Raw genomic sequence first — 56,106 nt, forward strand, 5'->3', positions numbered from 1 at the left:
ATCTTTTACGAGCACAAGATGTTTTTACAAAACTTGGTGTGAAACAAGTCAAACTATTACGTCCACCTAGTGGAGACTTTAACAAAGCAACACTTAAAATAGCAGAATCACTCGGATACACCATCGTCCATTGGAGTAATAACTCAAACGACTGGAAAAACCCAGGTGTAAACAATATCGTTTCCAATGTCTCTACTAATTTAAAAGGTGGAGATATCGTCTTATTACATGCATCCGATTCTGCCCTTCAAACAAATAAAGCTTTACCACTGCTTCTGCAAAAATTAAAGAGTGACGGATATGAGCAAATATCGGTATCACAACTTATTTCTAACACAAGTACAAAAAGTAAAGATGTAAGGTAATTCTTTTCCCTCGTGCCTTCACACATAAAAAGCTCTACTACCTATCATGAAGGTAGTAGAGCTTTTTTCATCCCGATATTTATATTCGTACAACCACCCTGCATAAAAACTCAAAAATCTCTCTTACTTAAGCCGACTTACTCACCTTTCCAATTAAACGATGTAATATAAGTAACTGATATGCATTACATAATAAAAGTGGTATCACCATTAAATACAACCAATCTGTGTCATTAATACGAAGCGCTGGTACCCACTCAAGAATTGTTACAACAACCATAAAGAACAAAGCGGGCACAAATGCCTTTCTATTCGTTTCTTTACTTTTTATGTAAGCAACAATCGCCCCAAACATAAATAATACACCTGCAACAAGTATGTTATTCCCTAACGAAACTTCCCCATTTGCAATCAATATGGATCTTAAATACACGAAATCAAATAAAACGAATGCAATAAAGAAGAGCTGGACTGCATTCCATAAAGAAGGTGACCTAAACATCCCCAGTCCAAAACGATGGATTGTTAAATAGGCAAAGAACCCCATTTGACTTATAACACTAAAAATAAATCCTACACCCATCAACCAGAAGGAAACTGCTAAAATCTCCTTTCCGTCGAAATTTTGAAAAAATTTAACGTACTTGTCCCACTCCAAAACAAATCCAATAATGACCGTGCTAATCCCACCAAGAAACAACGTCGTAAAAAACAGTCGTACCCACTTGCGGCTATTCACAACACATCCCCCATTATCCTTATATTTCTAATTAAATTGTATCAATGACAATTTCAAAAAGCTAGCCATGTTCATGTATAAATTCCTTAAAGATATTTATATTAAAAAGAGAGAACTGTGTTGAAAGGAGTTCCAACTTATGAAACGGATGCTGCTCGTTTTGACTTCTTCTTTTCTATTTCTTGTACTTGTAGCATGTGCACAAGGAAAAGAAGCAAAGTCCGAACTTGATTACGATCAAACGAAGAAAATGATTGTTGATATTTTAAAAACCGATCAAGGTAAGAAAGCCATTCAAGATGTGTTAACTGATGAAAAAATGAAACAAGCACTCATACTAGATGAAACAGTAGTAAAGAAAACGATTGAAGATGCAATGGTATCCGACAAAGGGCAACAATTCTGGGAAAAGCTCTTTAAAGACCCTGAGTTCTCATCGAAATTCGCTAAAAGTATGGGAAAAGAACAAACAACCTTAATGAAAACATTACTAAAAGACCCTGAATACCAAGCAGGCGTTATAGAAATTATGAAAAATCCTGAAGTAGAAAAAATGATGTTACAAACAATGAAGAGCAAAGAATACCGCCAATATTTACAACAAGTACTAACAGAAACTGCTGAAAGCCCACTCTTCCAAGCTAAGATGATTGATATTATTAGTAAAGGTGTACAAAAGGCCGAAAAAAGTGGATCTGATAAAAAAGAAGCAGGCGGTGAAGGTGGTTCCCAAGACGGTAAAAAGGAGCAACAGTAAAAATAATAATTATAATAATGAGTGGACAATATATGTATCGTCCACTCATTATTATTTTATTTTTGTGTGACAGCTATTTTATCAATTACTGTCTCAGCTATCGTACGATAAATAAGACCCGTCGTATGTGTATCTTCATATACTGAAGGCGCAAAGTCATCTTTATTCCAATCAGGTTGTTGAAGCGGGATTCGGCCAAGTACTTCTGTTTGAAGTTCTGTAGCTAATTTATCTCCTCCACCTCTTCCAAACACATATTCTTTTTCACCAGTTGTTTTACTTTCAAAATACGCCATATTTTCAACAACACCAAGAATACTATGTTCTGTACGTAAAGCCATGGCTCCAGCACGCGCTGCCACAAATGCCGCTGTTGGATGTGGCGTTGTTACAATAATCTCTTTACAAGCTGGCAACATTGAATGTAAGTCTAGCGCAACATCACCTGTACCCGGTGGTAAATCTAAAACTAAATAGTCTAAATCGCCCCACTCTACTTCTGTAAAGAAGTGATTTAACATTTTCCCAAGCATAGGGCCTCTCCAAATAACCGGTGCATTATCTTCTACAAAGAATCCCATTGAAATTACCTTTACACCTAGACGCTCCACTGGAATGATTCTATCTCCTCTTACAACAGGACGTTTTTCTATCCCCATCATATCCGGTACGCTAAAACCATAAATATCAGCATCAATGATACCAACCTTTTTACCTAAACGAGCTAAAGCAATGGCAAGGTTAACAGAAACTGTTGATTTTCCGACTCCACCTTTTCCACTCGCCACTGCTAAAAATGTTGTTTTTGAATTTGGTGACAATAAAGATTCAGTTTGCTCTTCTTCCTGTTCCGGTGCAAACTGAGCTAATTCCTCTTCTGTAAATTCTGCAAAGCGAAGCCCTACTGTTGCTGCCCCTAGTTCTTTTACTAACTTTACAATTCCAGATTGCAATTGCATTTGTTCCGCTGTACCGGTTTTTACAATTGCAATTTTAACACTTACATGTTCCTTCTCAGGCTTAACTGTTACCTCTTTAATTGCACCTGTTTCTTTTAACGTTTTATGTAAAAACGGATCTACAATCCCTTCTAACGCTTCCACTACTTGCTCTTTCGTTACCATTGTTAGCCCAGCCCCCTGTATGAAAAATAACGTAATGTTAATTAAATTTATCTCTCTTTATTTTTGAAATAAATGCGTTTACATTTCCAGTATAACATATTTTCGGAAAACTTCGTTAACGAGAGAAACTCAAAAAATCCTCCTTATTCTGGAGGATTCCCTTTTTCCGTGAAATAACGTAATATACCACGATATACTGCAGCCGCTACCTTTTGCTGATATTTCTCCGAATTTAACATATACCTTTCGTTTACATTCGATAAAAAGCCAGCTTCAATTAAAGCACCTGGTGTTTTCGCATACTTTAATAAATACACATGAGAAATTGTTTTAGCAGAACGATTCGTATTCTCTAAACTCGTTCTCAATTCAGCTTGTATAAATTTCGCAGCACGTTCATTTTCAACCGAAGAACGGTAGTAGAACGTTTGTGCGCCTTTCGATCCACTGCTAGTTAAAGCATTTAAATGAATACTCGCAAAAAAGTCTACATCAGGCTTATTAATAATCTCTACACGCTTTTTTAAATCCTCTGCTTTACGTCTACTATATGATTTTGTATCTTTCTGAGCTAAATCATAATCTCCCTCACGTGTTAAAATAACTAGTGCACCTTGTTCTTGTAAATAATCTTGTACCTTCTTTGTAATCTCAAGCGTAATATCTTTTTCTATAATATCTTTTCCACCAACAGCCCCTCCGTCTGGCCCACCATGCCCAGCATCCAATACAATCACTTTCCCCGACAAGGGTAAATTCCAAGCTCGCCACGATTTTGTAATTTGAAATTCTTGTTTAACTAAAAAAAACAAAACAACCGCAGCGAGTGCAAAAGAGATAATTCGAATTCTCTTCATACCTTTCCTCCTCCAGCTAGTCCCTCTAATTACTTATATGGGACAAGAGGAAAGTTTATGCTTGTCTTAATGAAGCTTTAATCGATATCTTCTTTCACCTTTTTCATATCCTTCCTGCCACCATAAGCCGATAAACTGCTGGCAAGATTCAAAAAGTAATTCCTCATCTTGTAACTTAATTTCCCGCATAGTCATGCTCGTTAAAAATTGAAATAGTGTTTCCGTTAATTGTTGCTCTTCTTCTAAGGCTCTATATTTTACATCAAAGAATGATTCACCATAATAACCAAACTTACTGTATCTCGCTCCTAATAAATACGATTCTATCCCTAATTCAATACAGTAATCTTCATACTGACGATGAAGTTCCTGCATCTGAAAGGCATCCCTAATATTTGAACGTAATGTTTTTAATGATAATTCTCGCAGCATCTTCCGTTCATATTTCAACTGCTTTTCTTTTTGTTTTTCTTGTAAGCTGACAATGACATTCATAGCACTTATAAACCTCCCTAATACGTATTAGTCTAAACTTCTAAAGAAGAAGCATACGCGAGAGAATAGCACTAAAATATTCCAAACTACAAAAATTACAAAAGAGGAATGAAACATAAAAAAACCCCAACCAAAATGGTTGGGGTTTGTAGTTCGCAAAAATTAACGTTTTGAGAACTGAGGTGCACGACGTGCGCCTTTAAGACCGTATTTTTTACGCTCTTTCATACGTGCGTCACGAGTTAATAGACCTGCACGTTTTAGTGTTAGACGGTATTCTGGATCAGCTTTTAATAAAGCGCGAGAAATACCGTGACGAATAGCACCAGCTTGACCAGTGTATCCACCACCATTTACGTTTACAAGTACATCGTAGTTACCTAAAGTTTCTGTTGCAACTAGAGGTTGTTTCACTACTTCACGTAATGCAGCAAATGGGATATAGTTTTCAAAATCACGACCGTTAATGATAACGCGTCCTTCGCCTGGAACTAGGCGTACGCGCGCTACTGAACTCTTACGACGTCCAGTGCCATAGTATTGAACCTGTGCCAAAGTAAGCCCTCCTTTAATTGATTATCCGCGAAGTTCGTAAACTTCTGGTTTTTGTGCTTGGTGTGGATGCTCTGCTCCAGCATACACGTTTAATTTCTTAGATACTTGACGTCCTAAACGTCCTTTTGGAAGCATCCCTTTAATTGCAAGCTCTAACATTTGTACAGGGTAGTTTGTACGCATTTCTAGAGCTGTTCTTTGTTTAAGTCCACCTGGGTGGTTAGTGTGACGGTAGTAAATTTTATCGTTTAATTTATTACCTGTTAAATGAATTTTTTCAGCGTTAATAATAATTACATGATCACCCGTGTCAACGTGTGGTGTAAATGTAGGTTTGTTTTTACCGCGTAAAATAGATGCTACTTCAGTAGATAGGCGACCTAAAGTTTGACCTTCAGCATCAACCACATACCATTTACGCTCAACTTCGTTAGCTTTTGCCATAAAAGTCGTACGCATGTGTTTCCCTCCTCGTTATCTTTTCCATAGAAAAAATCTATTGTTTATCTTAAACACGATTTCCTTCCGGGGCTAATCGTGGTTTTAGAAACAATACCATATGTTATGATATACTTTTGAGTTTCTAATGTCAAGCAAATGTTACACCAGGATTAGTTGTTATAGTTTACCTGCCATAAGTAAAGTCCATGACCTGGAGCCATCTTTCCAGCAAACTGACGATTTTGTTTCGCTAAAATCTCTGAAATGCTATCAGGATCAAGCTTTCCTTGCCCTACGCTAAGTAACGTACCAACAATAATTCTGACCATATTATATAAAAATCCATTACCTACAAAACGAAAAATTAATTCATCGCCTTGCTCAATTAACTCAATTTCATAAATCGTTCGCACTTTATCTTTTTTGTCAGTTTTTGCCGAACAAAAAGAAGTGAAATCATGCGTTCCAATAAAATAAGGAATCGCTTTTCTTATAGAGCTTATTTCGAGCGGATATGGATATTGATATACGTAATTTCTACGGAATACATCCGCAGTCTTTGATAATAATACACGATAACGATATTCTTTTCTCTCGACACCGTAACGCGCATGAAATTCTTCTGTTTTTTTCTCTACCTGTCTGATAACAATATCATCTGGCAACATTGTGTTTAATGCATTACTCCATTGCCACTCTTCAAGAGACAACGGTGTATCAAAGTGTATGACTTGTCCTTTAGCGTGAACAGTAGAATCCGTTCTGCCCGATGCCTGAACACGAACAAGTTCTCCTTTATGCAATTTCTGCAAAGCTTTCTCAATCTCTTGTTGAACAGTACGATGCTGCGGCTGAATTTGATAACCACAAAAATGCATGCCATCATATGCAACCGTACATTTTATTCTATCCATTTCTCTATTCTCCATTACGATCGCACCCATGCCAAAATACAAGCTAAACAAAGTAAGCTTATAATCGTTACTGTATCGCTTGTTTTCCAGCGTAGTTGCCTAAATTTAGTACGTCCTTCGCCATTTTGATACCCACGTGCTTCCATAGCAATTGCTAAGTCCTCAGCACGCTTAAAAGCACTGATAAATAGAGGAACGAGTAGTGAGATAATAGCTTTTATCCTATCTTTTATCGGTCCTCCTGCGAAATCAATACCACGTGAAGCTTGTGCCTTCATTATTTTACTTGTTTCATCCATTAATGTCGGAATAAAACGAAGTGAAATTGACATCATTAATGCGATTTCATGAACAGGAACTTTTATACGTTTCAACGGCTTTAATAACGTCTCCAAACCATCTGTAATCTCAATAGGTGTCGTCGTTAACGTTAATAATGTCGTCATTAAAATAATAACGAAGAATCGTATAGAAATGTATATCCCTTGCTCTAATCCTTTTTCATGTATCGAAAACCAACCAAGCTGGAATAGTACTTCCCCTTCTTTATTTGTAAAAATATGCAGGAAAAATGTAAAAAGAAAAATCCATAGAATTGGTTTTAAGCCCGAAAGTACATAACGAATCGGCACTTTTGCAAAAAATAAAGCAATGAGTGCATATAAAAATAAAAATCCATATGAAATCGCATTATTTGCTAAGAAAACAACAAATACATATAAAAAGACAATCAGCAGCTTCGTACGTGGATCAAGTTGATGAATAAGAGACTTCCCTGGAATATATCTTCCAATAATCAACTGCTGCATGATTCATGACCACCTTTTCGTAACACCTGCACAACTTCATGAGTAAGATCCTCTAAAGATAAGGTAGCCTTTGGGATTGAAATGCCAAACTTCTCTTCAATTGCACGTTTATACTTTAAAGACATAGGAAGATCCACGCCAATTTTCTCTAGTTCATCAGCATGTGAAAATACTTCCTCTGCACTTCCTTGCAAAAAGACCGTTCCTTTATGCATGACTACAATCTGCTCCGCATACTTAGCAGCATCCTCCATATTATGTGTTACTAGGATAACTGTAAGACCTTTTTCCTTATGCAGCTTATAAAACATCTCCATAAGTTCATTCTGCCCTTTTGGATCTAGTCCTGCTGTAGGTTCATCTAATACAAGCACTTCGGGTTCCATCGCCAATACACCCGCTATCGCAACACGCCTCATTTGCCCACCACTTAACTCAAACGGTGAACGTGTTAACAGTTCTGGCTCTAACCCTACAAGTTCAATTGCCTCTCTTGCCTTTTGCTTCGCTTCTTCTACAGATACCCCAAAATTAGTAGGGCCGAAACAAATATCCTTCTCCACAGTCTCTTCAAACAACTGATGTTCTGGGAATTGAAAGACAACCCCTACCTTTTTACGTAGTGGCTTTAGCTTTTTTTCTTTTTTTCCTGCCGAAATGAAATGTTCACCAATTTGAACTGTGCCATTCGTCGGCTGCAATAAACCATTTAAATGTTGAATCATCGTCGACTTACCTGAACCAGTATGACCGATAATGGCATAATAGCCCCCACTTGGAAACGACACGTCTACATCATAAAGTGCGCGTCTTTCAAATGGAGTTTTATATTGATAACGATGTTCTACTTTTTGGAATGTAATCTCCAAAGTTCGTTCACCAAGCTTTCCATTGTAAGATGCGTATTTTGCAAGAGAATTTCATTTCTTTTTAATAATTCTGCTATTTTCACTGAAAATGGTACATCTAATCCAATTTCTTGGAGCATATGAGAGGACTTGAATATTTGCTTTGGAGTCCCTTCCTCTAATATTTCTCCCTTATTTAAAATAATGACACGGTCTGATTGCGCCGCTTCTTCTAAATCGTGCGTAATTGATAACACGGTAATACCTTTTTGATTAACAAGTTGTCTAACCGTTTCTACTACTTCACGTCTCCCTTGAGGATCTAGCATTGACGTTGCTTCATCTAATATCAAAATAGATGGCTGAAGTGCTAAAACGCCTGCTATTGCCACTCGCTGCTTTTGCCCACCAGATAACGAATGAGGTTCATCATTAAGAAATTCTTCCATACGGACAAGTTTGAGGGCCTGATCTAATCTTTCTACCATTTTCTCTCTTGGCATTCCGATATTCTCTAAGCCAAAAACAACGTCGTCTTGCACTGTCGTTCCAACAAATTGATTATCTGGATTTTGAAATACCATCCCAATTTGTTTTCGAACATCCCATACCGTTTCCTCTGATAAAACCATTGTATCATTTACTGTAATAGTCCCTGCTTCCGGCAAAAACAAACCATTCAATAATTTTGCAAGTGTAGACTTCCCTGAACCATTTTGTCCAATAACAGATACCCATTCTCCCTCATACAAGGAAAATGAAACATCTTTTAATGCATAAGTGGCTGCCCCAGGATATTGAAATGATATATTCTCTGTCCGAAGTTTCTCTTTTTTCAATACAAGGCACCCTTTCCTTCGCCAAGTTAGCCTATTTTTATATTTAAAAAAAAGGGCCATGACCAGTTTCTTGAAAAGAACTGTCCTGCCCTTTTAATTATCATTATACTAACTCGATAATTACCATTGGTGCTGCGTCTCCGCGACGTGGACCAATTTTTGCAATACGAGTGTATCCGCCTTGGCGCTCAGCATAGCGTGGAGCTACATCAGCGAATAATTTTTGAAGTGCATCTTGACCAGTCTCAGCGTTAGCTACTTCATTGCGAATGAAAGCTGCTGCTTGACGACGAGCGTGAAGATCTCCGCGTTTACCTAAAGTGATCATTTTTTCCACTACAGAACGAAGTTCTTTTGCACGAGTTTCTGTCGTTTGGATGCGCTCGTTGATAATTAAATCAGTAGCTAAATCACGTAACATAGCTTTACGTTGCGCACTTGTACGGCCTAATTTTCTGTATGCCATTCGTAGTTCCCTCCTTTGTTGATGGGTTTAAATCCTCAGTCGTCTTTACGTAAACCTAAACCTAATTCCTCAAGTTTATGTTTAACTTCTTCTAAGGATTTACGTCCTAAGTTACGAACTTTCATCATATCTTCTTCTGTTTTGTTCGCAAGCTCTTGTACAGTATTAATTCCTGCACGTTTTAGGCAATTATAAGAACGAACAGAAAGATCTAGTTCTTCGATAGTCATCTCAAGAACTTTCTCTTTTTGATCTTCTTCCTTCTCGACCATAATCTCAGCATTTTGTGCTTCATCAGTTAAACCAACAAAGATATTTAAATGCTCAGTTAAGATTTTGGCACCTAAAGAGATAGCTTCTTTTGGCCCGATGCTTCCATCCGTCCATACATCAAGCGTAAGCTTATCATAATTAGCCACTTGTCCGACACGTGTCTTTTCCACTTGGTAAGTCACACGTGATACTGGAGTATAAATAGAATCAATAGGAATTACTCCTATTGGTTGATCTTCGCTTTTATTTGCATCAGCTGGCGTATACCCACGGCCACGCTTTGCAGTTAAACGCATGCGGAAATGCGCATTTTTTGCTAACGTTGCAATGTGTAAATCTGGATTTAAGATTTCTACATCACTATCGTGAGTAATATCAGCAGCTGTGACAATACCTTCGCCCTGCACATCAATTTCCAACGTCTTCTCTTCTTCAGAGTAGATTTTAAGAGCTAACTTTTTCAAGTTTAAGATGATCGTCGTAACGTCTTCTACTACGCCCTCAACTGTTGAAAATTCATGTAATACGCCATCGATTTGGATAGCAGTAACAGCGGCACCAGGGAGTGAGGATAAAAGAATACGACGTAAGGAGTTACCCAAAGTAGTACCATATCCACGCTCAAGCGGTTCAATTACGAATTTACCATATTTAGCATCTTCGTTAAGTTCAACCGTTTCGATTTTCGGCTTTTCGATTTCAATCATTAACTAAACCCTCCTTCAAAACGTCGAAACCCCGGTTAAACAAAGGGATACCCCCTGTCTAACCGAAAGTCCCCCTTAGGCAGTTCCCGATTGTGCACAACAAGCGATGTTTCTGTACGAAATTTCTCGATAATGCATCATATCCATTATAGACAAAAGGGAAAATTCTATACAGAAAAATTACACACGACGACGTTTTGGTGGACGACATCCATTATGAGGAACTGGAGTAACATCTCTAATTGCTGTTACTTCTAGACCTGCAGCTTGAAGAGCACGAATTGCAGCTTCACGACCAGCACCAGGACCTTTAACAGTAACCTCTAAAGTTTTTAAACCGTGCTCCATTGCAACTTTAGCAGCAGCTTCAGCAGCCATTTGCGCAGCGAATGGAGTAGACTTACGAGATCCACGGAAACCAAGTGCACCAGCACTAGACCAAGAAAGTGCGTTACCATGAGTATCTGTAAGTGTTACGATTGTGTTGTTGAAAGTAGAACGAATATGAGCTATACCAGCTTCAATATTCTTTTTCACACGTTTTTTACGAGTGTTTGTTTTACGTGCCATTGTTAGTTCAACCTCCTTTACTTATTATTTCTTTTTATTTGCTACTGTACGACGTGGACCTTTACGTGTACGAGCATTGTTTTTAGAGTTTTGACCACGAACTGGTAAACCACGACGGTGACGAAGACCACGGTAAGAACCGATCTCCATTAGACGTTTAATGTTAAGAGATACTTCACGACGAAGGTCTCCCTCAACTTTAATACGATCGATGATATCACGGATACGTCCTAGTTCGTCTTCCGTTAAATCACGAACTCGTGTTTCTGAAGAAATACCAGCTTCAGTTAGAATTTTTTCAGCAGTTGTGCGACCAATGCCGAATACGTAAGTTAAAGAAATAACAACGCGTTTGTCTCGAGGAATATCTACACCTGCGATACGTGCCATTCTGAATGCACCTCCTTCTGATTAACCTTGTTTTTGTTTATGTTTAGGGTTTTCACAAATAACCATTACTTTTCCACGTCTACGAATAACTTTACATTTTTCGCAGATTGGTTTAACTGACGGTCTTACTTTCATGTCTCGAACCTCCTTAAAGATTACGGAGTGCTATATTATTTAAAACGGTACGTAATACGACCACGATTTAAATCGTACGGAGATAATTCTACCGTAACTTTGTCTCCTGGTAAAATACGAATGAAGTTCATACGGATTTTACCAGAAACGTGAGCCAATACGACATGCCCATTCTCTAATTCTACTTTGAACATAGCATTTGGCAACGTTTCAAGAACGGTACCTTCGACTTCAATTACATCATCTTTAGCCATTCAATAGTTCTCCCTTCTTCAAATCAGTAACATTTTACACTGCTCTGAAATCCCGGAGAGCCAGCTACTTATAAAGTGGTAAGGATTTCGTATCCTGCTTCTGTAAGAGCAATCGTGTGCTCAAAGTGTGCACACCATTTACCATCTACCGTTACCACTGTCCAGTCATCAGATAGTGTTTTTACATATCGTCTTCCTTGATTCACCATCGGCTCAACACAGATGACCATTCCCGGCTTTAATCTAGGGCCTCTATTTGGTGGACCATAGTGCGGGATTTGAGGGTCCTCATGTAAGTCTTGCCCGATTCCGTGACCAACATACTCCCTAACGATCGAGAACCCATTCTCTTCAGCATGGGTTTGAACCGCATGTGAGATATTTGATAATCTTTCGCCTGGTTTTACTTGTTCTAGACCAAGATACAACGATTTTTCTGTGACATCAAGTAGCTTTTGAACAGATTCAGAAATGTTTCCAACTGGATACGTCCATGCAGAATCTCCATGGTACCCATTGTATTTCGCACCAATATCGATACTGATGATATCGCCCTCTTCGAGCTTGCGCTTCCCTGGAATTCCGTGTACAAGCTCTTCATTTACAGAAGCACATATGCTCCCCGGAAATCCGTTGTATCCTTTAAAAGATGGCGTAGCACCATATTTTTGAATCGTCTTTTCCGCTATTTGATCGAGCTCTTTCGTTGTAATTCCTGGAGTAATATGCTGTTTCAACTCTTGATGAGTTAAAGCAACGATCCTGCCAGCTTCTCGCATGATTTCTATCTCGCGAGGAGTTTTGCAGATGATCATTACGCTAAGCCTCCGATGAGAACATCGATATCAGCAAATACTTTATTGATATCTTGCTCACCATTAATGCTTTGTAAGTAACCAAGCTCCTCGTAGAAATCAAGCAAAGGTTTTGTTTGCTTAATATTTACATCTAAACGATTTGCCACAGTTTCTTCATTGTCATCAGAGCGTTGATATAATTCGCCACCACATTTATCGCACACATCAGCTTTTGCTGGTGGATTGAATTCTAAGTGGTAAGTCGCACCGCACTCTTTACAAATGCGACGGCCTGTAAGGCGTGTTAATAACAACCCTGAATCCACATTAATGTTTAAAACATAGTCGATTTTTTTACCAAGATCTTTCATAATCTCTTCAAGAGCTGATGCTTGTGCAACAGTTCGTGGGAAACCGTCTAGTAAGAAACCTCTTACGCAGTCTTCTTGACTTAAACGTTCACGAACGATTCCGATTGTAACTTCATCTGGAACAAGTGCACCTTTATCAATAAAAGATTTTGCTTGTAGACCCATTTCAGTTTCAGCCTTCATAGCTGCACGGAACATATCTCCTGTTGAAATGTGAGGGATGTTATACTTGGCAACAATCTGTTCGGCTTGTGTACCTTTACCAGCACCAGGAAGCCCCATTAAAATTAAGTTCATCCTTGTTCCCCCTCAGAGTACATGAGCATGTAGGGAAGACAATTCTTCCCACTTACTCATTGCTTGATAAACCCTTTGTAATGGCGTTTTACCAGTTGACTTTCTAGCTGCTTCATTGTTTCTAAAGCAACGCCGACAACGATTAACATACTCGTTCCACCAATCTGTGCAGATGGAGGAAGATTTCCCAATTTCGTAAAGATAACTGGTAAGATTGCAATCGCTGCTAGGAAAATTGATCCTACAAAGGTCAAACGATACAAGATTTTTGTTAGATATTGTTCCGTATTCTTACCCGGACGAATACCTGGAACATATCCACCTTGTTTGTTTAGATTCTCTGACATTTGCTCTGGATTAACCTGAACAAACGCATAGAAATATGTGAAGGCTACAATGAGCGCAACATATATGATCATTCCCACTGGGTGAGAATAGTTAAAGTTTGCAATGATCCACTGCGATACATCATGATTCGGGAAGAACTGTGCAATAGTTGGAGGCGTAATTAAGAATGAAACAGCAAAAATGACTGGAATAACACCCGCACTATTTACCTTAAGCGGTAAATGTGTGTTTTGTGCTCCAGCATGATTCCCATTCCCTCCTGTTACACGCTTCGCATATTGAATTGGGATCTTTCTAACAGCCTGTTGAATGAAAATAACACCAACAATAACCGCTAGCACAGCTAGTAAGATCAATGCAACTTTAACGATACTCATGAACAATTGATCTCCGATATTTTGAAACTGTTGTTGATACACTTGAGATATAACACTTGGGATCGCTGCGGCAATACCGCCAAAGATAAGGATGGAAATACCATTACCTACACCTTTAGCTGTAATCTGTTCACCTAACCACATTAAAAATGCAGTACCAGCAGTCAGTACCGTAGCAATGTATAAATAAGTGCTCCAACCAGGATTCAAAATTAATTGCCCACCTACCATACCGTTAAAACCGATTGACATACCAAACCCCTGAATAAACGCAAGAACAATTGTAAAGTAACGCGTGAATTGCGTTAGTTTACGACGGCCCATTTCACCTTGCTTCGACCATTCCGAAAATTTAGGAACAACATCCATCTGCAATAATTGCACGATGATGGATGCTGTAATATACGGCATGATTCCCATCGCGAAGATGGAGAAGTTTTTCAAGGCGCCACCGCCAAATGTATTTAGGATACCTAAGGCATTTAATTGATCTTGTGCTTTCAGTACGTCTCCATTTGTAAATGGCACTGGGATAAACGTGCCAATCCTGAATACGATTAACATCGCTAAAGTGAATAATATTTTACGTCTTATCTCAGCAACGCGCATAAAGTTGGAGATTGTACGAAACATTAGATCACCTCAACTGATCCGCCAGCTGCTTCAATTGCTTCTTTAGCACTTGAAGAGAACTTGTGCGCTTTAACAGTTAATTTTTTCTCTACTGCGCCGCTTGCAAGAATTTTAACACCGTCGTTTAACTTGCTGATAACGCCAGTTTCCAGCAATAATTCAGGTGTTACTTCTGTACCATCTTCAAAACGATTTAACGTTGATAAGTTTACAATAGTAAACTCTTTACGGTTAATGTTTGTGAAGCCGCGTTTTGGTAAACGACGGAATAATGGAGTTTGACCACCTTCGAAGCCAAGACGAACACCGCCACCAGAACGTGCGTTTTGTCCTTTATGACCTTTACCAGCAGTTTTACCGTTACCAGAACCGATACCACGACCGACACGGTTACGTACTTTACGAGAACCTTCTGCAGGTTTTAATTCATGAAGTTTCATTCCCAGGCACCTCCTTATATTAATGAGTTATCCTTAAGCTTCTGTTACAGTTATAAGGTGAGAAACTTTGTTGATCATACCAAGAATAGCAGGAGTTTCTTCCTTAACTACAGTTGAATTCAACTTTTTAAGACCTAAAGCTTCTACCGTCGCACGTTGATCTTGTGGACGACCAATTACACTACGAGTGAGGGTAATTTCTAACTTTTTCGCCATTTGTTTTCCCTCCTTAACCTAGTAGCTCTTCTACAGATTTACCGCGTAATTTTGCAACATCTTCAGCGCGCTTAAGTTCGCTTAATCCGTTCACAGTAGCGCGAATCATGTTGATTGGTGTGTTAGAACCAAGAGATTTCGAAAGAATATCTTGTACACCAGCTAATTCAAGTACCGCACGAACAGGTCCACCAGCAATAACACCAGTACCTTCAGCAGCAGGTTTTAAGAATACTTCACCAGCTCCAAAATGACCGTTGATTGTGTGTGGAATTGTTGTACCAACTAATGGTACAGCGATTAAGTTTTTCTTAGCGTCTTCGATAGCTTTGCGGATTGCGTCTGGTACCTCTTGTGCTTTACCAGTACCGAATCCAACATGACCGTTTTTATCGCCAACTACAACTAGTGCAGCAAAGCGGAAACGACGACCACCCTTAACAACTTTCGCGACACGATTTATCGTAACTACACGTTCTTCAAGTTCTAATTTACTTGGGTCAATGCGATGCATCAATTTTCCCTCCTTTGACCATTAAAATTGTAATCCAGCCTCACGAGCAGCCTCAGCTAGAGCTTTAACACGGCCATGGTATAAGTAACCACCGCGATCGAATACTACTTCTTTAACGCCTTTCTCTACAGCACGCTTAGCAACTGATTCTCCTACTTTCGTAGCAGCTTCAGTATTGCTAGTACCGTTAAGAGCAAGGTCTTTATCAAGAGTAGATGCACTTACTAACGTTACACCATTTACATCATCAATAACTTGAGCGTAAATATGTTGGTTAGAACGGAACACGTTTAAACGTGGACGTTCTGCAGTACCAGTAAGTTTAGCACGTACACGTGCATGTCTTTTCTTACGAGTCGCATTTTTATCAGCTTTAGTGATCATTCTTGTCACTCCTTTCTCTCACCTAACGGGTTTACTTAGCAGTTTTACCTTCTTTACGACGAACAACTTCGCCTTCGTAACGAATACCTTTACCTTTATAAGGCTCAGGAGCACGTACAGCACGGATGTTAGCAGCAAATTCGCCAACACGTTGCTTGTCGATACCTTTGATTACGATTTTAGTTGGTACAGGTACTTCAACTTCAAGACCTGCTTCCGGAGTCATTTCTACTGGATGAGAATAACCTACGCTTAATACAAGTTTATCTCCTTGTTTTTGAGCACGGTAACCAACACCGACTAATTCAAGTCCGCGTGCGAAACCTGTAGTTACACCTTCAACCATGTTTCCGATTAAAGCACGAGTTGTACCGTGTAATGCACGGTGTTCCTTCTGTTCAGATGGACGCTCAACTGTTAGTGTATTTTCTTCAATTTTGATAGACATATCAGCATTGAATTTACGAGTTAATTCACCTTTAGGGCCTTTTACTGCTACAGTATTGTCTTCTGCAATTGTAATAGTAACACCTGCAGGGATTTCAAGAATCTTTTTACCAATACGAGACATGTGGTCACACCTCCGTTCGTTTTAAATATATATTACCAAACGTATGCTACTACTTCTCCACCAGTTTGTAATTGACGAGCGTCTTTGTCTGTCATTACTCCCTTAGATGTAGAAACAAGAGCGATACCTAATCCGTTAAGTACACGTGGTACTTCATCAGCTTTAGCGTAAACGCGTAAGCCAGGTTTACTGATACGTTTTAATCCAGTGATTACACGTTCATTGTTTGCACCATATTTCAGGAAAATACGAAGGATACCTTGTTTGTTATCCTCGATGTATTCTACATCACGAATGAAACCTTCACGTTTTAAAAGTTCAGCGATCTCTTTTTTGATTTTAGAAGCAGGAACCTCTAATTTCTCATGACGTACCATGTTCGCATTACGGATGCGAGTAAGCATGTCTGCAATTGGATCTGTCATCACCATGTGTTTTACCTCCTTCCCATTTGTGGGTTTTACCAACTAGCTTTTTTAACACCAGGAATTTGACCTTTATATGCAAGTTCACGGAAACAAATACGGCAAAGCTTAAATTTGCGGTATACAGAATGCGGACGACCGCAGCGTTCGCAACGTGTATACTCTTGTACTTTAAACTTAGGAGTACGCTTTTGTTTCGCTATCATAGATTTTTTAGCCACGTTTTCGCCTCCTCTACTTAGCGTTGGTTTCCATTATTTTTGGAATGGCATACCGAATTGTGTTAAAAGTTCACGAGCTTCTTCATCAGTTTTCGCTGTAGTAACGATTACGATGTCCATACCGCGGACTTTGCTTACTTTATCATAATCAATCTCAGGGAAGATAAGTTGCTCTTTAACACCTAATGTGTAGTTCCCACGACCATCGAATGATTTCTTAGAAACACCACGGAAATCACGTACACGTGGTAAAGAAACTGATACTAATTTGTCGAAGAACTCATACATTTGCTCGCCGCGTAAAGTTACTTTCGCACCGATTGGCATACCTTCACGAAGACGGAAACCAGCGATTGATTTTTTAGCACGAGTTACAACAGGTTTTTGACCTGCGATTTGTGTTAATTCTTCTACTGCATTGTCTAAAGCTTTTGAGTTAGATACCGCGTCACCAACACCAGTGTTGATTACGATCTTTTCGATTTTCGGTACTTCCATCACAGATTTATAGTTAAACTTGCTCACTAGAGCAGGAGTAATTTCCTTTTGGAACTTCTCTTTAAGGCGATTCAATGAAGTGACCTCCTTTCTTAAGAAAATTATTTATCTAATAATTCACCAGATTTTTTTGCAATACGAACTTTTTTACCATCTTCTACTTTGAAGCCTACGCGAGTAGGTTCACCTGTTTTCGGATCTAAAACCATAACGTTAGAAACGTGAATAGGTGCTTCTTTAGTAATAATTCCACCTTGTGGATTTAATTGAGATGGCTTAGAGTGTTTTTTAACGATGTTAACACCCTCAACGATAACACGGTTTTGCTTTGGGAAAGCCACAAGGATAACGCCTTGTTTTCCTTTGTCTTTTCCAGTGATTACCTGTACTTTATCACCTTTTTTTACATGCATCTTAATTCTGCACCTCCTTAGCAAGGCAATACCTTAAATTATAGAACTTCTGGAGCTAAAGAAACGATCTTCATGAAGTTGCTATCACGTAATTCACGAGCTACTGGTCCGAAGATACGAGTACCACGTGGGCTCTTATCGTCTTTGATGATAACCGCTGCGTTTTCATCAAATTTGATATAAGAACCGTCCGGACGACGAGCTCCGCTCTTCGTACGTACCACTACTGCTTTAACAACGTCACCTTTTTTAACAACGCCACCTGGTGTTGCTTGTTTTACCGTAGCAACGATAATGTCACCAATGTTAGCATATTTACGACCAGAGCCGCCTAATACTTTAATTGTTAAAAGTTCACGTGCACCAGAGTTGTCAGCAACTTTCAAACGAGATTCTTGTTGGATCATGTTATGAAACCTCCCTTCGGACTAAAAATTCCGATTCGTCTATTTAGATAATAACCGCTTCTTCAACGATTTCAACTAAACGGAAACGCTTAGTAGCAGAAAGCGGGCGAGTTTCCATGATTTTAACGATATCGCCAAGTTTCGCTTGGTTTTGCTCATCATGGGCTTTGTACTTCTTAGAATACTTAACACGTTTTCCGTACAAGGAATGAGTTTTGTAAGTTTCAACTAAAACTGTAATCGTTTTGTCCATTTTGTCAGACACAACACGACCAGTATAAACTTTGCGTTGGTTACGTTCGCTCACTATGCAAACCTCCCCTCAATTTATCGATTAATTCCGATCTCTCTTTCACGAACTACAGTTTTCATACGAGCAATTGCTTTACGCACTTCACGAATGCGAGTTGGATTCTCTAATTGTCCTGTAGCAAGTTGGAAGCGAAGATTGAACAATTCTTCCTTTAAAGCTTTAACTTTTGTTTCGATTTCGGCAGTGGTTAATTCACGAATATCATTAGTTTTCATTAGATTCACCACCATTTTCTTCACGTTTTACGAATTTACATTTCACAGGTAACTTGTGAGCTGCAAGACGTAATGCTTCGCGTGCTACCTCTTCAGATACACCCGCGATTTCGAACATAATTTTCCCAGGTTTTACTACTGCTACCCAGCCTTCTGGTGCCCCTTTACCGGAACCCATACGTACTTCTAGAGGTTTTGCAGTGTAAGGTTTAGAAGGGAAAATTTTAATCCATACTTTACCGCCACGTTTCATGTAACGAGTCATTGCACGACGAGCAGCTTCGATTTGACGGTTTGTAATCCATGAAGCAGCTTGTGCTTGTAAACCGAATTCACCGAAAGCAATTTCAGTTCCACCTTTTGCACGACCACGCATTTTACCACGATGCTCTCTACGATATTTTACGCGTTTTGGCATTAACATATTATTTTCCTCCTTCCTCAGAAGCTTTCTTTTTTGTAGGAAGGACTTCTCCACGGTAGATCCATACTTTTACGCCTAATTTACCGTATGTTGTATCAGCTTCAACTGCTGCATAGTCAATATCAGCGCGAAGTGTATGAAGTGGAACAGTTCCTTCACTGTAAGATTCTGCACGAGCGATATCAGCTCCGCCAAGACGACCAGAAACCTGTGTTTTAATACCTTTAGCACCTGCACGCATAGCACGTTGAATAACTTGCTTTTGTGCACGACGGAATGATACACGGTTTTCTAATTGACGAGCGATGTTTTCGCCTACTAATTTAGCGTTAAGATCAGCTCTCTTAACTTCTAAAATGTTGATGTGTACACGCTTGCCTGTTAATTGGTTAAGAGCTTTACGAAGTGCTTCAACTTCAGTACCACCTTTACCAATTACCATACCAGGTTTTGCAGTGTGAATTGTAACATTTACACGATTTGCTGCACGTTCGATTTCTACTTTAGCAACAGCAGAATCTTTTAAGCGTACAGTAATGTACTCACGGATTTTGATGTCTTCATGTAGTAATGTAGCATAATCTTTCTCTGCGAACCAACGAGATTCCCAGTCACGGATAACGCCGACACGAAGACCAATTGGATTAACCTTTTGACCCATCGATTATCCCTCCTTCTTTTCTGATACCACAACTGTAATGTGGCTTGTGCGTTTGTTAATTTGGCTTGCACGACCCATTGCACGTGGACGGAAACGTTTCAACGTTGGACCTTCGTCAACGAAAACTTTTTCAACAACTAGGTTGTTAATATCCATCTCATAATTGTGCTCTGCATTTGCGATTGCAGATTTTAAAACTTTCTCTACAACTGGAGAAGCAGTTTTTGGTGTGTGGTTAAGGATAGCAATCGCTTCACCCACTTGCTTACCTCGGATTAAGTCTACTACTAAACGAACTTTACGAGGAGCAATACGAACTGTTCTCGCTACTGCTTTAGCTTGCATTGAAGTGCCTCCTCTCATTATCTTCTAGTTTTCTTATCGTCAGCAAGGTGACCTTTATACGTACGAGTTGGTGCGAATTCACCTAACTTATGGCCAACCATATCCTCAGTGATGTACACAGGTACGTGTTTACGACCATCATATACAGCGATTGTGTGTCCGATGAACTGAGGGAAGATTGTTGAACGGCGAGACCAAGTTTTAACAACTTGTTTTTGCTCAGATGCAACTAATTTTTCCATTTTGCTCATTAAGTGATCATCGACAAATGGTCCTTTTTTTAAGCTACGAGCCATTTTGGTGCCTCCCTTCGTGATTGGCGTACGGTTCTAGAAATGAACCGTACTACAATCCCATTATTTTTTACGACGACGAACGATGAATTTGTCAGACGCTTTGTTTTTCTTACGAGTCTTGAATCCAAGAGTTGGTTTACCCCATGGAGACATTGGAGACTTACGTCCGATTGGAGAACGTCCTTCACCACCACCGTGTGGGTGATCAACCGGGTTCATTACAGAACCACGAACTGTTGGGCGTTTACCTAACCAGCGAGAGCGACCTGCTTTACCGATTTTGATAAGTTCGTGCTGTTCGTTACCTACTTGACCGATTGAAGCGCGACAAGCAGATAATACAAGACGTACTTCACCAGAAGTTAAACGTACAAGTACGTATTTACCTTCTTTACCAAGTACTTGAGCAGAAGTACCAGCAGAACGAACTAATTGTCCGCCACGGCCAGGCTTAAGCTCGATATTATGAACAACAGTACCTACTGGAATGTTGATTAATGGTAATGCGTTACCGATTTTGATGTCAGCTTCTGGGCCAGACATAACTTCCATACCTACTTCTAAAGATTTAGGAGCAAGAATGTAACGTTTTTCACCGTCAACGTAGTTAATTAATGCGATATTCGCAGAGCGGTTTGGATCGTATTCGATCGTAGCAACGCGTCCTGGAATTCCATCTTTGTTACGCTTAAAGTCGATGATACGGTATTGACGCTTATGTCCGCCACCTTGATGACGTACAGTAATTTTACCTTGGTTATTACGACCAGCCTTCTTGCTTAAAGGAGCAAGTAATGACTTTTCTGGTCTGTCAGTCGTGATTTCAGCGAAATCATTCGTAGTCATATTACGACGACCGTTAGTAGTTGGATTATACTTTTTAATTCCCATCTCAATTTCCCTCCTTCTTTAGTAAGAATTAAACACCTTGGAAGATTTCGATTTCTTTGCTGTCAGCAGTTAGCTTAACGATTGCTTTACGACGACGGCTAGTAAAACCAGCGTGACGACCAACGCGTTTTGCTTTCGGCTTGTAGTTCATGATGTTCACTTTTTCTACTTTAACACCAAAGATCGCTTCAAGAGCATCTTTAACTTCTGTTTTATTAGATTTAACGTCCACATCGAACGTGTATTTTTTTTCAGCCATCATTTCCATAGAACGTTCAGTGATAACTGGGCGCTTAATGATATCACGAGGATCTCTCATTATGCAAGCACCTCCTCTACTTTTTCCACTGCCGCTTTTGTCATGATTAGCTTATCATGATGAAGCACGTCTAAAACGTTTACGCCATCAGCAGTGATTACTGTTACTCCAGGGATATTGCGAGCAGATAACTCTACAGATTCGTTTGCATCCGCAGTTACGATAAGAGCTTTCTTCTCAACAGTTAATCCTTTAAGTACTGCTAGCATGTCTTTTGTTTTTGGTGCATTTAACACTAGGTCTTCAAGAACTACAATGTTGTTCTCAACTACTTTAGTAGCTAATGCAGATTTGATTGCTAAACGACGAACCTTCTTAGGAAGTTTGTACGCATAGCTTCTTGGTGTAGGTCCGAATACCGTACCACCACCACGCCATTGAGGAGAGCGGATAGACCCTTGACGAGCACGTCCAGTTCCTTTTTGACGCCATGGTTTACGACCACCACCACGAACTTCAGAACGAGTTTTTACTTTGTGTGTACCTTGACGTAAAGATGCACGTTGCATCATTACAGCTTCGAAAAGTACAGCTTCATTTGGTTCGATACCGAAAATAGCTTCAGCTAATTCGATTTCACCAACCTGTGAACCAGTTTGGTTATATACAGTAACTTTTGGCATTGGAATTCCTCCTTCCTATTGTGAATTATTTGCTAACCTTCACAGCGCCTTGAACAACTACAAGAGATTTCTTAGCACCTGGAACGTTACCTTTTACTAGTAATAAGTTGCGCTCAGTGTCAACTTGAACGATTTCTAAGTTTTGGATAGTAACTTGGTCTCCACCCATACGTCCAGCAAGTTTTTTGCCTTTGAATACACGGTTCGGAGCAACTGGGCCCATTGAACCTGGACGACGGTGATAGCGAGAACCATGAGACATAGGTCCGCGAGATTGTCCGTGGCGTTTGATAACACCTTGGAAACCTTTACCTTTAGAAATTCCTGTTACGTCAACGATTTCACCTGCAGCGAAAACTTCAACTTTTACCTCTTGACCAACCTCTAATCCGTCCACGTCTGCATCGCGGATTTCGCGAATGAAGCGCTTAGGAGTTGTAGATGCTTTAGCAGTGTGGCCTTGTTCAGGTTTGTTAGTTAACTTTTCACGTTTATCTTCAAATCCTAACTGGATTGCATTGTAGCCATCAGTTTCAGTTGTTTTCTTTTGAAGAACAACGTTTGGATTAGCAGCGATAACTGTTACTGGGATTAACTCACCGTTCTCAGCAAATACTTGAGTCATACCGATCTTTCTTCCTAAGATTCCTTTGGTCATGAGTTACACCTCCTACATTTTTAAGTTATATGAATTATAGTTTGATTTCGATATCTACACCAGACGGTAAGTCTAAACGCATTAATGAATCTACTGTTTGTGGAGTAGGACTCACGATATCGATTAAACGTTTGTGTGTGCGCATTTCGAATTGCTCACGAGAATCTTTGTACTTATGAACAGCACGAAGAATTGTGTAAATAGTCTTCTCAGTTGGTAATGGGATCGGACCAGAAACTGTTGCCCCAGAACGCTTAGCTGTTTCTACAATTTTCTCAGCTGATTGATCAAGAATACGGTGATCATAAGCTTTTAAACGGATACGAATTTTTTCTTTTGCCATTATTTTCCCTCCTTCGTTCGCCTATTTCTAAAATAGACCTTCTCCATGGAAATTTCCCCACACCATGCCATGGCAAAGCGGCCGGGTGTGTCAGCAACCTTCCACTTCATCGCAGTCAAAGACCAACATTGTCTATTATACAATGTTATTCGTCTAGATGCAAGCATCTTTTTGTTTGCATCTGCTTTTCTCTACTTTTGCTATTATACATGGCACTTTAAAGAATTTCAAGTTTTCATCCCACAGAATTCTTTTTACAGTTTCTGGATTTTAGTTTTATTGATTTTGTATTATTATAGAAGAAACTCGTCAAAATATAAAAAAATCATTTCATTCATCATATAAATACAAACAAAAAACCCAAGGGAAAATCCCTTGGGTTTTTTTATATCAGTTAAGATTACTCAACGATAGTAGCAACTACACCGTAACCTACTGTACGTCCACCTTCACGAATAGAGAATTTAGTTCCCTCTTCGATAGCGATTGGAGCGATAAGTTCGATAGTCATTTCGATGTTGTCACCAGGCATTACCATTTCAGTACCTTCTGGTAATTGGATGATACCAGTTACGTCAGTTGTACGGAAGTAGAACTGAGGACGGTAGTTAGCGAAGAATGGAGTGTGACGTCCACCTTCTTCTTTAGATAATACGAAAACTTCAGCTTTGAATTTAGCGTGAGCTTTTACAGAGCCAGTTTTAGCAAGAACTTGTCCACGTTGGATGTCTTCACGAGCAACCCCACGAAGTAAAGCACCGATGTTGTCTCCAGCTTGAGCTTGGTCAAGAAGTTTACGGAACATCTCTACACCAGTTACAGTTGTAGAAGCATTTTCTTCAGCAAGACCGATGATTTCTACTACGTCACCAACTTTAACGATTCCGCGCTCTACACGACCAGTTGCAACTGTACCACGACCTGTGATAGAGAATACATCCTCGATAGGCATTAAGAATGGTTTGTCAGTTTCACGTTCTGGAGTTGGGATGTAAGCATCAACTTCAGTCATTAATTCAATGATTTTTGCTTCCCAATCAGCTTCTCCTTGAAGAGCTTTAAGAGCAGAACCTTTGATTACAGGAATGTCGTCGCCTGGGAATCCGTATTCAGATAATAGGTCGCGAACTTCCATTTCTACTAATTCTAATAATTCTTCGTCGTCTACCATGTCGCATTTGTTTAAGAATACAACGATGTAAGGAACACCTACTTGACGAGAAAGAAGGATGTGCTCACGTGTTTGAGGCATTGGGCCATCAGCAGCAGATACTACTAAGATACCGCCGTCCATTTGAGCAGCACCAGTGATCATGTTTTTAACATAGTCAGCGTGACCTGGGCAGTCAACGTGTGCATAGTGACGAGTTTCAGTTTCGTACTCAACGTGTGCAGTTGAGATTGTGATTCCGCGCTCTCTTTCTTCTGGAGCAGCGTCGATTTGATCGTATCCGCGTGCTTCAGCACCACCAGCTTTTGCAAGAACTGTAGTGATCGCAGCAGTTAATGTAGTTTTACCATGGTCAACGTGGCCGATTGTACCGATGTTAACATGGGGTTTAGAACGTTCGAATTTAGCTTTAGCCATTCTAAATTCCTCCTTAGTTTATATAGGTTATTTTATATTTAGACTAGAAAGTGAAACTTACGTCCCACTTTCTAAGCTTACATAAGTAGTTATACTTGAACAATCGATAAAAATCAATTATTCACCTTTATTTTTTTTAATAATTTCTTCAGAAACAGACTTCGGTACTTCTTCATAATGATCAAATGTCATTGAGAATGTTCCGCGTCCTTGAGTGTTAGAACGTAATGCCGTTGCATAACCGAACATTTCAGAAAGTGGAACCATAGCGCGAACAACTTGTGCGTTACCGCGAGCTTCCATACCTTCTACACGTCCACGACGAGATGTTACGTCGCCCATAATGTCACCCATGTACTCTTCAGGAATTACAACTTCAACTTTCATCATTGGCTCAAGAATTACTGGGCTACATTTAGAAACCGCAGCTTTAAGTGCCATAGATGCAGCGATTTTGAACGCCATCTCAGATGAATCGACATCATGGTAAGATCCGTCAACTAACGCAGCTTTGATGTCAACTAGTGGATAACCAGCTAGTACACCATTTTTAAGTGAGTCTTCAAGACCCGCTCCAACAGCTGGGATGTATTCACGTGGAACTACACCACCGACGATTTTGTTTTGGAATTCAAAACCTTTACCTTCTTCATTAGGTTCAAACTCAATCCAAACGTGACCGAATTGTCCACGACCACCAGATTGACGAGCGAACTTACCTTCAACTTTCGCAGCAGCGCGGAAAGTCTCACGGTATGCTACCTGAGGAGCACCAACGTTTGCTTCCACTTTGAATTCACGACGCATACGGTCAACGATGATATCAAGGTGAAGTTCACCCATACCAGCGATGATTGTTTGGCCAGTTTCTTGGTCAGTGTGAGCACGGAATGTTGGATCTTCTTCAGAAAGCTTAGATAATGCTGTACCCATTTTATCTTGGTCAGCTTTAGATTTTGGTTCGATAGCTACAGAGATAACTGGCTCTGGGAATTCCATAGACTCAAGGATAACAAGACTCTTCTCATCACAAAGAGTATCACCAGTAGTAGTATCTTTTAAACCTACAGCAGCAGCGATATCACCAGCGTAAACTGTTGAAATCTCTTCACGGCTGTTAGCGTGCATTTGTAGGATACGACCTACACGCTCACGCTTACCTTTAGTTGAGTTTTTCACGTATGATCCAGAGTTTAACACACCAGAATACACACGGAAGAACGTTAACTTACCAACATAAGGGTCAGTCATGATTTTGAATGCTAAAGCTGCGAATGGTTCTTCATCGCTAGACTTACGTTCGATTTCTTCATCTGTATCCGGAAGAGTACCTTTAATAGCTGGTACGTCTAATGGAGATGGTAGGTAGTCGATAACTGCGTCTAACAGAATTTGAACACCTTTATTTTTGAATGCAGAACCACAGATTACTGGGAAGAATTCTACAGAAGTTGTAGCCTTACGGATACCAGCTTTAAGCTCTTCTACAGTGATTTCTTCACCTTCTAGGTACTTCATCATCATTTCTTCATCAAGCTCAGCTACCGCTTCAATAAGTTTTCCACGGTATTCTGCAGCTAATTCTTTGTGCTCTTCAGGAATTTCAACACGCTCGATGTCTGTTCCTAAATCGTTACCGTACATGTAAGCACATTCTTCAACAAGGTCAATGATACCATTGAACTCATCTTCAGCACCGATTGGTAACTGAATTGGGTGTGCGTTTGCTTGTAAACGATCGTGGATTGTTCCTACAGAGTATAAGAAATCTGCACCAATCTTATCCATTTTGTTAACGAATACGATACGAGGTACACCGTAAGTAGTAGCCTGACGCCAAACAGTTTCTGTTTGTGGTTCTACACCAGATTGTGCATCAAGTACTGCTACCGCACCATCAAGTACGCGTAAAGAACGTTCTACTTCTACTGTGAAGTCTACGTGTCCTGGAGTGTCAATGATGTTTACACGGTGACCTTTCCATTGAGCTGTAGTTGCAGCAGAAGTAATTGTGATACCACGCTCTTGCTCTTGCTCCATCCAGTCCATCTGAGATGCACCTTCATGAGTTTCACCGATTTTATGAATACGTCCTGTATAATACAGAATACGCTCAGTTGCTGTTGTTTTACCAGCATCGATGTGAGCCATGATACCAATATTACGAGTGTTTTCTAAAGAGAACTCTCTTGTCATTTGGTGTCTTGCTCCTTCCATATATGGATTGGATTTTTTTATTTTAAGTAGCAAAAAAGCCACTTTATATTGTTACACATGTCAGTATGTCCAGTACCCTCATTATGTAAAACGAGCGCCCAACGAAAGGGAGAGGCATTCTCCCTCTCCACACTTCCATAAGCGACAAATAAAGCGGTTTATGCTTACATTTATTTTACGTTGAATCCTACCAACGGTAATGAGCAAATGCTTTGTTAGCTTCTGCCATTTTATGAGTGTCTTCACGTTTCTTAACAGATGCACCAGCGTTGTTAGCTGCATCTAAGATTTCGTAAGCTAGACGCTCTTCCATAGTTTTTTCACCACGAAGACGAGCATAGTTTACTAACCAGCGAAGACCTAAAGTTGTACGGCGTTCTGGACGAACCTCAACTGGAACTTGGTAGTTAGCACCACCAACACGACGAGCACGTACTTCAAGAACAGGCATGATGTTCTTAAGAGCTTGCTCGAATACTTCCATAGGGTCTTTATCTGAACGTTCACGAACGATATCGAAAGCGTTATAAAGAATTGTTTGAGATTTACCTTTTTTACCGTCAACCATCATTTTGTTGATAAGGCGTGTTACTAGCTTAGACTTGTACATTGGATCTGGTAACACGTCACGTTTCGCAACAGGTCCTTTACGAGGCATATTGAGTTCCTCCTTTCATTATAAGTTTATTATTTTTTAGCAGGTTTTGGTCGCTTAGTACCATATTTAGAACGTCCTTGCATACGTTTGTCAACACCAGCTGTATCAAGCGCACCACGAACGATGTGGTAACGTACCCCTGGTAAATCCTTTACTCGACCACCGCGAATTAATACTACGCTATGCTCTTGTAGGTTATGACCGATACCTGGGATGTAAGCTGTAACCTCGATACCGTTTGTTAAACGTACACGAGCGTATTTACGTAACGCTGAGTTAGGTTTCTTTGGAGTCATTGTACCAACACGAGTACATACACCACGTTTTTGAGGTGCAGAGATATCAGTTGATTTTTTCTTTAAAGAGTTGAACCCTTTGTTTAACGCAGGTGATTTAGATTTCCATACTTTATCAGTACGACCATTTCTCACTAATTGGTTAATAGTAGGCATTTGATTATCCTCCCTTCGCATGTTTGTATGACCACATATCCAGGTGGTTCATTATTAGTTGAAAACAAAGTTTTTGCAAGGAAGAGCAAATGCTCTCTCCTCACAAAAACAGTTTTAACTTATTATTCCTATTGCTGAAGCTCCCACTTGAATCCCCGAAACTTTTCCAAGCTTACGAACTGATTCAACTTTGGTTATGGGTATGTTATGTTGCAAGGCAGTACGAATGATCATATGGGTTAACCGCATATCAGCATCTTCCGCAATAACAACTTCTTTAACTATACCATTTTTGATTGCCTCCAATGTACGTTTATGACCAACGACTACATTTTCAGCATTTGACACTTTTTGATAAGACATATAAATATCCTCCAAAGCATCGTTCAGGAGCAACCTTGATTATAGTAACATTTTGACTCATACAATGTCAACTAGGATTAACTGTTTTTATACAAAATTTACGACGGAAAATTTTACTGTTCCACATAAACTTCATCGTTTTCTACATTCATGTCACCTTGTGTTGTTTTTACAAGATCCACTTTGCGATAACGATTCATACCCGTTCCAGCAGGAACAAGTTTACCGATAATAACATTTTCTTTCAATCCTAGAAGCTCATCGCGTTTACCCTTAATCGCTGCATCAGTTAAGACACGTGTCGTTTCTTGGAACGATGCTGCAGATAAGAATGAATCAGTTTCAAGTGAAGCTTTTGTAATACCAAGTAGAACAGGTCTAGCCGTTGCTGGTTGTTTACCTTTCAGTAACACCTTCGCATTCGCATCAGTAAACTGATGGATATCTAGTAGTGTTCCTGGTAATACATCTGTTTCACCCGCGTCACTTACACGAACTTTACGTAACATTTGACGTACCATTACTTCTACGTGTTTGTCACCAATTTCTACCCCTTGCATACGGTATACTTTTTGAACTTCACGTAGTAAGTATTCTTGAACCGCCGTAATGTCCGTTACTTTTAGTAATTCTTTCGGATCAATAGAACCTTCTGTTAACTCTTTACCGTGGCTAATTGGCTGTCCTAAAGTTACTTTCAGACGCGCACCGTAAGGAATAGCATACGTACGAGCTTCAACTTCACCCTGTACAACTACTTCTTGGCGATCTTTAACATCGTTGATCGCTGCGATAACACCATCGATTTCACTGATAACTGCCTGACCTTTCGGGTTACGAGCTTCGAAGATCTCTTGGATACGAGGTAAACCTTGAGTGATATCATCTCCGGCAACCCCACCTGTATGGAACGTACGCATCGTTAACTGTGTACCTGGCTCACCGATAGATTGAGCTGCGATAATACCTACCGCTTCTCCTACTTCTACGTCTGTACCAGTTGCTAAGTTACGACCGTAACACTTCTTACATACACCGTGGCGAGTGTTACACGTGAACGCTGAACGAATGTTTACAGTTTCAACACCCGAATTTTCAACGATATGAGCGATATCTTCAGTAATTAGTTGGTTTTCACTAACTAATACTTCACCTGTTTCAGGATGTTTTACAGTTTTTCTTGCAAAACGTCCAACAAGACGATCATATAATGACTCAATTACTTCATTACCCTCTTTAATCGCACCAATTAATAGACCACGATCTGTTCCACAATCATCTTCACGGACAATTACATCTTGTGCAACGTCTACAAGACGACGTGTTAAGTAACCAGAATCGGCAGTTTTAAGTGCTGTATCGGCAAGACCTTTACGCGCACCATGCGTAGAGATGAAGTACTCAAGTACTGTTAAACCTTCACGGAAACTTGATTTAATTGGAAGTTCGATAATACGACCAGATGGATTGGCCATCAGACCACGCATACCAGCAAGCTGAGTAAAGTTTGATGCATTACCACGGGCACCGGAATCACTCATCATGAAGATTGGGTTGCGTTTATTCAAGGATTTCATCAGTTTTCCTTGGATAACATCTTTTGCATTACTCCAAATAGAGATAACGCGATCGTAACGTTCTTCTTCCGTGATTAAACCGCGACGGAATTGTTTAATTACATTATCTACTTTTGCTTGTGCTTCATGGAGAATTTCATCTTTTTCGCCTAATACAAGAATGTCAGATACCCCAACTGTAATACCAGCTTTTGTAGAGTACTTAAATCCTAAGTTTTTCATGCGGTCAAGCATGCGAGATGTTTCCGTAATTTGGAAACGTTTGAATACTTCCGCAATGATGTTACCAAGGATCTTCTTGCTAAATGGCGCCACTTCTTCGCGACTAGCAATAATTTCTTTAATGTTCGCACCTTTTTCAACGAAATACTCCGCTGGTGTTTCTTTTTCAAGGTTTGAGTTTGTCGGTTCATTAATATAAGGGAACGACTCTGGTAAAATTTCGTTAAATATTAATTTACCAACTGTTGTTAATAGAAGCTTACCTTTTTGCTCTTCAGTAAATGTTACATTATTTACTGAACTTGCAGCAACTGCAACACGTGTGTGCAGATGTACATATCCATTTTGGTATGCAAGTATTGCTTCGTTTGCATCTTTGAAGACCATACCTTCACCGATTGCGCCTTCACGCTCAAGTGTTAAGTAGTAGTTACCTAATACCATATCCTGAGATGGAGTAACAACTGGTTTTCCGTCTTTTGGATTCAAGATGTTTTGTGCCGCTAACATAAGAATACGAGCTTCTGCTTGTGCCTCTGATGATAACGGTACGTGAACTGCCATTTGGTCACCGTCAAAGTCCGCGTTGTATGCAGTACATACAAGTGGGTGAAGACGAATTGCGCGACCTTCTACTAATGTAGGTTCAAACGCCTGGATACCAAGACGGTGAAGTGTTGGTGCGCGGTTTAGAAGTACTGGATGCTCTTTGATCACAGATTCTAAAACGTCCCAAACTTCAGGTTGTACACGCTCGATTTTACGTTTAGCACTCTTAATGTTGTGTGCTAAACCTTTTCCAACTAACTCTTTCATAACGAAAGGCTTAAACAATTCAAGCGCCATTTCTTTCGGTAATCCACATTGGTACATCTTTAAGTTCGGTCCTACAACGATTACAGAACGGCCAGAGTAGTCAACACGTTTACCTAATAAGTTTTGACGGAAACGTCCTTGTTTACCTTTAAGCATGTGAGATAGTGATTTTAATGGACGGTTACCTGGTCCAGTAACTGGACGGCCACGGCGACCATTATCGATTAATGCGTCTACAGCTTCTTGTAACATACGTTTTTCGTTTTGAACGATGATGCTTGGTGCACCTAAGTCCAATAGACGTTTTAAACGATTATTACGGTTAATTACACGACGGTATAAGTCGTTTAAGTCAGAAGTAGCAAAACGTCCACCATCCAACTGTACCATTGGGCGTAGTTCTGGCGGGATAACTGGAAGAACATCTAGGATCATCCAAGATGGGTGATTTCCAGAGTTACGGAATGCTTCTAATACTTCTAGACGTTTAATAGCACGAGTACGGCGTTGTCCTTGCGCTGTTTTTAATTCTTCTTTTAAGAAGTCTACTTCTTTATCTAAATCGATGTCTTGTAGTAGCTTTTTAATCGCTTCCGCACCCATAGCAGCTTGGAATGTGCTACCATATCGATCACGATATGCACGGTATTCTTTTTCAGAAAGTAATTGCTTCTTATCAAGTGGTGTATCTCCACTTTCTGTTACAACATAAGAAGCGAAATAAATTACTTCTTCAAGCGCGCGAGGGGACATGTCTAAGACAAGTCCCATGCGGCTCGGGATACCTTTGAAATACCAAATATGAGATACAGGAGCAGCTAATTCGATATGACCCATACGTTCACGACGAACTTTTGCACGCGTTACTTCAACGCCACATCGATCACAAACTACACCTTTATAACGTACACGTTTGTATTTTCCGCAATGACATTCCCAGTCCTTTTGTGGTCCGAAAATACGCTCACAGAACAAGCCATCTTTTTCAGGCTTTAACGTACGATAGTTAATTGTTTCTGGTTTCTTAACTTCACCGTATGACCAAGAACGAATCTTGTCAGGTGAAGCAAGTCCAATCTTCATATATTCAAAGTTATTTACATCTATCAAGGGGCCTACCTCCCTTTTAGTCTACAGGTTATCCCAATTATTCTTTAGTTGTCTCAACTTCGACATTCAATTTATCTGCTGATTGATGATCATCGTCATCTTCTGTATCACGCATTTCGATTTCTTTATCGTCGCTAGACATCATTTTAACGTCCATACCTAAACTTTGCAGCTCTTTAATCAATACTTTGAATGATTCAGGAACGCCTGGTTCTGGAACATTTTCGCCTTTAACAATTGCTTCATACGTCTTAACACGTCCAACAACATCATCAGACTTCACTGTTAAGATTTCTTGAAGAGTATAAGCAGCACCGTAAGCTTCAAGTGCCCAAACCTCCATCTCACCGAAACGCTGTCCACCGAACTGAGCTTTACCTCCAAGAGGCTGCTGCGTTACAAGTGAGTATGGTCCAGTAGAACGAGCATGAAGTTTATCGTCAACCATGTGCGCAAGTTTGATCATATACATGACACCAACAGATACGCGGTTATCGAATGGTTCACCAGTACGTCCGTCATACAGGATTGTTTTCGCGTCATTTGCCATACCAGCTTCTTCAATCGTGCCCCAAACATCTTCCTCACGAGCACCATCGAATACTGGTGTTGCAATGTGAATACCAAGGTATCTTGCTGCCATACCAAGATGAAGCTCTAATACCTGACCGATATTCATACGAGATGGTACCCCTAATGGGTTTAACATGATATCGATTGGCGTACCGTCTGGTAAGTAAGGCATATCTTCTTCTGGTAAAATACGAGAGATAACACCTTTGTTACCGTGACGTCCGGCCATCTTATCACCTTCAGAGATTTTACGTTTTTGAACGATATATGCACGTACAAGTTGATTCACGCCTGGTGGCAATTCATCGCCATCTTCACGGTTGAATACTTTTACGTCTAAGATAATACCGCCACCACCGTGTGGTACACGTAGTGATGTATCACGTACTTCACGTGCTTTTTCTCCAAAGATAGCATGTAATAGACGTTCTTCAGCTGTTAATTCTGTTACACCTTTAGGTGTTACTTTACCAACAAGTAAATCTCCATCTTTTACTTCCGCACCAACGCGAATGATACCGCGCTCGTCAAGGTTGCGTAATGCATCTTCCCCAACGTTTGGAATGTCACGTGTAATCTCTTCTGGTCCAAGCTTCGTATCACGAGCTTCTGACTCATATTCTTCAATATGAATAGAAGTGTACACATCATCTTTTACAAGGCGCTCACTCATAATGATCGCATCCTCGTAGTTATAACCGTCCCAAGTCATGAAGCCAACAAGCACGTTACGTCCAAGTGCTAGTTCACCTAATTCCATAGAAGGACCATCCGCAAGAATCTCACCTTTTACAACTTCATTTCCAACACTTACGATTGGACGTTGGTTGTAGCAAGTTCCTTGGTTAGAACGAATGAATTTTTGCATTTTGTAGCGATCTAAGTCGCCTTTTACTGTTTGACCGTCAACTTCTACATAGCGACGTACCCAAACTTCACGTGCTTCTACGCGTTCAACAACACCAGGGTGTTTACAGATTACTGCAGCACCTGAGTCTTTTGCTGATACGTACTCCATACCTGTACCTACAATCGGAGATTCCGGATTCATTAACGGAACCGCCTGACGTTGCATGTTCGCTCCCATAAGTGCGCGGTTAGAGTCATCGTTTTCTAAGAACGGAATACAAGCTGTCGCTGCTGACACTACTTGTTTTGGAGATACATCCATGTAGTCGATGCGTTCTTTATTTGTGACAATGTTTTCACCACGGAAACGAGCTACGATATCTTCGCTAAGGAATTCTCCTTCTTCAGATAATTTCATATTCGCTTGGGCTACAACATAATTATCTTCTTCATCTGCTGTTAAGTAATCAACCTGCCCTGTTACAAGACCAGATTCTGGATCAACACGACGGTATGGTGTTTCAATGAAACCAAACTCATTTACTTTCGCGAACGATGATAATGAGTTAATCAAACCGATGTTTGGTCCCTCTGGTGTTTCAATCGGACACATACGACCATAGTGAGAGTAGTGAACGTCACGTACTTCAAAGCCTGCGCGCTCACGCGTTAAACCACCGGGTCCTAATGCAGATAGTCTTCGTTTGTGAGTTAACTCTGCTAATGGGTTTGTTTGATCCATGAACTGAGATAACTGAGAACTTCCGAAGAACTCTTTAATAGATGCAATAACCGGGCGAATGTTAATTAACGCTTGTGGTGTAATTGCATTTGTATCTTGAATCGACATTCTCTCACGAACAACACGTTCCATACGAGAAAGACCGATACGGAATTGATTTTGTAATAGTTCTCCAACAGAACGCAGACGACGGTTTCCTAAATGGTCGATATCATCTGTATCCCCCACTTTGTATAGTAGGTTGAAGAAGTAACTGATAGAAGCAAGGATATCACCCGGTGTGATGTGTTTTACATCACGAGTAATATTTGCATTACCAATTACATTAATTACGCGTTCGCCTTCTGACTCAGGAGCATAAATCTTAATAGATTGCAGCTCAACATCGCCTTCTACCACTCCACCCATTGGTTTCGCTGTTTTGAATCCAATGTTTTTCTCTAAGTAAGGTAAAATGCGATCAAGTGTACGACGATCTAAGATTGTTCCTTCCGCCGCTAAAATTTCACCAGTTTCTGGATCCACTAATGTTTCAGCTAAACGTTGATTAAACAATCTGTTTTTAATGTGTAACTTCTTGTTGATCTTATAGCGACCTACATTTGCTAAATCGTAGCGCTTTGGATCGAAGAAACGAGACACAAGTAAGCTCTTAGCATTTTCTACTGTTGGTGGTTCACCAGGACGTAGACGCTCATAAATTTCAAGCAATGCTTTTTCTGTGCTATCTGTGTTGTCTTTTTCTAATGTGTTGCTTAAGTATTCGTTATCACCTAAAAGCTCGGTGATTTCTTGATCAGAGCCAAACCCTAATGCGCGTAACAAAACAGTTACAGGAAGTTTACGCGTACGGTCAATACGCACATATACAACATCCTTAGCATCTGTCTCATACTCTAACCAAGCTCCGCGGTTTGGAATTACAGTAGCAGTAAAACCACGTTTTCCGTTTTTATCCACTTTGCCACTATAGTATACGCTTGGAGAGCGAACTAACTGGGAAACGATAACACGTTCTGCACCGTTAATTACGAATGTTCCAGTCTCTGTCATGAGTGGGAAATCTCCCATGAACACATCTTGTTCTTTTACTTCACCAGTTTCCTTGTTGATTAGACGCACTTTTACACGAAGTGGTGCTGCATACGTCACATCACGCTCTTTGCATTCGTCTACAGAGTATTTAGGTTCACCTAAGCTGTAGTCGATAAATTCAAGCGATAGATTTCCCGTAAAGTCTTCGATCGGAGAAATGTCTTGGAACATTTCTCGCAAACCCTCATCAAGAAACCACTGATAAGAAGAGGTTTGAATTTCGATAAGATTTGGTAACTCTAATACTTCACTAATACGGGCATAACTTCTTCGTTGGCGGTGGCGTCCGTATTGAACTAGTTGACCTGTCAACTGCTTCACCCCTCAAATCATGAGTATTATAAATGCACAAAAAAATTTGTGCAAAATCACAAATAAATACAACTACTGCTATTAGCGTAGTTTTTTTCTCTTAAAGATAAATACGTTGAGTCTTTCTACCTGCTCAAAAAAGAAAAATGGCTTCTATAAGAAAACCATCATTCTGTTTCATAATCTGCTGATTTTACTATCTTTTCCAAGAGAAACAAAAATATACATCTTTCTCAACGCAGAAAATCATATATTGGCATTGTATAATGTTAACATAGCCAAAAATAACCGTCAACGTTTTTTTGATTTTATGATATAATATCCTTTTTTCTTTTCTACAACTTCGACTTCAGAAAATACTTCCTCTAGTTTCTTCAGCGCAGATGGTGCACCTTGCTTCTTTTGAATAACAATCCACAACTCTCCACCTGGAACTAAATACTCTACAGCCTTTTCTAAAATCTCATGCACGATATCTTTACCTGCACGAATTGGAGGATTAGATAGAATAGCAGCATACATACCATCTACATTTTCATAGACGCTACTTTGAAAAATGTGTACATTTCCAATTCTATTGCTAGCGGCATTTTCTTTCGCAAGCTCAAGCGCCCTTTCATTCACATCCACCATGTGAACTTTACGGTCTTGAAACTCTTTCGCCAACGATAAACCAATTGGTCCATATCCACAACCTACGTCTAATATATCACCTTTAATATCTGGCACTTGAAACGCTTCAATTAAAAGACGAGAACCAAAGTCCACTTCGTTTTTCGAGAACACCCCACGGTCAGATAAGAAAGTTAATCGAGATCCACGAAGTGTAAATTCCCATCGCTTACGATCACTTTTACTAGAAGGGTCGTTAGAAAAATAATGGTCTGCCATATGGCCACCTCTTTTCTTTACAGTTAAAAAAAAAGCTCGCATGAGAGCGAGCTTTTTTTAAAGCATCAAAAGTTAATTACTTAACTTCTACAGCAGCGCCAACTTCTTCAAGTTTAGCTTTCATTTCTTCAGCTTCCTCTTTAGAAACGCCTTCTTTGATTGCTTTTGGAGTGTTGTCAACTAATTCTTTAGCTTCTTTTAAGCCAAGACCAGTGATTTCACGTACAGCTTTGATAACTTTGATTTTTTGAGCGCCAGCACTTGCAAGTACTACGTCAAATTCAGTTTTCTCAGCAGCAGCTTCACCAGCGCCACCAGCTACAGCTACAGGAGCAGCAGCAGTTACGCCGAATTCTTCCTCGATAGCTTTTACTAAGTCGTTAAGTTCTAATACAGTCATAGATTTAACTGCTTCAATGATTTGTTCTTTAGTCATTGTAAATATCCTCCCTTAAATAGGTTTGTATTGTTTTATAGATAACAAGTAATTATCTTTTAAAAAATTAAGCGCCTTGCTCTTCCTTTTGTTCTGCAACTGCTTTAGTAGCAAGTGCAAGGTTACGGATTGGAGCTTGAAGAACGCTAAGAAGCATAGAAAGTAAGCCTTCACGTGATGGAAGAGTAGCGATAGCTTTAACCTCATCAAGTGTTACAAGTTTACCTTCGATTACACCAGCTTTAATTTCTAAAGCTTCATGTTTTGTAGCGAAGTCATTTAATACTTTCGCAGGAGCAACTACATCCTCGTTACTGAACGCGATTGCGTTTGGTCCTGTTAAGAATTCGTTTAACTCAGCCATTTCAGCAGACTCTGCAGCACGACGAGTTAAAGAGTTTTTGTAAACTTTGAACTCAACGCCAGCTTCACGTAAGTTTTTACGTAATTCTGTTACTTCAGAAACTGTTAAACCACGGTAGTCAACAACGATTGTAGATTTACTTTCGCGAAGTTTGTCCGCGATTTCAGTTACAACTTGTTGTTTAGTTTCGATTACTTTGCTCATGTTATTACACCTCCTGTAGATTATATAGAAGATGTACCGAAAGTGCACTAAAAACCTCCATGCCCAACTTGTAGACATGGAGGCATATAGTCACAGAAAAAATTTCCGTTTCGTATATTAACACCTAGGTAGGAAATTAAGTCTATTGACACCTACTGTCTACGGTACACTAATTAAATTCACAACATAAATGATTATATAAAAACTTCTTTATGAAGTCAACTTCCAAATTTTACGCTAATGTAGAAACGTCTACACGTACGCCAGGTCCCATTGTAGAAGCAACTGTTACGTTCTTCATGTAAGTACCTTTTGCAGCAGCTGGCTTAACTTTTTGTAAAGTGTCAGCAATTGTTCCGAAGTTTTCTACTAATTTAGCATCTTCGAAAGATACTTTACCGATTGGAACGTGGATGTTACCAGCTTTATCAACGCGGTATTCAACTTTACCAGCTTTGATTTCGTTAACAGCTTTAGTTACATCGAAAGTAACTGTTCCAGTTTTAGGGTTTGGCATTAAACCTTTAGGTCCTAATACGCGACCAAGTTTACCAACTTCACCCATCATGTCAGGAGTTGCTACTACTACATCGAAATCGAACCAACCTTGTTGGATTTTACCGATGTAATCAGCATCGCCTACGAAGTCAGCTCCAGCAGCTTCAGCTTCTTTAGCCTTTTCACCTTTAGCGAATACTAATACACGTTGTACTTTACCAGTACCGTGTGGAAGAACAACTGCACCACGGATTTGTTGGTCAGCTTTCTTAGGGTCAACACCTAAACGGAATGCAACTTCTACAGTCGCATCAAATTTAGCTGTGTTTGTTTTCTTTACTAATTCTACTGCTTCTGTTGCAGAGTAAGCAGTTGCACGATCAACAAGCTTTGCAGCTTCTACGTACTTTTTACCTCTTTTAGCCATTTTTATTTCCTCCTCGAATGTGGTTTTAGCGGAATAACCTCCCACGTTTACGCTTATTTTCAGGTATAACCTGAGGATGCGCGCCATCCATTTATTTAAAAACGATAATCATTTACGATAATAAAGGTTGCGAATTGGAATTCCAGACCCGCAACCTTTTTTAAAAACAAATCGAATTAGTCTTCGATAACGATGCCCATACTGCGTGCAGTACCTTCAACCATACGCATTGCAGCTTCTACACTAGCAGCGTTTAGGTCAGGCATTTTAGTTTCAGCGATTTCGCGTACTTTATCACGCTTAACAGTTGCCACTTTATTACGGTTTGGTTCACCAGAACCAGACTCAATACCAGCTACTTTCTTAAGAAGAACAGCAGCAGGAGGAGTTTTAGTAATGAAAGTGAATGAACGGTCCTCAAATACCGTAATTTCAACAGGGATGATAAGACCAGCTTGATCAGCTGTACGAGCGTTAAACTCTTTACAGAAGCCCATGATGTTAACACCTGCTTGTCCTAATGCTGGACCAACTGGTGGAGCTGGGTTAGCTTTACCTGCAGGAATTTGAAGCTTTACCATTTTAATTACCTTTTTAGCCACGAGACACACCTCCTTAAGTCCGTGATGTGGTCAATTGGACAGTGATTTGCCCTCCCACGTCATATTTTATCTGTAAGGATAAAATCTTTCAAAAAACGTCTCCGATAACGAAGACGTACTGACTTAAAAGATATTATCACTTTTTACAATTCATTTCAAGTTTCATTTTATAATTTTTCAATTTGATGGAAGTCAAGCTCAACTGGAGTCTCGCGACCAAACATGTCCACAAGCACGCTAACCTTTTTCTTCTCCACATCAATTTCTTCAATAGCACCTGTATAATCTGCGAATGGCCCCTCATTTACACGCACTGTCTCATGAAGTTCAAAGTCGAAATCAACCACTTCGTTGTCCATTCCCATATGCTTCATAATGGTAACCACTTCTTCTTCTAATAAAGGTGATGGTTTAGATCCAGAACCAGAAGAACCAACGAACCCAGTTACACCTGGCGTGTTACGTACAACATACCAAGAGTCATCAGTCATGATTAACTCTACTAATACATAACCTGGGAACACTTTTCTTTTCATTAATTTTTCTTTACCGTTTTTCATTTCTACTTCTACTTCTTCCGGGACAACAACACGGAAAATTTTATCTTGCATACCCATTGATTCTACACGTTTCTCTAGGTTTGCTTTTACTTTATTTTCATATCCAGAATAAGTATGGACAACATACCAACTTTTTTCCATTCATTTAGGACGAGCGTCCTTCCCTCCCTGACGTACATTTTTTTGCGCAAATGAAAAAACCCGTTCACCGGGCTTTTACACAGTTCTTATAAATAACATTATATCATGGATAAGTGCTTCTTATTCAAGAATTAACCAAGAATTAACCGAATTAAAGAAGAAATGCCCATATCAACCACTGCGAAGAAAATCGCAAAGAAGACAACTGTAGCGATAACAGTCGCTGTTGAACGGAGTAATTCATCTTTTTTAGGCCAACTTACTTTTTTCATTTCGCGACCTACATCGCCGAAAAAGTTCGTTAAACGCATCTACGGGACCTCCAGTTTATTATTTCAATTATTTATTTTGTTTCCTTGTGAACTGTATGCTGATTGCATGTTTTACAAAACTTCTTTATTTCAAGTCGCTCTACTGAGCTCGTATCTTTCATCGTAGAGTAGTTTCGATTTTTACACTCTTCACATGAGAGTACAACTTTTTTTCTCATTAGTTACACCAACCTTGTAACATTATGTCCCTAAAAATGTATCATACAACAAAAGACAATGTCAATGACATGCCTTTTGCACTCTCTACAAAAAGAAAACAGGTGATTTTTTACACCTGTAGCATTTGTTATGAATTTAAAGTGGTACTCTCTCTCATTTCCATATATCGTTCCAATTTCCGCTTCACCCTCTGTAAAGCGTTATCAATAGATTTCACATGTCTATTTAACTGTTCCGAAATCTCTTGATAAGAACGACCATCTAGATATAAAGAAAGCACTTTTCTTTCTAAATCGCTTAATAATTCAGATATTTTAGATTCTATGTCTGTATATTCTTCCTGACTTATAATCATTTCTTCAGGATCCGTTACCTTCGCTTCCGAAATAACATCTAATAATGTCCGATCAGATTCCTCATCATAAATCGGCTTATCTAAAGACACATATGAATTTAACGGAATATGTTTTTGCCTTGTTGCTGTTTTAATAGCGGTAATAATTTGCCGAGTGATACACAGTTCAGCAAATGCTTTGAATGAAGACAGCTTGTCCTCTTTATAATCACGAATCGCTTTAAACAATCCAATCATACCTTCTTGAACAATATCTTCTCGATCGGCACCCACTAAGAAATAAGATCTTGATTTCGCGCGAACAAAGTTCTTATATTTGTGAATCAAATATTCTAGAGCGTCAGTATTACCTTTTCGAACTAACTCAACGATTGCCTCATCCTCTAAATCACGAAATGTAACGTCGCCTACACTTACGAAGCCTGCTTCCACCTTGATCCCTCCGACCGCTATTTATTTAGCAATATTATACAGTAAAAAGATAAAGAGCGTCAATGCTTCAACGCTCTCCTCTTCTTAATTTTTCTAATTTTTCTGTAATATCTTTACTAAATATCTTTCGCATGGCGGGTTGCTTTTCTTTTGTGTCTTGTGTACGCCTTCTTACTTGTTGCTCCATCGCTTGTACTTCCAACTCCAATTCACGTGCAGATTTCCGAAGAGCACCTTGCGCAAATATAACCCATTGTTCCGTATAATCAGAAGTCGCAACATATATTTGCGTATTTATATTTCTAAGCTCAATCGCAAGCTGCTCTATCTTTTCATCTGCAGTTTGATTCTTCCTCGTGAATATGACTTCCACACGCGATTGTTTCATCTTTTTTTCAATACCTTGGACTGTATAAGCATCAAAGACTATCATTACCTTTGTACCTGTGTATCCTTGGTAATCCGCCATCTTATCAATCAGTGCATCTCTTGATGATTGCAAATCTACATCCCGTAGTTTCTTCAAGTCTCCCCAAGCTCCGATAATGTTGTAACCGTCAACGATTAAAATATCGTTCATTTTTTATTTACCAATTTCTTGACGCTTACGATATACCTCATACATTAACAAACTTGCGGCTACTGAAGCATTTAAGGATGTAACTTTACCGACCATCGGTAAAGTAATTAAGAAATCACATTTTTCACCAATAATACGACTCATACCTTTTCCTTCACTTCCAATTACTAATCCAATTGGCATTTTACCATCTAAATTACGGTAATCCGTTTTCCCTTTTGCATCTGTACCAGCAATCCAAAGTCCACGTTCTTTTAATTCATCGATTGTACGAGATAAATTCGTTACACGTGCAACAGGAATATATTCAATTGCTCCAGTCGATGCTTTCGCAACTGATGCAGTAAGTCCCACAGCTCTTCTTTTCGGAATAATAATTCCATGAGCTCCTGTTGCATCCGCAGTACGCATAATAGAACCTAGGTTATGCGGGTCTTCAATTTCATCTAAAATTAAGAAGAACGGATCTTCGTTACGCTTCTCTGCCACTTTAAATAGATCTTCCAGCTCAGCATATTGATATGCAGCCACTTGAGCAATTACACCTTGATGGTTCCCCTCAACTAATTGATCTAATTTCTTCTTTGGTGCATGTTGTAAAATAATCTTATTTTCTTTCGCTAGTGCTAGTACAATTTGTATCTGTCCTTTGGCAGCACCTTCCGCGATCCAAATTTTATTAATATCTCTTCCTGAGCGTAACGCTTCAATTACAGGGTTACGTCCGATAATATATTCACTACTCATGATGATGTGCCCCCTTCCTTTTCTTCTAAAACAGCAATTGCCTTATATACAATTTCGTCTAATCTTTCACGATTATTTAATAAGTGATGATAGCCAATTAGCGCTTCAAAGGCTGTACTATATCGATATGTTTGTACATCAGTATTTTTCGGGACAGTACCTGAATTTGCATTACGCCCTCTTCTTAGTACCGCCTCTTCTTCCTCTGTTAAAAATGCTGTCTCTAATAAATGATAAACAACTTTCGCCTGTGCTTTTGCCGAAACAAAGCTTGTCCCTAATCGATGCAATTGATTAGGACGAACTTTCCCTTTTTGAAGTAGGTGATAGCGGATATATTGTTCATATACCGCATCACCCATATATGCTAACGCTAAGCTGTTTAATTGCTTTGCATCAATCATTCTTATCCTCTTTTCCATCTTGTACCTTGAGCGGTATCTTCTAAAATAATATTACGGTCTTTTAAATCATCGCGAATTTGATCCGATAACGCAAAATCACGATTTTTACGAGCTTCAATGCGCTTTTGAATAAGTACCTCAATTTCTTCATCAAGCAACTCTTCTTGCGCTAATTCTAACCCTAAAATATCAAATAATGTTTCAAGTTGTTTTACGTATGCTTCAATTACAACTGTAGACGTATGTTCTTCCAGTAAATATTGATTTGCATGATTTGCTACATTATATAACTCAGTGATTGCATTAGCAGTGTTGAAGTCATCATTCATTGCTTCTTCAAATGCAGTCTGGAATTTTTCCAGTTCCGCTAACCATTTCTCATTATGATCTGTTAAATCAGTACTACTTTCCATACGGTGTTTTAAATTACCGTAAGCCGTTTTAATTCTTTCCAGTCCATTATTTGTGCTTTGTAGTAAATCTTCACTGAAATTAATTGGGTGACGGTAATGTACCGATAGCATAAAGAATCTAATTAGCTGTGGATCATATTGCTTAATGATATCGTGAACTAAAATGAAGTTCCCCAGTGACTTAGACATCTTCTCATTATTAATATTAATATATCCATTGTGCATCCAATAACGTGCAAATGTTTTTCCTGTTAATGCCTCAGACTGCGCAATTTCATTCTCATGATGAGGAAATGCCAAGTCTTGACCACCAGCATGAATATCGATTGTATCTCCTAAGTATTTACGCGCCATTGCTGAGCATTCAATATGCCAGCCTGGACGACCTTTCCCCCAAGGGCTTTCCCAGAAGATTTCTCCTTCTTTCGCAGCTTTCCATAAAGCAAAATCAAGAGGGTCTTGTTTCTTTTCTCCTACTTCAATGCGCGCACCGTGACGTAAGTCGGCGATTGGTTGATGCGATAATTTACCGTATCCTTCAAATTCCTTCGTTCTAAAGTACACATCACCTTCTGATTCATATGCATATCCTTTATTCACAAGTTCTTGAATAAATTCAATAATGATATCCATATTTTCCGTTACACGCGGATGAACTGTTGCATGTTTGCAACCTAGTGCCGTTACATCTTCAAAATACGCTTCAACGAAACGGTCAGCAATTGTCGGCACATCTTCACCTAATTCATTTGCTGCTTTAATTAATTTATCATCTACGTCAGTAAAGTTAGATACATACTGCACATCATACCCTTTATATTCTAAATAACGGCGTACCGTATCAAATACCATAGGTGGTCTTGCATTCCCAATGTGAATATAGTTATAAACTGTAGGTCCACACACATACATCTTTACCTTATTTTCTTCTAATGGAGTAAACTCTTCCTTTTGACGCGTTAACGTATTATAAATGTGAATAGTCATTTTTATCCTTCCTTTCTACCTTTACTTCAAGTTGTTTTTTCAATTTATCAAGTTCTACTTCCATGACCTTTAACTTATCAAAAATTGGGTCTGGAAGGTCAGAATGATTTAATTCTTGACCGATCTTTACTCCATTTTGAATAACGACTCGGCCAGGTATACCTACAACTGTAGAATGTGCAGGCACTTCTTTTAATACGACAGACCCTGCTCCAATTTTAGAATTCTCTCCAACTGTAATAGAACCTAGTACTTTAGCACCTGTTGCAATTAGTACATTATCCTGAATTGTAGGATGCCTCTTCCCCTTTTCTTTACCCGTACCACCTAATGTAACACCTTGATAGATCGTTACATTATCACCAATTTCGCACGTTTCTCCAATTACAACCCCCATTCCATGGTCTATGAAAAAACGACGACCAATTGTTGCTCCTGGATGAATCTCAATACCAGTAAAGAAACGACTAACTTGTGAGATCCAACGTGCAATAAAGAAGAAATTCTTTTTATAAAAAGCATGTGCAATTCGATGGGCCCAAACTGCATGTAATCCAGAGTAAGTCAAAATGACTTCGAAATAACTTCTTGCCGCTGGATCCTGTTCAAAAACGACTTCAATATCTTCCCGAAGCCTCTTAAACATCGATGTTCCCTCCCCTTTATGGGCTGCTTTTTCGAGTGAACTAACTCCCTTTACTCCCTACTTATCCCCCTAAACCTTTATACACAGGGATAAAACTTATACTCATATCCACTTTTACGGTATAAAAAAAGACGCCTCTGTCATATTGACAGAGACGCCTTATAAGCGCGGTTCCACTCTGTTTAGGCTAAAAAAAGCCTCAAACTCATCTATGATAACGGTGTACACCGCTTCTGCTTACTTTACGCCCTAAGACGTTTCACAAAACAATTCGCTGTTCAGCAGAAGACTCGAAGGGGCATTTCAAAAATCCGCTTATAAACCACTTCCAGCCTAAAGGTGGTTCTCTCTGTAAAAAGCCTGATTTTCTACTTCTCCTTCTCGTCGCTTTTCCTTATTAGGTTTTAAGTATACTTATTATATTTCTAAATCTAGAAAATGTTAACCAATTACTTTTTGAAGACGATTTAAAACTTTTTCTTTTCCAAGAAGTGCAATAGCATTAGGAAGCTCTGGGCCATGTGTTTGACCAGTAGTTGCAACACGGATTGGCATAAATAAGTTTTTACCTTTATGACCTGTTTCCTTTTGCACTGCTTTAATAGCCGCCTTAATTGCTGCTGGTTCCATCGCTTCTAGTGCTTCTACTTGACCCGCAAATGCACGAAGTACTTCTGGTACTTGTTCACCTTTTAATACTTCTTGTCCTTCTTCTTCATAATCAACATGATCTTTGAAGAACATTTCAGAAAGCTCTACAATTTCAGCTCCAAAACTCATTTGTTCATGATATAACGCAATTACATCACGAATCCAAGCTTGTTCTTGTTCACTTAAAGTTTCACCTATACGTCCAGCTTTCACTAGATGCGGTAAACTTAACTCTACCACCATATCTAAGTCTTGCTTTTTCATATATTGGTTGTTCATCCATTTTAGTTTTTGAGAATCAAATAATGCAGGCGATTTTGATAAACGAGCTGCATCGAACATTTTGATAAACTCATCTTGAGAGAAGATTTCCTCTTCTCCTACTGGCGACCAACCTAATAGTGCAATAAAGTTAAAGATTGCTTCTGGAAGATATCCAAGCTCTTTATATTGCTCAATAAATTGAATAATAGATTCATCACGCTTACTTAACTTTTTACGGCTTTCGTTTACAATTAAAGTCATATGACCAAATTGCGGAATATCCCAACCGAAAGCTTCGTAAATCATCATTTGTTTTGGCGTATTTGAAATATGATCATCACCACGAAGTACATGTGTAATCTCCATTAAGTGATCATCTACTGCTACCGCAAAGTTATAAGTTGGAATTCCATCTTTTTTCACGATAACGAAATCACCGAAATCATTTGAATGGAATGCAACTTCATCTTTTACGATATCTTTAAACGTGTAGTCGCGATCAACCGGTACACGGAAACGAATACTCGGAATGCGACCTTCAGCCTCAAATCCCTTCATTTGCTCCTCAGTTAAATCACGGTGGTTTCCAGCATAACGCGGTGTTTCACCACGAGAGATTTGCCCTTCACGCTCTGCTTCTAGCTCTTCTTCTGTCATATAACATTTGTAAGCTAAACCGCGCTCTAATAAATCTTCATATAATTTTTTATAAATATCTAAACGCTCTGTTTGACGATATGGTCCAAATTCACCACCAACATCAACACCTTCATCCCAGTCCATACCGAGCCATTTCAAGTATTTTAATTGGCTTTCTTCTCCACCAGCAACATTACGTTTCACATCAGTATCTTCAATACGAATAATAAACTTACCATCTTGATGACGAGCAAATAAATAATTAAATAATGCCGTACGCGCATTTCCGATATGTAAGTGTCCTGTTGGACTTGGCGCATAGCGCACTCTCACTTGCTTTTCCATAATTGGTACACCTTCCATTCTTAATGTCAACACATTCTATAATTGTACACCAAAAAAATGTGATTATCCATCTTACGAATTAAAAACCATTATTTTTTCTGTAATAAAGCAACTGCTTGAGAAGCGATTCCTTCTTCTCTACCTGTAAATCCTAATTTTTCTGTTGTTGTTGCCTTTACATTGATATTGTCAATAGACGTTTCTAATAGTTCACTAATACGTTTACGCATACTTTCAATATGTGGTGCCATCTTTGGCTTTTGAGCAATAATTGTACAATCTAGATTCCCTAACTCGTAACCTTGTTCACGTACAAATTCCCAAACCTTTTGCAGCAATACAGCTGAATCAGCATCTTTAAAAGCAGGATCTGTATCAGGGAAGTGCTTTCCAATATCCCCAGCTGCAATTGCACCTAAACACGCATCCGCAATCGTATGTAACAATACGTCTGCATCTGAATGACCAATTAATCCTTTCTCATGAGGAATTGTAATTCCACCAATAATTAACGGTCTACCTTCCGCAAACTCATGCACATCAAAACCTTGTCCAATTCGAAACATTTTTTACATCCTCCTCAAGCTAAACTACAGTGCTTTATGATTCTATATTATATCGCTATCCTTATAAAGAAAAGCCCGGCTGTTGCCGAGCTTTTTTTCGCTATAATCATCACTGTCATTTCTTTTGAACATGAAGAAAACTTTCAGCAATTAATAAATCCTCTGGAGTCGTCACTTTAATATTATAGTAACTCCCCTCTACTACACCTACTTGCTTCCCGATACGTTCTACGAGGCTTGCATCATCTGTACCAAGGAAACAACCCTGTTTTGCACTTCTGTGAGCTTCTAACAAAAGAGAAACAGCGAACCCTTGTGGTGTTTGTACAGCTTTAAGCTGAGATCTTTCTACCGTTTCGACAACGATACCCTGCTCTACTTTCTTAACTGTATCTTTCACTGGTACCGCACAAATGGACGCTCCATATTTTTCCGCTGCAGTTAATACATCTTGAATTACTTTATTCGGTACAAATGGACGCGCGCCGTCATGTACAAGAACATACTCAACATCACTAGTATACTGAATGGCGTTATATACACTATCTTGTCTTTCGGCTCCGCCCTGAATAAATTGTACTGGCTTTTCAATCGGGTACTTCTGCATTAATTCTTCAAAATACGGACGTTCTTCTTCGTTAATTGCCATAATAATACTTTTGCATGCTTTATCTTTTTCAAAAGCACGTAACGTATGCACAATAATCGGTACTTCATTAATAAGTAAGAACAACTTGTTTTTACCAGCACCCATCCGCTTACCTTGACCAGCTGCTGGAATAATTAATGTATACATATTAATAATCCTCTACTTATAATGCTTTTTCTAATAATTTACGTTTGGCGAAAATCATACGCCCAGCCGATGTTTGTAACACACTAGTAACAAGCACATTGAGTTGTGAACCTACATATTCTCTACCATCTTCTACTACAATCATCGTGCCATCATCTAAATATGCAACACCTTGATTTTGTTCTTTTCCATCTTTGACAACATAAACACTCAGTTCTTCACCTGGGAGTACAACAGGTTTAATTGCATTAGCTAAATCGTTAATATTTAACACCGTTACCCCTTGTAATTCAGAAACTTTGTTTAAGTTGAAATCATTCGTTACTACCGTTCCACCAGTGATTTTCGCCAACTTTACAAGTTTGCTATCCACTTCTTGAATATCATCGAAATCGCCTTCATAAATTTCTACCGGAATTGGCATCTCTTTTTGAATACGATTTAAAATATCTAATCCTCTGCGACCACGATTACGCTTTAAAGCATCAGAAGAATCGGCAATGTGCTGAAGTTCTTCTAACACGAATTGTGGAATCACAATTGTTCCTTCTAAAAACTTTGTTTGGCAAATATCAGCAATACGCCCATCGATAATTACACTCGTATCGAGAATTTTCCAATGAGTTGTAGATTCTTCTACCTCAGTTTCTTCATTCTCACTATTATTATTTTTCTTCTTCCCACGTTGTGGTAATGTAAATAATCCTAGCAATTCATTCCTCTTTTTAAACCCTACTTGGAATCCTAAATATCCAAGTAAAAGAGTAAAGAACACTTGCAACACTGTACTAATAACTGGAATTGTAAATTCACGAATTGGTATTAAAATTAAATATGCAACAATAAGACCAGAGATTAATCCTAATGTACCAAATAAAACATCCGCTACAGGCGCCTTTACAAGAGCCTCTTCAATATGCTTAATAAGTTGAACAATATAATCTACAAGCCAAAATGTTGTTAAAAATAAAATAATTGCACCAATAATCGCACGAACATACGATCCTTCCAATAATGGAACAGCACCGATGTCTAATACATTAATAACTTTTGGGATTAAGTAAATCCCTAACGCTCCGCCAATTACTAGAAAGAAGAGCTGTACAATCCGTTTTAACATCGAACCACCTCCTACTCATTATTAACCATTGTTTCGCTAATCAAAACGCCGAATGCAAAAGCGGACGTGTTTTTTTATAAATAGTTTTATTTACCAATATACCATATCATATACCAAAAATGTTCTAGTGTCGTTATATTATGGAATCAATGTAATATTCTTAATTGTGTCTACTCATATAGAGATGCTCTTGGATTCTTTTTAGGCCTTCTCGTATTTTCTTCGCCCTGACTTCTCCAATTCCTTCCACATCATCCAATTCATTAATAGTTGCTCGACAAACACCTTGCAAGGTCTTAAATCGATTAATTAAATTTTCAATGATAAGTGGCGGAACGCGCGAAATTTTACTTGTGATTCGGTATCCTCTCGGCGTCACACTTTCTTCTAAACTCATTTGTCCTGGGTAGCCAAGCAATTTAACTAAATCGCTATCCTCTAGAAGTTGTGTATTCGCAAGATCTTGTAACTTTTTCAAAATTTGATGATGGTCTTGTGTTTTTTCTTGATAATAATCTTTAATTAATAACGCTGCCTCTGCCTCTAAATCAGCTAGTAGTTCTGTAAGTTGTAAACGAATTAACCTACCTTCTGTTCCTAGCTCATGAATATAGCTCAATATTTCATTTTTAATCCGCAGTACCATTTCAACACTATGTAACACATGAACCACCTCGGACATTGTAACGACTTCTTCAAATTCTAGAATGCCCAAATTCGTAATACCATCATTCCATACAGCCTTATATTTTTCTAACGTTTGAATAGCTTGGTTTGCCTTTGTTAAAATAACACCTATATCCTTTAGTGTATAACGTAAATTCCCTTGATATAGTGTAATTACGTTACGTCTTTGTGAAATAGCCACAACGAGACTACCTGTCTGCTTTGCTACACGCTCTGCCGTCCGGTGGCGCATACCTGTTTCAATAGAATCAATAGATGCCTCTGGAACTAACTGTGCATTTGCAATTAAAATTTTACTTCCAGTTTCATTTAAAATAAGTGCCCCATCCATTTTTGCTAATTCGTATAAACTAGCAGGAGAGAATGCACAATTAATGTGAAATCCCCCATCAACAATACTTTTAATTTGTTCATTATACCCAAGAACAATTAGTCCCCCTGTTTGTGCGCGAAGCACATTATCTATCCCTTCGCGCAGTGGTGTTCCTGGGGCCACGAGCTGTAAAATATTAATCATACTTTTGACACGTTGCTTGTTTTCTTCCATAGCCTAGCCTCCTAATGTCAAACGAAGCGCTTCCCCTAAATTAGATACACCTACTACCTCAATCCCATCCGGAATTGTCCATCCCCCCAAATTTTTTCTAGGAATAATAGCACGTTGGAATCCTAATTTAGCTGCTTCTTGTACACGTTGTTCAATTCTTGATACTCTTCTTATTTCTCCAGTTAATCCTACTTCTCCTATTACTGCATCAGTTGGTGTCGTAGGTTTATCTCTAAAACTTGAAGCAATACTTAAAGCCACAGCTAAATCAATTGCTGGTTCATCTAATTTCAAACCACCTGCTACTTTTAAATATGCGTCTTGGTTTTGCAATAATAAACCTGTTCTTTTTTCTAGCACTGCCATAATAAGCGATACACGGTTATGATCAATTCCCGTCGCCATTCTTCGAGGGTTTCCAAAACTAGTAGGGGAGATTAATGCTTGTATTTCTACTAAAACTGGTCTTGTTCCTTCCATTGAGGCAACTACTGTTGATCCTGCGACTCCAACGGGTCTTTCCTCAAGAAAAATTTCAGAAGGGTTTAAGACTTCCGCAAGACCAAGCTCTTTCATTTCAAAAATACCCATTTCATTCGTGGAACCAAAACGATTCTTCACAGCTCGCAAAATACGATATGTATGATGACGATCTCCTTCAAAGTAAAGAACTGCATCGACCATATGTTCTAACATACGAGGTCCTGCAATTGCCCCCTCTTTTGTTACATGTCCGACGATAAAAATAGGAATTCCTTTCGTTTTTGCAAGTTTCATTAATTCCGCTGTACATTCACGTACTTGCGCTACACTTCCTGGGGCTGACGTCACTTCAGGTAAATGTATCGTTTGAATAGAGTCAATAACAACAAAAGCTGGATTCATCTCTTCAATGTGCGCTGCAATTCGCTGTAGATCCGTTTCTGCTACAACAAATAGATTACTACCCTTTACATGCAAACGATCTGCACGAAGTTTAATCTGCTTTGCTGACTCCTCACCTGATATGTATAGTACATCATATGAAGAATCTGCTAATTGCGATGAAATTTGTAATAACAATGTTGATTTCCCAATCCCAGGATCTCCACCAATAAGTACTAAGGATCCATCTACAATCCCACCACCAAGTACACGGTTAAACTCTTGGAATTTTGTTTCAATACGTGCCTCAGATTTTGTTTCTACTTCTGTTAGGCGTCTTGGTTTTGTTACTTCCGATTGAATTGCATTGGCATAATTAAGGCGTCTTGATGATACAACCGGTTCCATCTCTTCAACAAGCGTATTCCATTGACCACAACCAGGGCATTTCCCCATATATTTTGGTGACTGATAACCACACTCTTGACATGTGAATTTTGTTTTCTTTTTAGCCATATCGTTTTATATTTCACTTCACTTTCATCTATAAACAATTTATCCTTCTCGTACAAGAAAGAGGGCTATCTCGTAGCCCTCTTAGTTTGTCTATACTTATTTTACCTTTTCAGCACTATGAATGACAAATGATTCCCCTTCAACATCAAAGATAACTTTTTGTCCTTTCTCAATAGCACCTTTTAAAAGTTCTTCCGATAGTCTATCTTCTACATGTTTCTGAATTGCTCTACGAAGCGGACGAGCACCGTATTCTCGGTCAAATCCTTTATCAGCAATGGCTGAAATCGCTCCTTCTGTTAAATGCAATTCAATCTCTTGCTCTTTTAAGCGCTTCACTAACTGATTCACCATAAGTGTTACAATCTCTTGAATATGTTTTTTCTCAAGCATATGGAACACGATAATTTCATCAATACGGTTTAAGAATTCTGGACGAAATGCCTTTTTCAGTTCATCCATTACTTTACCTTTCATATCTGAATAATCGCGGCTCTCATCTTGTACGTTAAATCCAAGATGTTTATTACGTTTTAACGCATCTGCACCAACGTTAGATGTCATAATAACAATTGTATTACGGAAATCAACTGTACGCCCTTTAGAATCCGTTAAGCGACCATCTTCTAATACTTGTAGTAAAATGTTAAACACATCAGGATGAGCTTTCTCTACTTCATCTAATAGGACAACTGAATATGGCTTACGGCGAACCTTTTCTGTTAATTGTCCACCTTCTTCATATCCAACATATCCTGGAGGAGATCCAACTAAACGAGAAGTCGAATGCTTCTCCATGTACTCAGACATATCGATGCGAATCATTGCATCCTCATCACCGAACATAGATTCTGCTAATGCTCTTGCTAGTTCTGTTTTACCTACACCTGTTGGTCCTAAGAAAATAAATGAACCAATCGGACGTTTCGGATCTTTCAATCCTGCTCTAGCACGACGAACAGCTTTCGCTACAGCTACTACCGCTTCATCTTGACCAATAACACGGTTGTGAAGAATGGATTCTAAGTTTAATAATTTATCAGTCTCTGTTTGTGCAAGTTTAGAAACCGGTATACGAGTCCACGTAGAAACGACATTTGCAATATCTTCTACTGTCACTTCTGAGTTTTCTTTTCCTTGTTGCTCTTTCCATTGACGCTTCGTATCTTCTAACTTTTCACGTAAGCGTTGTTCCATATCACGTAAGGAAGCAGCTTTTTCAAATTCTTGACTTTGCACAGCTGCATCTTTTTCTTTTCTAATTTCCTCAAGCTTTACTTCAAGCTCTTTTAGATTTGGTGGTGTTGTATAAGAGCGTAAGCGAACCTTTGAAGCAGCCTCATCAATTAAATCAATTGCTTTATCTGGTAAGAAACGATCTGTAATATAGCGGTCTGAAAGCTTTACAGCTGCATCAATTGCATCATCTGTAATAGATACACGGTGATGCGCTTCGTAACGATCACGTAAACCTTTCAAGATTTGAGTTGATTCGTCTAAACTTGGCTCATCAACATGAATTGGTTGGAAACGTCTTTCTAAAGCCGCGTCTTTTTCAATATATTTACGATATTCATCTAAGGTTGTCGCCCCGATACATTGTAACTCTCCGCGTGCTAAAGATGGTTTTAAAATGTTCGATGCATCAATTGCACCTTCTGCTCCACCTGCACCAATTAATGTATGAAGTTCATCAATAAATAGAATAATATTTCCAGCTTGACGGATTTCATCCATAACTTTCTTTAAACGATCTTCAAATTCACCACGATATTTCGTTCCAGCTACAACTGTACCCATATCTAGTGTCATAACACGCTTATCTCTTAATGTTTCAGGAACTTCATTATTTACAATTTGTTGTGCTAATCCTTCTGCAATTGCCGTTTTACCTACACCAGGTTCTCCAATTAATACAGGATTGTTTTTTGTTCTACGGCTTAAAACTTCAATTACACGTTGAATTTCTTTACCACGACCGATAACAGGATCTAGACGATTTTCACGTGCAACAACTGTTAAATCACGTGCTAAGCTATCCAGTGTTGGTGTATTTGCATTCGTTGAAGAACCACCTTGGTGACCTGAACTTGCTTCATTACTTCCGAGAAGTTGCAATACTTGTTGTCTTGCCTTATTTAGGCTAACGCCTAAGTTATTTAAAACACGTGCTGCTACACCTTCACCTTCACGGATTAAACCAAGTAAGATATGTTCTGTTCCAACGTAAGAATGACCTAATTTACGAGCTTCATCCATAGACAACTCAATAACCTTTTTAGCACGCGGTGTATAATGTACAGTTTGAGAAGCTTCTGTTCCGCGTCCAATTAACGCTTCTACCTCTTTTTGAACCTTCTCTGGACTTAACCCAAGAGCAATTAACGCTTTTGCTGCAATTCCTTCCCCTTCGCGTACAAGCCCAAGTAAAATGTGTTCTGTTCCAATATTATTATGCCCAATACGAATTGCTTCCTCTTGAGATAAAGCTAATACTTTCTGTGCTCTTTCTGTAAATCTTCCAAACATCATAGAAATCGCCTCCTACTTGCGCTTAGTTTTTTTCAATACGTAATCGCTCACGGATTAAGGTTGCTCTTCGATAATCTCTTTCTTCTGGTCCTAAAGGTCCGCCTGCATATTGTTGTAAAATGCCTGGTTGTGTAAGAACCATTAGCTCAGTCAAAATATTTCTCGATACACCTTTTATATATCCTAAATCAATACCAAGTCGTACATCTGATAAGCAAGTGGCCGCTTCTGCAGATTGAATTAACCGACTGTTTGCTAGTATGCCATAAGAGCGATAAACCTTATCTTCAAGCTCAATACTTGAATTTTGTACAATTAATTCTCTAGCCAATTTTTCTTGCTGTATGATTTGTTGAATGACACTTTTTAAATCTGCAATAATATCTTCTTCAGATTTTCCTAGCGTCATTTGATTTGACACTTGAAATATATTACCTAACGCTTCGCTACCTTCACCGTATATTCCTCTTACTACTAACCCTAATTTTTGAATTACTTGTATAATGCGGCTAATTCTTTTCGTTAAAACGAGTCCCGGTAAGTGAAGCATTACGGAAGCCCTCAATCCTGTACCAACGTTAGTAGGGCAGCTCGTTATATATCCAAGTGATTCATCAAAAGCATATTCAACCTCTTCCTCTATCCAATTATCTATTTGATTGGCACTTTGAAGGGCCTCTGATAACTGCAACCCTGAAAATAAGCACTGTATCCTAATGTGGTCTTCTTCATTAAGCATAACACTAATATGTTCGCTTTCTGATAATAGACATGCTCCATATTCTGTGCCTGCAAGGTTAGGACTAATTAAATGCTTTTCAACTAATACTCTCCTTTGAAGAGGCGTTAATTCATTCATTTTTAATAGTTCAAACTCTCCAAAAGGTTCTACCGTTTTATTTATAAATTCCTTTTTAAATAATTCATGAATCTGTTTAGCTTCTTCTTCGTTTTGCATAGTAGAGAATTGATATTTTTTAAAATTACGAGCCAAACGAATTCGACTACTTAAAACAATATCCGAATCAGGGCCATCCCCCTTCATCCATGGACTAATCGCTTCATTCATAATTTTGTCCAGTGACATAGAACTATTCCCCCTCTCTATGCTCACTAAGCTGATTTTCAAGACCTCGAATTTTATCCCTTACTTCAGCAGCTTTCTCAAACTCCTCTTTCTGTACGTATTGTTTCAGAATGAGTTTTAGTTCATCTAATTCTTTCTTTAAGTGAAGATTTCCTTCTATACGTTCCGGAATTTTTCCACAATGATCTGTATGTCCGCCGTG

General features: G+C 39.1%; 72 protein-coding genes and 2 other annotated features (2 of these 74 running past the window's edge). Of the genes, 2 read left to right on the forward strand and 70 right to left on the reverse strand.

The genetic code is table 11. The annotated features are described in order from the left end of the window. Positions 1-365: the final stretch of a polysaccharide deacetylase family sporulation protein PdaB gene (pdaB, locus tag QEP67_RS27050; RefSeq protein ID WP_000464699.1), read on the forward strand. Its footprint begins 400 nt before the window's first position; 365 of the gene's 765 nt are visible here — the last part of the coding sequence; its start codon lies off the left edge, out of view; it ends in the stop codon at positions 363-365. A gap of 127 nt (positions 366-492) precedes the next feature. On the opposite strand, the gene kbaA is transcribed toward pdaB, so the two are convergent. Next, entirely contained in the window at positions 493-1,104 is a 612-nt protein-coding gene (kbaA, locus tag QEP67_RS27055; protein WP_001088513.1) for a KinB signaling pathway activation protein KbaA, read from the reverse strand. 139 nt (positions 1,105-1,243) lie between these two features. On the opposite strand from kbaA, the gene gerD reads away from it, so the two are divergent. Continuing rightward, positions 1,244-1,861, forward strand: coding sequence for a spore germination protein GerD (gene gerD / locus QEP67_RS27060; protein ID WP_000827523.1), 618 nt, complete (start codon positions 1,244-1,246; stop codon positions 1,859-1,861). A gap of 56 nt (positions 1,862-1,917) precedes the next feature. Here the strand turns inward: gerD and QEP67_RS27065 are convergent, their stop codons facing one another. The 69 genes from QEP67_RS27065 to QEP67_RS27405 all read right to left on the reverse strand — a co-directional run. Next, positions 1,918-2,985, reverse strand: coding sequence for an Mrp/NBP35 family ATP-binding protein (locus QEP67_RS27065; protein WP_000256610.1), 1,068 nt, complete (start codon positions 2,983-2,985; stop codon positions 1,918-1,920). Between the two features lie 143 nt (positions 2,986-3,128). Continuing rightward, positions 3,129-3,842 (reverse strand): N-acetylmuramoyl-L-alanine amidase CwlD, encoded by a 714-nt coding sequence (cwlD, locus tag QEP67_RS27070; protein WP_000822446.1) that lies wholly within the window; start codon positions 3,840-3,842, stop codon positions 3,129-3,131. Between the two features lie 66 nt (positions 3,843-3,908). Beyond that, positions 3,909-4,337, reverse strand: coding sequence for a YbaK family protein (locus QEP67_RS27075; protein WP_001101006.1), 429 nt, complete (start codon positions 4,335-4,337; stop codon positions 3,909-3,911). 162 nt (positions 4,338-4,499) lie between these two features. Continuing rightward, positions 4,500-4,892: a 30S ribosomal protein S9 gene (gene rpsI / locus QEP67_RS27080; protein ID WP_000079986.1), complete on the reverse strand. Its 393-nt coding sequence runs from the start codon at positions 4,890-4,892 to the stop codon at positions 4,500-4,502. Positions 4,893-4,913: 21 nt separating this feature from the next. Continuing rightward, positions 4,914-5,351: a 50S ribosomal protein L13 gene (gene rplM, locus QEP67_RS27085; RefSeq protein ID WP_001260795.1), complete on the reverse strand. Its 438-nt coding sequence runs from the start codon at positions 5,349-5,351 to the stop codon at positions 4,914-4,916. A 152-nt stretch (positions 5,352-5,503) separates the two neighbouring features. Continuing rightward, complete coding sequence (gene truA / locus QEP67_RS27090) at positions 5,504-6,247, reverse strand: tRNA pseudouridine(38-40) synthase TruA (RefSeq protein WP_002109135.1); 744 nt, start codon at positions 6,245-6,247, stop codon at positions 5,504-5,506. Positions 6,248-6,261: 14 nt separating this feature from the next. Further along, positions 6,262-7,056 carry an energy-coupling factor transporter transmembrane protein EcfT gene (locus tag QEP67_RS27095; protein ID WP_001186519.1) on the reverse strand — a complete coding sequence of 265 codons (795 nt, stop codon included), beginning with the start codon at positions 7,054-7,056 and terminating at the stop codon, positions 6,262-6,264. Continuing rightward, complete coding sequence (locus QEP67_RS27100) at positions 7,044-7,925, reverse strand: energy-coupling factor ABC transporter ATP-binding protein (protein WP_000406519.1); 882 nt, start codon at positions 7,923-7,925, stop codon at positions 7,044-7,046. The genes QEP67_RS27095 and QEP67_RS27100 overlap by 13 nt, the downstream gene beginning before the upstream one ends. Continuing rightward, complete coding sequence (locus QEP67_RS27105) at positions 7,901-8,743, reverse strand: energy-coupling factor ABC transporter ATP-binding protein (protein WP_000711781.1); 843 nt, start codon at positions 8,741-8,743, stop codon at positions 7,901-7,903. Before QEP67_RS27105 ends, QEP67_RS27100 begins: the two co-directional genes overlap by 25 nt. A 103-nt stretch (positions 8,744-8,846) precedes the next feature. After that, positions 8,847-9,209: a 50S ribosomal protein L17 gene (rplQ, locus tag QEP67_RS27110; RefSeq protein ID WP_000331490.1), complete on the reverse strand. Its 363-nt coding sequence runs from the start codon at positions 9,207-9,209 to the stop codon at positions 8,847-8,849. Between the two features lie 35 nt (positions 9,210-9,244). Next, positions 9,245-10,189 carry a DNA-directed RNA polymerase subunit alpha gene (locus QEP67_RS27115; RefSeq protein WP_000569644.1) on the reverse strand — a complete coding sequence of 315 codons (945 nt, stop codon included), beginning with the start codon at positions 10,187-10,189 and terminating at the stop codon, positions 9,245-9,247. A 180-nt stretch (positions 10,190-10,369) separates the two neighbouring features. After that, on the reverse strand, positions 10,370-10,759 hold the full coding sequence (rpsK, locus tag QEP67_RS27120; RefSeq protein ID WP_000101797.1) for a 30S ribosomal protein S11: 390 nt from the start codon (positions 10,757-10,759) through the stop codon (positions 10,370-10,372). Positions 10,760-10,783: 24 nt separating this feature from the next. After that, positions 10,784-11,149, reverse strand: a complete 366-nt coding sequence (gene rpsM / locus QEP67_RS27125; RefSeq protein ID WP_000090790.1) for a 30S ribosomal protein S13 — start codon at positions 11,147-11,149, stop codon at positions 10,784-10,786. A 21-nt stretch (positions 11,150-11,170) separates the two neighbouring features. After that, positions 11,171-11,284, reverse strand: a complete 114-nt coding sequence (gene rpmJ, locus QEP67_RS27130; RefSeq protein ID WP_000868344.1) for a 50S ribosomal protein L36 — start codon at positions 11,282-11,284, stop codon at positions 11,171-11,173. 35 nt (positions 11,285-11,319) lie between these two features. Continuing rightward, entirely contained in the window at positions 11,320-11,538 is a 219-nt protein-coding gene (gene infA / locus QEP67_RS27135) for a translation initiation factor IF-1 (protein ID WP_001029884.1), read from the reverse strand. 68 nt (positions 11,539-11,606) lie between these two features. Next, the gene (map, locus tag QEP67_RS27140) at positions 11,607-12,353 is read right to left on the reverse strand and encodes a type I methionyl aminopeptidase (protein WP_000582534.1); all 747 of its coding nucleotides are present in this window, start codon (positions 12,351-12,353) and stop codon (positions 11,607-11,609) included. Next, positions 12,353-13,003 (reverse strand): adenylate kinase, encoded by a 651-nt coding sequence (locus QEP67_RS27145; protein WP_001048998.1) that lies wholly within the window; start codon positions 13,001-13,003, stop codon positions 12,353-12,355. The genes map and QEP67_RS27145 overlap by 1 nt, the downstream gene beginning before the upstream one ends. 56 nt (positions 13,004-13,059) lie before the next feature. Then, positions 13,060-14,361, reverse strand: a complete 1,302-nt coding sequence (secY, locus tag QEP67_RS27150; protein ID WP_000490119.1) for a preprotein translocase subunit SecY — start codon at positions 14,359-14,361, stop codon at positions 13,060-13,062. Next, positions 14,361-14,801 (reverse strand): 50S ribosomal protein L15, encoded by a 441-nt coding sequence (gene rplO, locus QEP67_RS27155; RefSeq protein WP_000766083.1) that lies wholly within the window; start codon positions 14,799-14,801, stop codon positions 14,361-14,363. The genes secY and rplO overlap by 1 nt, the downstream gene beginning before the upstream one ends. A gap of 33 nt (positions 14,802-14,834) precedes the next feature. Next, the gene (rpmD, locus tag QEP67_RS27160; RefSeq protein WP_001085232.1) at positions 14,835-15,017 is read right to left on the reverse strand and encodes a 50S ribosomal protein L30; all 183 of its coding nucleotides are present in this window, start codon (positions 15,015-15,017) and stop codon (positions 14,835-14,837) included. A 13-nt stretch (positions 15,018-15,030) separates the two neighbouring features. Beyond that, on the reverse strand, positions 15,031-15,531 hold the full coding sequence (rpsE, locus tag QEP67_RS27165) for a 30S ribosomal protein S5 (RefSeq protein ID WP_000554646.1): 501 nt from the start codon (positions 15,529-15,531) through the stop codon (positions 15,031-15,033). 21 nt (positions 15,532-15,552) lie between these two features. Next, the gene (gene rplR, locus QEP67_RS27170) at positions 15,553-15,915 is read right to left on the reverse strand and encodes a 50S ribosomal protein L18 (RefSeq protein ID WP_000628818.1); all 363 of its coding nucleotides are present in this window, start codon (positions 15,913-15,915) and stop codon (positions 15,553-15,555) included. Positions 15,916-15,946: 31 nt separating this feature from the next. Next, on the reverse strand, positions 15,947-16,486 hold the full coding sequence (rplF, locus tag QEP67_RS27175) for a 50S ribosomal protein L6 (protein WP_000086550.1): 540 nt from the start codon (positions 16,484-16,486) through the stop codon (positions 15,947-15,949). Between the two features lie 32 nt (positions 16,487-16,518). After that, positions 16,519-16,917, reverse strand: a complete 399-nt coding sequence (gene rpsH / locus QEP67_RS27180; protein ID WP_000245511.1) for a 30S ribosomal protein S8 — start codon at positions 16,915-16,917, stop codon at positions 16,519-16,521. A 29-nt stretch (positions 16,918-16,946) separates the two neighbouring features. Then, entirely contained in the window at positions 16,947-17,132 is a 186-nt protein-coding gene (rpsN, locus tag QEP67_RS27185; protein ID WP_001085700.1) for a 30S ribosomal protein S14, read from the reverse strand. Positions 17,133-17,165: 33 nt separating this feature from the next. Then, on the reverse strand, positions 17,166-17,705 hold the full coding sequence (rplE, locus tag QEP67_RS27190) for a 50S ribosomal protein L5 (protein ID WP_001080829.1): 540 nt from the start codon (positions 17,703-17,705) through the stop codon (positions 17,166-17,168). A 26-nt stretch (positions 17,706-17,731) separates the two neighbouring features. Next, positions 17,732-18,043, reverse strand: a complete 312-nt coding sequence (gene rplX / locus QEP67_RS27195; RefSeq protein WP_000558201.1) for a 50S ribosomal protein L24 — start codon at positions 18,041-18,043, stop codon at positions 17,732-17,734. 38 nt (positions 18,044-18,081) lie between these two features. Beyond that, positions 18,082-18,450, reverse strand: a complete 369-nt coding sequence (rplN, locus tag QEP67_RS27200) for a 50S ribosomal protein L14 (RefSeq protein WP_000615912.1) — start codon at positions 18,448-18,450, stop codon at positions 18,082-18,084. Positions 18,451-18,493: 43 nt separating this feature from the next. Further along, entirely contained in the window at positions 18,494-18,757 is a 264-nt protein-coding gene (gene rpsQ / locus QEP67_RS27205; protein WP_000004106.1) for a 30S ribosomal protein S17, read from the reverse strand. Between the two features lie 20 nt (positions 18,758-18,777). Next, positions 18,778-18,978, reverse strand: coding sequence for a 50S ribosomal protein L29 (gene rpmC / locus QEP67_RS27210; RefSeq protein WP_000855718.1), 201 nt, complete (start codon positions 18,976-18,978; stop codon positions 18,778-18,780). After that, entirely contained in the window at positions 18,968-19,402 is a 435-nt protein-coding gene (gene rplP / locus QEP67_RS27215; protein ID WP_000928969.1) for a 50S ribosomal protein L16, read from the reverse strand. Before rplP ends, rpmC begins: the two co-directional genes overlap by 11 nt. 1 nt (position 19,403) lies before the next feature. Then, positions 19,404-20,063 carry a 30S ribosomal protein S3 gene (gene rpsC / locus QEP67_RS27220; protein WP_000529958.1) on the reverse strand — a complete coding sequence of 220 codons (660 nt, stop codon included), beginning with the start codon at positions 20,061-20,063 and terminating at the stop codon, positions 19,404-19,406. Positions 20,064-20,066: 3 nt separating this feature from the next. Next, the gene (gene rplV / locus QEP67_RS27225) at positions 20,067-20,408 is read right to left on the reverse strand and encodes a 50S ribosomal protein L22 (protein ID WP_001148024.1); all 342 of its coding nucleotides are present in this window, start codon (positions 20,406-20,408) and stop codon (positions 20,067-20,069) included. Positions 20,409-20,425: 17 nt separating this feature from the next. After that, complete coding sequence (rpsS, locus tag QEP67_RS27230) at positions 20,426-20,704, reverse strand: 30S ribosomal protein S19 (RefSeq protein ID WP_000124454.1); 279 nt, start codon at positions 20,702-20,704, stop codon at positions 20,426-20,428. Positions 20,705-20,764: 60 nt separating this feature from the next. After that, complete coding sequence (gene rplB / locus QEP67_RS27235) at positions 20,765-21,595, reverse strand: 50S ribosomal protein L2 (RefSeq protein ID WP_000511583.1); 831 nt, start codon at positions 21,593-21,595, stop codon at positions 20,765-20,767. Positions 21,596-21,623: 28 nt separating this feature from the next. Then, positions 21,624-21,914, reverse strand: coding sequence for a 50S ribosomal protein L23 (gene rplW, locus QEP67_RS27240; protein ID WP_001205558.1), 291 nt, complete (start codon positions 21,912-21,914; stop codon positions 21,624-21,626). After that, entirely contained in the window at positions 21,914-22,537 is a 624-nt protein-coding gene (gene rplD, locus QEP67_RS27245; protein ID WP_001127258.1) for a 50S ribosomal protein L4, read from the reverse strand. Before rplD ends, rplW begins: the two co-directional genes overlap by 1 nt. Positions 22,538-22,562: 25 nt before the next feature. Next, entirely contained in the window at positions 22,563-23,195 is a 633-nt protein-coding gene (gene rplC, locus QEP67_RS27250) for a 50S ribosomal protein L3 (protein WP_000160209.1), read from the reverse strand. Between the two features lie 34 nt (positions 23,196-23,229). Further along, positions 23,230-23,538: a 30S ribosomal protein S10 gene (rpsJ, locus tag QEP67_RS27255; protein ID WP_001040595.1), complete on the reverse strand. Its 309-nt coding sequence runs from the start codon at positions 23,536-23,538 to the stop codon at positions 23,230-23,232. A gap of 400 nt (positions 23,539-23,938) precedes the next feature. Next, positions 23,939-25,126: an elongation factor Tu gene (tuf, locus tag QEP67_RS27260; protein ID WP_001029617.1), complete on the reverse strand. Its 1,188-nt coding sequence runs from the start codon at positions 25,124-25,126 to the stop codon at positions 23,939-23,941. A gap of 117 nt (positions 25,127-25,243) precedes the next feature. Then, complete coding sequence (gene fusA / locus QEP67_RS27265) at positions 25,244-27,322, reverse strand: elongation factor G (protein WP_000196381.1); 2,079 nt, start codon at positions 27,320-27,322, stop codon at positions 25,244-25,246. 208 nt (positions 27,323-27,530) lie between these two features. Further along, a complete protein-coding gene (rpsG, locus tag QEP67_RS27270) occupies positions 27,531-28,001 on the reverse strand; it encodes a 30S ribosomal protein S7 (RefSeq protein ID WP_001137489.1) in 471 nt (156 codons plus the stop codon). A 29-nt stretch (positions 28,002-28,030) separates the two neighbouring features. After that, positions 28,031-28,453 (reverse strand): 30S ribosomal protein S12, encoded by a 423-nt coding sequence (gene rpsL / locus QEP67_RS27275; protein ID WP_001142341.1) that lies wholly within the window; start codon positions 28,451-28,453, stop codon positions 28,031-28,033. A 114-nt stretch (positions 28,454-28,567) separates the two neighbouring features. Beyond that, entirely contained in the window at positions 28,568-28,816 is a 249-nt protein-coding gene (locus QEP67_RS27280) for a 50S ribosomal protein L7ae-like protein (RefSeq protein ID WP_000121828.1), read from the reverse strand. 113 nt (positions 28,817-28,929) lie between these two features. Continuing rightward, positions 28,930-32,541 (reverse strand): DNA-directed RNA polymerase subunit beta', encoded by a 3,612-nt coding sequence (gene rpoC / locus QEP67_RS27285; protein WP_000567948.1) that lies wholly within the window; start codon positions 32,539-32,541, stop codon positions 28,930-28,932. A 37-nt stretch (positions 32,542-32,578) separates the two neighbouring features. After that, on the reverse strand, positions 32,579-36,112 hold the full coding sequence (gene rpoB / locus QEP67_RS27290; protein ID WP_000147550.1) for a DNA-directed RNA polymerase subunit beta: 3,534 nt from the start codon (positions 36,110-36,112) through the stop codon (positions 32,579-32,581). A gap of 291 nt (positions 36,113-36,403) precedes the next feature. After that, positions 36,404-37,003 (reverse strand): class I SAM-dependent methyltransferase, encoded by a 600-nt coding sequence (locus tag QEP67_RS27295; protein ID WP_048567312.1) that lies wholly within the window; start codon positions 37,001-37,003, stop codon positions 36,404-36,406. Between the two features lie 76 nt (positions 37,004-37,079). Beyond that, positions 37,080-37,439 carry a 50S ribosomal protein L7/L12 gene (gene rplL, locus QEP67_RS27300; protein ID WP_000159737.1) on the reverse strand — a complete coding sequence of 120 codons (360 nt, stop codon included), beginning with the start codon at positions 37,437-37,439 and terminating at the stop codon, positions 37,080-37,082. Positions 37,440-37,506: 67 nt separating this feature from the next. Beyond that, positions 37,507-38,007, reverse strand: coding sequence for a 50S ribosomal protein L10 (gene rplJ / locus QEP67_RS27305; RefSeq protein ID WP_000048721.1), 501 nt, complete (start codon positions 38,005-38,007; stop codon positions 37,507-37,509). Between the two features lie 39 nt (positions 38,008-38,046). Next, positions 38,047-38,190: a sequence feature (ribosomal protein L10 leader region), on the reverse strand. Between the two features lie 49 nt (positions 38,191-38,239). Further along, entirely contained in the window at positions 38,240-38,932 is a 693-nt protein-coding gene (rplA, locus tag QEP67_RS27310) for a 50S ribosomal protein L1 (RefSeq protein ID WP_002096939.1), read from the reverse strand. Positions 38,933-39,108: 176 nt separating this feature from the next. After that, positions 39,109-39,534 carry a 50S ribosomal protein L11 gene (gene rplK / locus QEP67_RS27315; RefSeq protein WP_001085872.1) on the reverse strand — a complete coding sequence of 142 codons (426 nt, stop codon included), beginning with the start codon at positions 39,532-39,534 and terminating at the stop codon, positions 39,109-39,111. A 167-nt stretch (positions 39,535-39,701) separates the two neighbouring features. Next, positions 39,702-40,235, reverse strand: coding sequence for a transcription termination/antitermination protein NusG (gene nusG / locus QEP67_RS27320; protein ID WP_000415794.1), 534 nt, complete (start codon positions 40,233-40,235; stop codon positions 39,702-39,704). A 131-nt stretch (positions 40,236-40,366) separates the two neighbouring features. Beyond that, positions 40,367-40,546: a preprotein translocase subunit SecE gene (gene secE / locus QEP67_RS27325; RefSeq protein ID WP_001241321.1), complete on the reverse strand. Its 180-nt coding sequence runs from the start codon at positions 40,544-40,546 to the stop codon at positions 40,367-40,369. Between the two features lie 32 nt (positions 40,547-40,578). Next, positions 40,579-40,725: a 50S ribosomal protein L33 gene (rpmG, locus tag QEP67_RS27330; protein ID WP_002070160.1), complete on the reverse strand. Its 147-nt coding sequence runs from the start codon at positions 40,723-40,725 to the stop codon at positions 40,579-40,581. 128 nt (positions 40,726-40,853) lie between these two features. Next, positions 40,854-41,513 (reverse strand): RNA polymerase sporulation sigma factor SigH, encoded by a 660-nt coding sequence (locus QEP67_RS27335; protein ID WP_000387198.1) that lies wholly within the window; start codon positions 41,511-41,513, stop codon positions 40,854-40,856. A gap of 67 nt (positions 41,514-41,580) precedes the next feature. After that, positions 41,581-42,093 (reverse strand): NYN domain-containing protein, encoded by a 513-nt coding sequence (locus QEP67_RS27340; RefSeq protein WP_000997888.1) that lies wholly within the window; start codon positions 42,091-42,093, stop codon positions 41,581-41,583. A gap of 3 nt (positions 42,094-42,096) precedes the next feature. Further along, on the reverse strand, positions 42,097-42,840 hold the full coding sequence (rlmB, locus tag QEP67_RS27345) for a 23S rRNA (guanosine(2251)-2'-O)-methyltransferase RlmB (RefSeq protein ID WP_151035251.1): 744 nt from the start codon (positions 42,838-42,840) through the stop codon (positions 42,097-42,099). Then, positions 42,837-43,244: a Mini-ribonuclease 3 gene (locus QEP67_RS27350; RefSeq protein ID WP_000564263.1), complete on the reverse strand. Its 408-nt coding sequence runs from the start codon at positions 43,242-43,244 to the stop codon at positions 42,837-42,839. Before QEP67_RS27350 ends, rlmB begins: the two co-directional genes overlap by 4 nt. Before the next feature lie 2 nt (positions 43,245-43,246). Beyond that, positions 43,247-44,644 (reverse strand): cysteine--tRNA ligase, encoded by a 1,398-nt coding sequence (gene cysS, locus QEP67_RS27355; protein ID WP_000152265.1) that lies wholly within the window; start codon positions 44,642-44,644, stop codon positions 43,247-43,249. After that, positions 44,625-45,290, reverse strand: a complete 666-nt coding sequence (cysE, locus tag QEP67_RS27360) for a serine O-acetyltransferase (protein ID WP_000476500.1) — start codon at positions 45,288-45,290, stop codon at positions 44,625-44,627. The genes cysS and cysE overlap by 20 nt, the downstream gene beginning before the upstream one ends. A gap of 147 nt (positions 45,291-45,437) precedes the next feature. Continuing rightward, positions 45,438-45,684 (reverse strand) — a binding site (T-box leader). 47 nt (positions 45,685-45,731) lie between these two features. Beyond that, a complete protein-coding gene (gene gltX / locus QEP67_RS27365; protein ID WP_000415158.1) occupies positions 45,732-47,189 on the reverse strand; it encodes a glutamate--tRNA ligase in 1,458 nt (485 codons plus the stop codon). A gap of 89 nt (positions 47,190-47,278) precedes the next feature. Continuing rightward, complete coding sequence (gene ispF, locus QEP67_RS27370; protein ID WP_353706480.1) at positions 47,279-47,755, reverse strand: 2-C-methyl-D-erythritol 2,4-cyclodiphosphate synthase; 477 nt, start codon at positions 47,753-47,755, stop codon at positions 47,279-47,281. A gap of 115 nt (positions 47,756-47,870) precedes the next feature. Continuing rightward, positions 47,871-48,551, reverse strand: coding sequence for a 2-C-methyl-D-erythritol 4-phosphate cytidylyltransferase (gene ispD / locus QEP67_RS27375; RefSeq protein ID WP_000288297.1), 681 nt, complete (start codon positions 48,549-48,551; stop codon positions 47,871-47,873). 16 nt (positions 48,552-48,567) lie between these two features. Then, positions 48,568-49,671: a PIN/TRAM domain-containing protein gene (locus QEP67_RS27380; RefSeq protein WP_000919686.1), complete on the reverse strand. Its 1,104-nt coding sequence runs from the start codon at positions 49,669-49,671 to the stop codon at positions 48,568-48,570. A gap of 160 nt (positions 49,672-49,831) precedes the next feature. Continuing rightward, positions 49,832-50,905, reverse strand: a complete 1,074-nt coding sequence (gene disA, locus QEP67_RS27385; RefSeq protein WP_000392165.1) for a DNA integrity scanning diadenylate cyclase DisA — start codon at positions 50,903-50,905, stop codon at positions 49,832-49,834. A 3-nt stretch (positions 50,906-50,908) separates the two neighbouring features. Next, positions 50,909-52,285, reverse strand: a complete 1,377-nt coding sequence (gene radA, locus QEP67_RS27390) for a DNA repair protein RadA (protein WP_001085204.1) — start codon at positions 52,283-52,285, stop codon at positions 50,909-50,911. 96 nt (positions 52,286-52,381) lie between these two features. Next, the gene (gene clpC, locus QEP67_RS27395) at positions 52,382-54,817 is read right to left on the reverse strand and encodes an ATP-dependent protease ATP-binding subunit ClpC (RefSeq protein ID WP_000971181.1); all 2,436 of its coding nucleotides are present in this window, start codon (positions 54,815-54,817) and stop codon (positions 52,382-52,384) included. A gap of 22 nt (positions 54,818-54,839) precedes the next feature. Then, positions 54,840-55,904 (reverse strand): protein arginine kinase, encoded by a 1,065-nt coding sequence (locus tag QEP67_RS27400; protein ID WP_000050823.1) that lies wholly within the window; start codon positions 55,902-55,904, stop codon positions 54,840-54,842. Between the two features lie 4 nt (positions 55,905-55,908). Continuing rightward, positions 55,909-56,106, reverse strand: partial view of a UvrB/UvrC motif-containing protein gene (locus QEP67_RS27405; protein WP_000128406.1) — the 3' end only. 351 nt of this gene lie beyond the right edge of the window; only the last 198 of its 549 coding nucleotides appear in the window; its start codon lies off the right edge, out of view — the gene reads right to left on this strand; it ends in the stop codon at positions 55,909-55,911.

This window comes from Bacillus cereus group sp. MS39 (assembly GCF_040448665.1).
In the GTDB taxonomy this organism is placed as follows: domain Bacteria; phylum Bacillota; class Bacilli; order Bacillales; family Bacillaceae_G; genus Bacillus_A; species Bacillus_A wiedmannii.

Excerpts from the sequence above, each read along its gene's own strand:
- rplM (WP_001260795.1), bottom strand. The coding sequence starts at position 5,351 with ATGCGTACGACTTTTATGGCAAAAGCTAACGAAGTTGAGCGTAAATGG.
- cysE (WP_000476500.1), bottom strand. The coding sequence starts at position 45,290 with ATGTTTAAGAGGCTTCGGGAAGATATTGAAGTCGTTTTTGAACAGGAT.
- QEP67_RS27380 (WP_000919686.1), bottom strand. The coding sequence starts at position 49,671 with ATGTTAAAACGGATTGTACAGCTCTTCTTTCTAGTAATTGGCGGAGCG.
- ispF (WP_353706480.1), bottom strand. The coding sequence starts at position 47,755 with ATGTTTCGAATTGGACAAGGTTTTGATGTGCATGAGTTTGCGGAAGGT.
- rplB (WP_000511583.1), bottom strand. The coding sequence starts at position 21,595 with ATGGGAATTAAAAAGTATAATCCAACTACTAACGGTCGTCGTAATATG.
- rplP (WP_000928969.1), bottom strand. The coding sequence starts at position 19,402 with ATGTTAATGCCAAAACGCGTAAAATATCGTAGAGAGCATCGTGGTAAA.
- rpsE (WP_000554646.1), bottom strand. The coding sequence starts at position 15,531 with ATGCATCGCATTGACCCAAGTAAATTAGAACTTGAAGAACGTGTAGTT.
- QEP67_RS27145 (WP_001048998.1), bottom strand. The coding sequence starts at position 13,003 with ATGAACTTAATTTTAATGGGGCTTCCTGGTGCTGGTAAAGGTACACAA.
- infA (WP_001029884.1), bottom strand. The coding sequence starts at position 11,538 with ATGGCTAAAGATGATGTAATTGAAGTCGAAGGTACCGTTCTTGAAACG.
- rplX (WP_000558201.1), bottom strand. The coding sequence starts at position 18,043 with ATGCATGTAAAAAAAGGTGATAAAGTACAGGTAATCACTGGAAAAGAC.
- rplN (WP_000615912.1), bottom strand. The coding sequence starts at position 18,450 with ATGATCCAACAAGAATCTCGTTTGAAAGTTGCTGACAACTCTGGTGCA.
- cysS (WP_000152265.1), bottom strand. The coding sequence starts at position 44,644 with ATGACTATTCACATTTATAATACGTTAACGCGTCAAAAGGAAGAGTTT.
- rpsM (WP_000090790.1), bottom strand. The coding sequence starts at position 11,149 with ATGGCACGTATCGCAGGTGTAGATATTCCTCGAGACAAACGCGTTGTT.
- gltX (WP_000415158.1), bottom strand. The coding sequence starts at position 47,189 with ATGGAAAAGCAAGTGAGAGTGCGCTATGCGCCAAGTCCAACAGGACAC.
- rplR (WP_000628818.1), bottom strand. The coding sequence starts at position 15,915 with ATGATCACTAAAGCTGATAAAAATGCGACTCGTAAGAAAAGACATGCA.
- QEP67_RS27350 (WP_000564263.1), bottom strand. The coding sequence starts at position 43,244 with ATGATTGATGCAAAGCAATTAAACAGCTTAGCGTTAGCATATATGGGT.
- radA (WP_001085204.1), bottom strand. The coding sequence starts at position 52,285 with ATGGCTAAAAAGAAAACAAAATTCACATGTCAAGAGTGTGGTTATCAG.
- rplW (WP_001205558.1), bottom strand. The coding sequence starts at position 21,914 with ATGAGAGATCCTCGTGATATCATTAAGCGCCCAGTTATCACTGAACGT.
- QEP67_RS27115 (WP_000569644.1), bottom strand. The coding sequence starts at position 10,189 with ATGATTGAAATCGAAAAGCCGAAAATCGAAACGGTTGAACTTAACGAA.
- clpC (WP_000971181.1), bottom strand. The coding sequence starts at position 54,817 with ATGATGTTTGGAAGATTTACAGAAAGAGCACAGAAAGTATTAGCTTTA.
- rplQ (WP_000331490.1), bottom strand. The coding sequence starts at position 9,209 with ATGGCATACAGAAAATTAGGCCGTACAAGTGCGCAACGTAAAGCTATG.
- rplD (WP_001127258.1), bottom strand. The coding sequence starts at position 22,537 with ATGCCAAAAGTTACTGTATATAACCAAACTGGTTCACAGGTTGGTGAA.
- rpmJ (WP_000868344.1), bottom strand. The coding sequence starts at position 11,284 with ATGAAAGTAAGACCGTCAGTTAAACCAATCTGCGAAAAATGTAAAGTT.
- rplV (WP_001148024.1), bottom strand. The coding sequence starts at position 20,408 with ATGCAAGCTAAAGCAGTAGCGAGAACAGTTCGTATTGCTCCTCGTAAA.
- QEP67_RS27075 (WP_001101006.1), bottom strand. The coding sequence starts at position 4,337 with ATGAATGTCATTGTCAGCTTACAAGAAAAACAAAAAGAAAAGCAGTTG.
- truA (WP_002109135.1), bottom strand. The coding sequence starts at position 6,247 with ATGGATAGAATAAAATGTACGGTTGCATATGATGGCATGCATTTTTGT.
- cwlD (WP_000822446.1), bottom strand. The coding sequence starts at position 3,842 with ATGAAGAGAATTCGAATTATCTCTTTTGCACTCGCTGCGGTTGTTTTG.
- rpmD (WP_001085232.1), bottom strand. The coding sequence starts at position 15,017 with ATGGCGAAAAAGTTAGAAATTACCCTCACTCGTAGTGTAATTGGTCGT.
- QEP67_RS27065 (WP_000256610.1), bottom strand. The coding sequence starts at position 2,985 with ATGGTAACGAAAGAGCAAGTAGTGGAAGCGTTAGAAGGGATTGTAGAT.
- QEP67_RS27400 (WP_000050823.1), bottom strand. The coding sequence starts at position 55,904 with ATGTCACTGGACAAAATTATGAATGAAGCGATTAGTCCATGGATGAAG.
- rpsK (WP_000101797.1), bottom strand. The coding sequence starts at position 10,759 with ATGGCACGTAAAACAAACACTCGTAAAAAACGTGTGAAAAAGAATATT.
- secE (WP_001241321.1), bottom strand. The coding sequence starts at position 40,546 with ATGCGTTTAACGAACTTTTTCGGCGATGTAGGTCGCGAAATGAAAAAA.
- rpsJ (WP_001040595.1), bottom strand. The coding sequence starts at position 23,538 with ATGGCAAAAGAAAAAATTCGTATCCGTTTAAAAGCTTATGATCACCGT.
- nusG (WP_000415794.1), bottom strand. The coding sequence starts at position 40,235 with ATGGAAAAAAGTTGGTATGTTGTCCATACTTATTCTGGATATGAAAAT.
- rplL (WP_000159737.1), bottom strand. The coding sequence starts at position 37,439 with ATGACTAAAGAACAAATCATTGAAGCAGTTAAATCTATGACTGTATTA.
- rpsS (WP_000124454.1), bottom strand. The coding sequence starts at position 20,704 with ATGGCTCGTAGCTTAAAAAAAGGACCATTTGTCGATGATCACTTAATG.
- rplF (WP_000086550.1), bottom strand. The coding sequence starts at position 16,486 with ATGTCTCGTATTGGTAAAAAGATTCTTGAAATCCCTGCAGGTGTTACT.
- QEP67_RS27340 (WP_000997888.1), bottom strand. The coding sequence starts at position 42,093 with ATGAACGATATTTTAATCGTTGACGGTTACAACATTATCGGAGCTTGG.
- tuf (WP_001029617.1), bottom strand. The coding sequence starts at position 25,126 with ATGGCTAAAGCTAAATTCGAACGTTCTAAACCCCATGTTAACATCGGT.
- rlmB (WP_151035251.1), bottom strand. The coding sequence starts at position 42,840 with ATGAGTAGTGAATATATTATCGGACGTAACCCTGTAATTGAAGCGTTA.
- map (WP_000582534.1), bottom strand. The coding sequence starts at position 12,353 with ATGATCATCTGCAAAACTCCTCGCGAGATAGAAATCATGCGAGAAGCT.
- QEP67_RS27095 (WP_001186519.1), bottom strand. The coding sequence starts at position 7,056 with ATGCAGCAGTTGATTATTGGAAGATATATTCCAGGGAAGTCTCTTATT.
- secY (WP_000490119.1), bottom strand. The coding sequence starts at position 14,361 with ATGTTTCGTACAATCTCCAACTTTATGCGCGTTGCTGAGATAAGACGT.
- rplA (WP_002096939.1), bottom strand. The coding sequence starts at position 38,932 with ATGGCTAAAAGAGGTAAAAAGTACGTAGAAGCTGCAAAGCTTGTTGAT.
- rplJ (WP_000048721.1), bottom strand. The coding sequence starts at position 38,007 with ATGAGCAAAGTAATCGAAACTAAACAACAAGTTGTAACTGAAATCGCG.
- gerD (WP_000827523.1), top strand. The coding sequence starts at position 1,244 with ATGAAACGGATGCTGCTCGTTTTGACTTCTTCTTTTCTATTTCTTGTA.
- rpsG (WP_001137489.1), bottom strand. The coding sequence starts at position 28,001 with ATGCCTCGTAAAGGACCTGTTGCGAAACGTGACGTGTTACCAGATCCA.
- QEP67_RS27280 (WP_000121828.1), bottom strand. The coding sequence starts at position 28,816 with ATGTCTTATCAAAAAGTGTCAAATGCTGAAAATGTAGTCGTTGGTCAT.
- ispD (WP_000288297.1), bottom strand. The coding sequence starts at position 48,551 with ATGTATACATTAATTATTCCAGCAGCTGGTCAAGGTAAGCGGATGGGT.
- rpsH (WP_000245511.1), bottom strand. The coding sequence starts at position 16,917 with ATGGTGATGACAGATCCAATTGCAGACATGCTTACTCGCATCCGTAAT.
- fusA (WP_000196381.1), bottom strand. The coding sequence starts at position 27,322 with ATGACAAGAGAGTTCTCTTTAGAAAACACTCGTAATATTGGTATCATG.
- QEP67_RS27295 (WP_048567312.1), bottom strand. The coding sequence starts at position 37,003 with ATGGCAGACCATTATTTTTCTAACGACCCTTCTAGTAAAAGTGATCGT.
- rpsL (WP_001142341.1), bottom strand. The coding sequence starts at position 28,453 with ATGCCTACTATTAACCAATTAGTGAGAAATGGTCGTACTGATAAAGTA.
- rplO (WP_000766083.1), bottom strand. The coding sequence starts at position 14,801 with ATGAAACTTCATGAATTAAAACCTGCAGAAGGTTCTCGTAAAGTACGT.
- rpsC (WP_000529958.1), bottom strand. The coding sequence starts at position 20,063 with ATGGGTCAAAAGGTTAATCCAATTGGTCTTCGTGTCGGCGTTATCCGT.
- rpmG (WP_002070160.1), bottom strand. The coding sequence starts at position 40,725 with ATGAGAAAAAAAGTTGTACTCTCATGTGAAGAGTGTAAAAATCGAAAC.
- disA (WP_000392165.1), bottom strand. The coding sequence starts at position 50,905 with ATGGAAGAAAACAAGCAACGTGTCAAAAGTATGATTAATATTTTACAG.
- rplC (WP_000160209.1), bottom strand. The coding sequence starts at position 23,195 with ATGACCAAAGGAATCTTAGGAAGAAAGATCGGTATGACTCAAGTATTT.
- rpmC (WP_000855718.1), bottom strand. The coding sequence starts at position 18,978 with ATGAAAACTAATGATATTCGTGAATTAACCACTGCCGAAATCGAAACA.